At 34.2% G+C, this 57,671-nt stretch carries 45 protein-coding genes (2 of these 45 running past the window's edge); 11 read left to right on the top strand and 34 right to left on the bottom strand.

Translation table 11 applies throughout. From position 1 onward, the window contains the following. The 3 genes from GXM16_RS15445 to GXM16_RS15455 form a co-directional block, all read right to left on the bottom strand. Window positions 1-447: the 5' portion of a succinate dehydrogenase/fumarate reductase iron-sulfur subunit gene (locus GXM16_RS15445; RefSeq protein ID WP_163395385.1), read on the bottom strand. The gene continues 300 nt to the left of window position 1, outside the view; only the first 447 of its 747 coding nucleotides appear in the window; its start codon is at window positions 445-447; its stop codon lies off the left edge, out of view. Between the two features lie 91 nt (window positions 448-538). Further along, window positions 539-2,539, bottom strand: a complete 2,001-nt coding sequence (locus GXM16_RS15450) for a fumarate reductase/succinate dehydrogenase flavoprotein subunit (RefSeq protein ID WP_163395386.1) — start codon at window positions 2,537-2,539, stop codon at window positions 539-541. A gap of 15 nt (window positions 2,540-2,554) precedes the next feature. Further along, window positions 2,555-3,220, bottom strand: a complete 666-nt coding sequence (locus tag GXM16_RS15455) for a succinate dehydrogenase cytochrome b subunit (protein WP_031455143.1) — start codon at window positions 3,218-3,220, stop codon at window positions 2,555-2,557. 362 nt (window positions 3,221-3,582) lie between these two features. Here GXM16_RS15455 and GXM16_RS15460 point away from each other — a divergent pair, with 362 nt between their 5' ends. Further along, window positions 3,583-4,944 (top strand): hydroxymethylglutaryl-CoA synthase family protein, encoded by a 1,362-nt coding sequence (locus GXM16_RS15460; protein ID WP_163395387.1) that lies wholly within the window; start codon window positions 3,583-3,585, stop codon window positions 4,942-4,944. Between the two features lie 92 nt (window positions 4,945-5,036). Here GXM16_RS15460 and GXM16_RS15465 read toward each other — a convergent pair whose 3' ends face one another. The 7 genes from GXM16_RS15465 to GXM16_RS15495 form a co-directional block, all read right to left on the bottom strand. Further along, entirely contained in the window at window positions 5,037-5,774 is a 738-nt protein-coding gene (locus GXM16_RS15465) for an SDR family oxidoreductase (RefSeq protein WP_163395388.1), read from the bottom strand. 78 nt (window positions 5,775-5,852) lie between these two features. Further along, entirely contained in the window at window positions 5,853-6,422 is a 570-nt protein-coding gene (locus GXM16_RS15470) for a Crp/Fnr family transcriptional regulator (RefSeq protein ID WP_163395389.1), read from the bottom strand. A gap of 9 nt (window positions 6,423-6,431) precedes the next feature. Further along, window positions 6,432-6,932 carry an SRPBCC family protein gene (locus GXM16_RS15475; RefSeq protein WP_229684361.1) on the bottom strand — a complete coding sequence of 167 codons (501 nt, stop codon included), beginning with the start codon at window positions 6,930-6,932 and terminating at the stop codon, window positions 6,432-6,434. A 132-nt stretch (window positions 6,933-7,064) separates the two neighbouring features. Further along, window positions 7,065-7,796: an alpha/beta fold hydrolase gene (locus GXM16_RS15480; protein WP_163395390.1), complete on the bottom strand. Its 732-nt coding sequence runs from the start codon at window positions 7,794-7,796 to the stop codon at window positions 7,065-7,067. 242 nt (window positions 7,797-8,038) lie between these two features. Then, complete coding sequence (locus GXM16_RS15485) at window positions 8,039-8,884, bottom strand: tetratricopeptide repeat protein (protein WP_163395391.1); 846 nt, start codon at window positions 8,882-8,884, stop codon at window positions 8,039-8,041. Between the two features lie 182 nt (window positions 8,885-9,066). Continuing rightward, window positions 9,067-9,678 (bottom strand): hypothetical protein, encoded by a 612-nt coding sequence (locus GXM16_RS15490; RefSeq protein WP_163395392.1) that lies wholly within the window; start codon window positions 9,676-9,678, stop codon window positions 9,067-9,069. Then, window positions 9,644-10,297: a hypothetical protein gene (locus GXM16_RS15495; RefSeq protein WP_163395393.1), complete on the bottom strand. Its 654-nt coding sequence runs from the start codon at window positions 10,295-10,297 to the stop codon at window positions 9,644-9,646. The genes GXM16_RS15490 and GXM16_RS15495 overlap by 35 nt, the downstream gene beginning before the upstream one ends. Before the next feature lie 565 nt (window positions 10,298-10,862). On the opposite strand from GXM16_RS15495, the gene GXM16_RS15500 reads away from it, so the two are divergent. Continuing rightward, a complete protein-coding gene (locus GXM16_RS15500) occupies window positions 10,863-12,155 on the top strand; it encodes an aminopeptidase P family protein (RefSeq protein WP_163395394.1) in 1,293 nt (430 codons plus the stop codon). Window positions 12,156-12,215: 60 nt separating this feature from the next. On the opposite strand, the gene GXM16_RS15505 is transcribed toward GXM16_RS15500, so the two are convergent. Then, a complete protein-coding gene (locus tag GXM16_RS15505) occupies window positions 12,216-12,734 on the bottom strand; it encodes a ferritin (RefSeq protein WP_163395395.1) in 519 nt (172 codons plus the stop codon). Between the two features lie 89 nt (window positions 12,735-12,823). After that, window positions 12,824-13,180: a hypothetical protein gene (locus GXM16_RS15510; RefSeq protein ID WP_163395396.1), complete on the bottom strand. Its 357-nt coding sequence runs from the start codon at window positions 13,178-13,180 to the stop codon at window positions 12,824-12,826. Window positions 13,181-13,356: 176 nt separating this feature from the next. Between GXM16_RS15510 and GXM16_RS15515 the strand changes: the two genes are divergently transcribed. Continuing rightward, on the top strand, window positions 13,357-14,160 hold the full coding sequence (locus tag GXM16_RS15515; RefSeq protein WP_163395520.1) for a TIGR00266 family protein: 804 nt from the start codon (window positions 13,357-13,359) through the stop codon (window positions 14,158-14,160). A 207-nt stretch (window positions 14,161-14,367) separates the two neighbouring features. Here GXM16_RS15515 and GXM16_RS15520 read toward each other — a convergent pair whose 3' ends face one another. From GXM16_RS15520 to GXM16_RS15530, 3 genes are all read right to left on the bottom strand, one after another. Further along, the gene (locus tag GXM16_RS15520; RefSeq protein ID WP_163395397.1) at window positions 14,368-16,230 is read right to left on the bottom strand and encodes a RagB/SusD family nutrient uptake outer membrane protein; all 1,863 of its coding nucleotides are present in this window, start codon (window positions 16,228-16,230) and stop codon (window positions 14,368-14,370) included. 4 nt (window positions 16,231-16,234) lie between these two features. After that, window positions 16,235-19,561, bottom strand: coding sequence for a TonB-dependent receptor (locus GXM16_RS15525; RefSeq protein ID WP_163395398.1), 3,327 nt, complete (start codon window positions 19,559-19,561; stop codon window positions 16,235-16,237). 224 nt (window positions 19,562-19,785) lie between these two features. Next, a complete protein-coding gene (locus GXM16_RS15530) occupies window positions 19,786-20,919 on the bottom strand; it encodes a FecR family protein (RefSeq protein WP_163395399.1) in 1,134 nt (377 codons plus the stop codon). Between the two features lie 166 nt (window positions 20,920-21,085). On the opposite strand from GXM16_RS15530, the gene GXM16_RS15535 reads away from it, so the two are divergent. Then, window positions 21,086-21,628, top strand: coding sequence for a sigma-70 family RNA polymerase sigma factor (locus tag GXM16_RS15535; RefSeq protein ID WP_163395400.1), 543 nt, complete (start codon window positions 21,086-21,088; stop codon window positions 21,626-21,628). Window positions 21,629-21,655: 27 nt separating this feature from the next. After that, window positions 21,656-22,435 carry an alpha/beta fold hydrolase gene (locus tag GXM16_RS15540; RefSeq protein WP_163395401.1) on the top strand — a complete coding sequence of 260 codons (780 nt, stop codon included), beginning with the start codon at window positions 21,656-21,658 and terminating at the stop codon, window positions 22,433-22,435. Between the two features lie 409 nt (window positions 22,436-22,844). Here the strand turns inward: GXM16_RS15540 and GXM16_RS15545 are convergent, their stop codons facing one another. The 14 genes from GXM16_RS15545 to gdhA form a co-directional block, all read right to left on the bottom strand. Then, on the bottom strand, window positions 22,845-23,519 hold the full coding sequence (locus GXM16_RS15545; protein WP_163395402.1) for an ATP-binding cassette domain-containing protein: 675 nt from the start codon (window positions 23,517-23,519) through the stop codon (window positions 22,845-22,847). A gap of 292 nt (window positions 23,520-23,811) precedes the next feature. Continuing rightward, complete coding sequence (locus GXM16_RS15550; RefSeq protein ID WP_163395403.1) at window positions 23,812-26,577, bottom strand: PD-(D/E)XK nuclease family protein; 2,766 nt, start codon at window positions 26,575-26,577, stop codon at window positions 23,812-23,814. Window positions 26,578-26,640: 63 nt separating this feature from the next. Continuing rightward, entirely contained in the window at window positions 26,641-28,104 is a 1,464-nt protein-coding gene (locus tag GXM16_RS15555; protein WP_163395404.1) for an OmpA family protein, read from the bottom strand. A gap of 112 nt (window positions 28,105-28,216) precedes the next feature. Then, window positions 28,217-29,410 carry a glycine C-acetyltransferase gene (kbl, locus tag GXM16_RS15560; RefSeq protein WP_163395405.1) on the bottom strand — a complete coding sequence of 398 codons (1,194 nt, stop codon included), beginning with the start codon at window positions 29,408-29,410 and terminating at the stop codon, window positions 28,217-28,219. Between the two features lie 81 nt (window positions 29,411-29,491). Then, complete coding sequence (locus GXM16_RS15565; protein ID WP_163395406.1) at window positions 29,492-32,650, bottom strand: UvrD-helicase domain-containing protein; 3,159 nt, start codon at window positions 32,648-32,650, stop codon at window positions 29,492-29,494. A 141-nt stretch (window positions 32,651-32,791) separates the two neighbouring features. Beyond that, a complete protein-coding gene (locus GXM16_RS15570; RefSeq protein WP_163395407.1) occupies window positions 32,792-33,391 on the bottom strand; it encodes a lipoprotein signal peptidase in 600 nt (199 codons plus the stop codon). Between the two features lie 89 nt (window positions 33,392-33,480). Beyond that, the gene (locus GXM16_RS15575) at window positions 33,481-33,861 is read right to left on the bottom strand and encodes a TraR/DksA family transcriptional regulator (RefSeq protein ID WP_163395408.1); all 381 of its coding nucleotides are present in this window, start codon (window positions 33,859-33,861) and stop codon (window positions 33,481-33,483) included. 11 nt (window positions 33,862-33,872) lie between these two features. Continuing rightward, complete coding sequence (ileS, locus tag GXM16_RS15580) at window positions 33,873-37,274, bottom strand: isoleucine--tRNA ligase (protein ID WP_163395409.1); 3,402 nt, start codon at window positions 37,272-37,274, stop codon at window positions 33,873-33,875. 203 nt (window positions 37,275-37,477) lie between these two features. Further along, on the bottom strand, window positions 37,478-39,397 hold the full coding sequence (locus GXM16_RS15585) for a hypothetical protein (protein ID WP_167519875.1): 1,920 nt from the start codon (window positions 39,395-39,397) through the stop codon (window positions 37,478-37,480). Window positions 39,398-39,453: 56 nt separating this feature from the next. Further along, the gene (locus GXM16_RS15590) at window positions 39,454-41,346 is read right to left on the bottom strand and encodes an outer membrane protein assembly factor BamB family protein (protein ID WP_163395410.1); all 1,893 of its coding nucleotides are present in this window, start codon (window positions 41,344-41,346) and stop codon (window positions 39,454-39,456) included. An 87-nt stretch (window positions 41,347-41,433) separates the two neighbouring features. Continuing rightward, a complete protein-coding gene (gene recO, locus GXM16_RS15595; RefSeq protein ID WP_163395411.1) occupies window positions 41,434-42,147 on the bottom strand; it encodes a DNA repair protein RecO in 714 nt (237 codons plus the stop codon). Further along, window positions 42,137-43,174, bottom strand: coding sequence for an acyltransferase family protein (locus GXM16_RS15600; RefSeq protein ID WP_163395412.1), 1,038 nt, complete (start codon window positions 43,172-43,174; stop codon window positions 42,137-42,139). Before GXM16_RS15600 ends, recO begins: the two co-directional genes overlap by 11 nt. Before the next feature lie 17 nt (window positions 43,175-43,191). Continuing rightward, window positions 43,192-45,474: a type IX secretion system anionic LPS delivery protein PorZ gene (gene porZ / locus GXM16_RS15605; RefSeq protein WP_163395413.1), complete on the bottom strand. Its 2,283-nt coding sequence runs from the start codon at window positions 45,472-45,474 to the stop codon at window positions 43,192-43,194. A gap of 170 nt (window positions 45,475-45,644) precedes the next feature. Next, entirely contained in the window at window positions 45,645-46,988 is a 1,344-nt protein-coding gene (gene gdhA, locus GXM16_RS15610) for an NADP-specific glutamate dehydrogenase (RefSeq protein WP_163395522.1), read from the bottom strand. Window positions 46,989-47,312: 324 nt separating this feature from the next. On the opposite strand from gdhA, the gene GXM16_RS15615 reads away from it, so the two are divergent. Next, window positions 47,313-48,098 carry a THC0290_0291 family protein gene (locus tag GXM16_RS15615; protein WP_163395523.1) on the top strand — a complete coding sequence of 262 codons (786 nt, stop codon included), beginning with the start codon at window positions 47,313-47,315 and terminating at the stop codon, window positions 48,096-48,098. A 52-nt stretch (window positions 48,099-48,150) separates the two neighbouring features. Here GXM16_RS15615 and GXM16_RS15620 read toward each other — a convergent pair whose 3' ends face one another. Then, window positions 48,151-49,293 (bottom strand): cystathionine gamma-synthase, encoded by a 1,143-nt coding sequence (locus GXM16_RS15620; protein ID WP_163395414.1) that lies wholly within the window; start codon window positions 49,291-49,293, stop codon window positions 48,151-48,153. A gap of 193 nt (window positions 49,294-49,486) precedes the next feature. Here GXM16_RS15620 and GXM16_RS15625 point away from each other — a divergent pair, with 193 nt between their 5' ends. After that, window positions 49,487-50,230 (top strand): DUF3298 and DUF4163 domain-containing protein, encoded by a 744-nt coding sequence (locus tag GXM16_RS15625; protein ID WP_163395415.1) that lies wholly within the window; start codon window positions 49,487-49,489, stop codon window positions 50,228-50,230. 42 nt (window positions 50,231-50,272) lie between these two features. Here GXM16_RS15625 and GXM16_RS15630 read toward each other — a convergent pair whose 3' ends face one another. The 4 genes from GXM16_RS15630 to GXM16_RS15645 form a co-directional block, all read right to left on the bottom strand. After that, on the bottom strand, window positions 50,273-51,412 hold the full coding sequence (locus GXM16_RS15630; protein ID WP_163395416.1) for an ATP-binding protein: 1,140 nt from the start codon (window positions 51,410-51,412) through the stop codon (window positions 50,273-50,275). A gap of 44 nt (window positions 51,413-51,456) precedes the next feature. Then, window positions 51,457-51,846, bottom strand: coding sequence for a four helix bundle protein (locus GXM16_RS15635; RefSeq protein ID WP_163395417.1), 390 nt, complete (start codon window positions 51,844-51,846; stop codon window positions 51,457-51,459). Window positions 51,847-51,880: 34 nt separating this feature from the next. Then, entirely contained in the window at window positions 51,881-52,633 is a 753-nt protein-coding gene (locus GXM16_RS15640; protein WP_163395418.1) for an SDR family NAD(P)-dependent oxidoreductase, read from the bottom strand. 123 nt (window positions 52,634-52,756) lie between these two features. Then, on the bottom strand, window positions 52,757-53,629 hold the full coding sequence (locus GXM16_RS15645) for an aldo/keto reductase (protein WP_163395419.1): 873 nt from the start codon (window positions 53,627-53,629) through the stop codon (window positions 52,757-52,759). A gap of 223 nt (window positions 53,630-53,852) precedes the next feature. On the opposite strand from GXM16_RS15645, the gene GXM16_RS15650 reads away from it, so the two are divergent. The 4 genes from GXM16_RS15650 to GXM16_RS15665 form a co-directional block, all read left to right on the top strand. Then, window positions 53,853-54,857, top strand: a complete 1,005-nt coding sequence (locus GXM16_RS15650) for an AAA family ATPase (protein ID WP_142451507.1) — start codon at window positions 53,853-53,855, stop codon at window positions 54,855-54,857. Between the two features lie 82 nt (window positions 54,858-54,939). Then, entirely contained in the window at window positions 54,940-55,803 is an 864-nt protein-coding gene (locus GXM16_RS15655; RefSeq protein WP_163395420.1) for a DUF58 domain-containing protein, read from the top strand. Window positions 55,804-55,928: 125 nt separating this feature from the next. Next, on the top strand, window positions 55,929-57,563 hold the full coding sequence (locus GXM16_RS15660) for a hypothetical protein (RefSeq protein ID WP_163395421.1): 1,635 nt from the start codon (window positions 55,929-55,931) through the stop codon (window positions 57,561-57,563). Further along, window positions 57,563-57,671: the 5' portion of a vWA domain-containing protein gene (locus GXM16_RS15665; RefSeq protein WP_163395422.1), read on the top strand. 893 nt of this gene lie beyond the right edge of the window; the window shows 109 of its 1,002 coding nt (coding positions 1-109); the start codon lies at window positions 57,563-57,565; its stop codon lies beyond the right edge, outside the window. The genes GXM16_RS15660 and GXM16_RS15665 overlap by 1 nt, the downstream gene beginning before the upstream one ends.

Here is a 57,671-nt window from a genome sequence, read left to right on the forward strand (position 1 = left end):
GTCTTTTGGGACCGGGATTGTGTTAGCATCAATTGTATTTCCTGAAGTATTTACCGAAATAAATCCTCCTGCGTGCTGGATTCTGTCAAATGAACTTCTGTCAACAACTAAATCTTTAATTACCGGGAAAGCTTTTGCTCTAAATGGCTCGATAAAAATCGTATCACCATCTTTAAACATACGCATGTGTAATTGACAAGTAGTAACTCCTCTGTCTGGTCCGTGTGCTTCACCGTTGATGAATAAAGAACACATTCCGCAGATTCCTTCACGACAATCGTGGTCAAATGCAACTGGCTCTTCTCCCTTGTTGATTAGCCCTTCGTTAAGAACGTCAAGCATTTCAAGGAAAGACATATCCGGTTCGATTCCGTCGATTGGGTAATCAACGATTCCTCCTTTATCCTGGGCGTTTTTCTGACGCCATATTTTTAATGTAAGTTTCATCTTTTATAAGTTTAAAAGTCTTAAAGTCTAAAGTCATAAAGTCAAATTCTTAATGCTTTAAGACTTTTGACTTTCGTCTTTCGACTAAGTCCTATTTATAGCTACGCTGTACTAATTTAATGTTTTCGTAATTAAGAGGTTCCTTATGCAATACGGCATCACTTGGTTTTCCTTTGTACTCCCAGGCTGCAACGTATGCAAAGTTATCGTCATCACGAAGTGCTTCTCCTTCTTCTGTCTGGTATTCCTCACGGAAGTGACCTCCACAAGATTCGTTACGGTGTAAAGCATCTTTCGCGAACAATTCTCCTAATTCTAAGAAATCGGCAACACGTGTTGCTTTTTCTAATTCCTGATTAAATTCGTTAGCGCTTCCTGGAACTTTTACGTCTCTGTAAAACTCTTCACGTAACGCAGCGATTTCAACGATAGCTTCGTTTAATCCTTTTTCATTACGCGCCATACCTACTTTATCCCACATGATTTTTCCTAATTTTTTATGGAAATAATCTACAGAATGTGTTCCGTTATTATTGATAAATCTGTCTATTTGATCTTTAACTGCTTTTTCAGCTTCAACGAATTCAGGTAAATCTGTAGAGATTGGCCCCATTTTAATATCCGGAGCCAGGTAATCTCCAATTGTATATGGCAATACGAAATATCCATCGGCTAATCCCTGCATCAAAGCAGAAGCTCCCAATCTGTTTGCACCGTGGTCAGAGAAGTTAGATTCTCCGATTGAGAAACATCCCGGAATTGTAGTCATTAAGTTATAATCAACCCATGTTCCTCCCATTGTGTAGTGAACCGCAGGGTAAATCATCATTGGTGTTACATAAGGATCTTCGTCAACGATTTTCAAGTACATTTGAAATAAGTTTCCGTATTTACTTTTCACGATATCAGTTCCTAATTTAGTTACTAAAGCTTTATCATTAGCATCCAAACCTTTTACATAAGCCGCTTCTTTTCCGTAACGTTCGATAGCTGCAGCAAAATCAAGGTAAACTGCTTCACCTGTTTTGTTTACTCCAAAACCGGCATCACATCTTTCTTTAGCCGCACGAGATGCAACGTCACGAGGTACAAGGTTACCAAAAGCAGGGTATCTTCTTTCTAAGAAATAATCTCTTTCTGCTTCAGATAAATCAGTTGCTTTTTTCTTTCCTTCACGAATAGCCTGAGCATCTTCTAATTTTGCAGGAACCCAAATACGACCATCATTACGTAACGATTCAGACATCAAAGTCAGTTTTGACTGGTGATCTCCGGAAACCGGGATACATGTTGGGTGAATTTGTGTATAACAAGGATTTGCAAAAAATGCTCCTTTTTTATGAATTTTCCATGCTGCTGTTGCGTTAGAACCCATAGCATTTGTTGACAGGAAAAATACGTTTCCGTATCCACCTGAACCAATTACTACAGCGTGAGCAGAATGTCTTTCAATTTCTCCTGTGATTAAGTTACGAGCGATAATTCCTCTCGCTTTTCCGTCAACGATTACAATGTCCAGCATTTCGTGACGGTTGTACATTTTTACTTTTCCACGACCAATCTGACGGTTCATTGCAGAATAAGCTCCTAACAATAACTGTTGTCCGGTTTGTCCTTGTGCGTAGAATGTACGGGAAACCAAAGTTCCTCCAAAAGAACGGTTATCTAAAAGTCCGCCATATTCACGAGCCAATGGCACCCCCTGAGCTACACACTGGTCAATGATATTAGCAGAAACCTCAGCCAAACGGTGAACGTTTGCCTCACGCGCACGGTAATCTCCTCCTTTTACAGTATCGTAGAACAATCTGTAAACAGAGTCACCGTCACCTTTATAGTTTTTTGCAGCATTGATACCTCCTTGTGCAGCGATAGAGTGCGCACGACGAGGTGAATCCTGAAAACAAAATGCTTTTACGTTATACCCTAATTCAGCTAAAGTTGCCGCAGCAGAACCTCCAGCCAAACCTGTACCCACAATGATAATATCCAAATTACGTTTGTTAGCAGGGTTTACTAAATTAATATGATCTTTATAATTTGTCCATTTGTCCGCTATAGGACCATTTGGAATTTTTGAATCTAATGCCATTATAATTGATATTAATTATTGGTTGAAATGATGAAATAAGGCGATAATTACAAAAGCAGCCGGTACCACAACTGAGAACCAGTATCCTACTTTTGCTAAAAATCTTGAGTATTTATTGTGCATCCCTACAGACTGAAGAGAAGATGCAAATCCGTGCCATAAGTGAAATCCTAAAAGGATGAAAGAAATACAGTATAATCCTGTACGGATCGGGTCATGAAATTTATGAACCAATTCTCCGTAATATCTTGTAGCATCCGGCTCATTACCTGCAATATATTTATAGGCAACCTCTGGAAACCAAAAATCATAAAAATGCAATCCTAAGAAAGCCAGAATAACCAATCCTGAAATAATCATATTTCTGGAACTCCATGAAGCATTTGCAGCTCCGTTGTAATTTGCATAAGCAATTGGTCTTGCAGCTCTGTTTTGAATAGTCAGTACAAATCCCATTATGAAATGGAAAATTACTCCGATTGCCAAAACTGGTTGCATTACATATTGTATCAGCGGATTGTAACCCATAAAGTGAGAAGCCTCGTTAAAAACGTCTTCACTTAAAATAGAAATAAAATTTAAGGAAACATGCAGCGCTAAAAACGTGATTAAGAATATTCCCGAAAGTGCCATTGCCACTTTCTTTAAGATGGAAGCATTCAATAGTGCAGATTGTGCCATAATTGTTTAAGTAGTTTGTTTTAAAAAATTAAGCAAAAATAGCGCAAATAGACATCAACTACAACCATTTCGCTGTTATTTATAATGATTTTAAAATAGACTACGTATACGTACTTTTACGTATAAAAAAAATGAATTACTCATTTATTTATTATAAAAATTTTCAAATATATAATTAAGACCATTTATTTCAAAAAATATACAACCTCAAAAAAAATAACAAAAATTTACTAAATTATTATTTTAATCAAAGTTTTGGCTGTTTTTCTACAAAAGTACCTTTAAACAAGAATTTTATACTCTTAAAAAATTGGCTTTCCATTCTAATAACTTTACCTTTACCCGCTTCAAAAAAAATGAGAATGAAAACAGGAATTGATGCTATTTCTTTTGATGTAGCCAACATACATTTACCCATAAAAACTTTGGCTGTTGCCAGAAATATTGAACCAGAAAAACTGGAAAAAGGTCTCGGATTATTAAAAATGACTTTCCCGGACGTTCATCAGGACGCAGTAGTTTTTGGAGCGAATGCTTTAACCAAACTTATTATTGACAATAATATAAATCTTTCCGAAATCAGCCGAATTTATGTTGGTACTGAAAGCGGCATTGACAGCTCCAAACCAATCGCTTCTTACCTTATTAATTTAATGGAGCAGAAATTTGGTGAAGATACTCTTGCAGAATGTGATGTTGTTGATTTTACTTTTGCCTGTATCGGAGGCGTAGATGCGATGCAAAACTGTCTTGATTTTATAAAATTAAATCCAGCCAAAAAAGCAATTGTAGTAACCAGTGATTTTGCCAAATACGATTTAAACTCCGGAGGAGAATATACTCAGGGTGCAGGAGCCATTGCAATGCTTATTACTTCAAACCCAAAAATCATTGCTTTTGATGATAATTGGGCAACCAGTACAAAAGGTGTTTTTGACTTTTTCAAACCGTACAGAAGTCTTTCGAAAGAAGAAATCACTAAAAACAGCAACAACGAATCCTGGTTTGACAATTTAGAAGCCGAAATCGAAATCCATAAAGACCAGCCGGTTTTTGATGGACAATATTCGAATCAGTGCTATATGGACCGCACGCGAAATGCTTACTTTTCATTCAAGAAACTGAAAAACACGACCGAAACTTTATACAGTACCTGGAACAGCATCATCATGCACCTTCCCTATTCTTTTCAGGGACGACGAATGTTGTCTGAAATCTACGCTTTAGACCATGCTGATAAAATCATTTCCGACAATATTGAACCGGCAGATTATCAGAATAAAATCAAAGAAGTTGGAAAATCTGATGAGTACAGAAAATTTGTTACTGAGAAATTACAACCTGCAGAATTGGCTTCTTCATTAATAGGAAACCTTTACACAGGTTCTATTTTTATGGGATTATTATCAACTCTGGCTCATTTTTATGATACTAAAAAAGAAATCTCAGGAACTAAATTCGGTTTTTTAGCTTACGGAAGCGGATCGAAATCAAAAGTTTTTGAAGGAACTATTCAGCCGGAATGGCAATCGGCTTTGGTCAAAACCAACCTTTTTGAAAATCTGGAAAAAAGCACAGAAATCGGATTTGAAACTTACGAAAGCCTTCACAAAAAAGAATTAAAACAAAGCGTTCGAACACCTAAAAATGAATGGGTTTTAGACCGAATCGAAAAGGAAATTCCGACTTTGATTGGGGCACGTTATTATAAATGGGTGGAATAAATTCCAATAACCAAATTCCAAATTCCAAAAAAACCGAAGCAGAAAAAATTCTCTGTTTCGGTTTTTTATATCTAATTATTTCGTTGAAGTTCTTACCATGGACTTTCTTCTGTTTCATCTTCAATATCATTGCTAAAGAATTTACCGGTTGGTGCATTTTCATCAGTTAAAGTATGTTTAACAATAAAAGATGCTGCACTTTCTACTGTTAATGGTCCGCTATGGTGATTAAAATCGGTTGCCGTATAACCCGGATCGATTACATTTACTTTAAAAGACAGTTCTTTTAATTCATGAGCCAGCGCAATAGTGTAAGCATTTAACGCCGCTTTTGATGTTCCGTAACCGGCAGTTTTAATACCATAATATTTCCAGTCCGGAATGTTATGCAAGGTTAAGGAAGCAAGCCCCGATGTAATATTACTAATTCTTGGGCTCTTTGATTTTTTCAGCAATTCTAAAAAAACCTGCGTAACATTGATTACACCAAAGAAATTGGTGTCAAATATTTCTCTAATATTTTCAATTGGTGTGTTGGATGCCTGTTGAGGATTTGCTCCCAATATCCCTGCATTATTAATCAGGATATCTAATTTGCCCTGCTCCCTTTCAATAACTTGTTTCGCCGCTAAAATGGAATCATGGCTTGTAACATCAATTTCAATAGCCTGAATATTTTCAAAACCCTGTTCGTTTAATTCTTTTACTGCTGTTTTACCTTTTTCCAGATCACGGCTTCCCAAATAAACAAATAATCCTTTTTTTGAAATCTGCTTTACTGTTTCTAAACCAATACTTCTGTTGGCTCCTGTTATCAATACTGAATTCATTTTTTTATCATTTTAAATTAACTATACAAAGGTGGTTCGTTTAAAAATGAATTCATTTGCCATTTGGCAAAAAGCAATTTAACGGATGTTTTTTCTGATTCTGCTTAAAGAAGATTGTGTGATACCTAAATACGAAGCGACATACGAGAGCGGAATCCTGTTGATCACATTGGGATAAATTTTCAAGAACATCCGATATCGAGTAGTCGCATCTTCAGAAACCAGAGGACTTCTTCTTTCCACTTTCTGTATTAAGACTCTCGAAACAATTTTATTTACAATGGCCTGCCACGGAATAATAATATCCAACAATTCTTTCCAGTCTTTTTTAGAAAAAAACAAAAGTTTGCAATCCGTAACCGCCTGTACATAAGCGTTGGAACAAATATCATTGTTAAAACTCTCCAAATCGACTACCAGATTGTTTTCGTCAATAAAGTATTTGGTAATTTCTTCGCCTTTGTTGTTGTAATAACAAACCCGTATAACACCCTCCAAAACAAAACCGACTTGTTGTGCAATCTTGCCTGCTTCCGAAAAATATTCGTCTTTTGGAAGTGTCATTTCTTCCGCTTTTTTGGTAATTAAGTCAATTTGCTGCTGGTTTAAATCGCCAAACTGTAAAATGTAATCTATAAATGCTTTCATAGCGGCAAGTTAGTAAAAGTTGATTTTACATGATTTGTCATTTGGCAAAAAATCAAACCATTTTTGACAATTCAACTTCAAGCTTATCAAGTTCTCTTCGTTTTTATCGACTACAAACGGCTTTAATTTATTGCACTCTTCGGACGTATCAAAAATCATTTTGAAAACAATTTTTGTCGAGTTCCCTGAAACAGGTTCAAAAGATACCGCTACCTGAAAAAGTGGTTTTGAATAGCGCTTCCAGCTCAGAAAACTAGGCTTTTCAACTTTTAGAAATTCACATTCATTTGCGTAATTTCCTTTATCAGGTCCATGCATGATGAAACTCCATTTTCCTCCCGGACGCAAATCAAATTCATTAAACGTATTCGTAAATCCTTTTGGTCCCCACCAGTTTTTTAGATGCTCCGGTTCTGTCCATGCTGAATAAGCAAGTTCTATCGGGAACTGTACAATTCTTGTTGTCACAATTTCACATTCCGGATTTGATGAAATATTATCTAATGCCATATTTTTATTGTTTAAATTATCTTACCCTTTAAAGTAAATCAAGTCTCAGGCTGAGTCCATTCGACTTCGCTCAGGATAAACTTAATCGAAGCCCTTAAGGTCAAAAAGCCTTCGACTCCGCTCAGGATGACATTATTCTTTTATAAATAAAACCATTGCATTTAAAGTTTCTTTTTGCTGTTGCTCTCTGCTAATAGTTGCTTTATCATCTCCAAGCTGAAAACCATAATAACCAAACTGACAATGGTTTGCGCCCTCTATCTTTATGAATTTTGCAGTTTCAGGCAATTTTGACTTGTTTTTCATAATAGAGCCTTCATCTGCCACACCATCTTTTGAACCGTAAATTTTCAATATCGGAATTTCAGCATCTGCCAAAGAAATATCTCTTGGATGCGAAGTTCCAATTAATATAAGTTTATCGATCAATTTTGGATTTTCATAAACGAATTGTGCTGCCATTTTTCCGCCCTGCGAATGTCCCGAAAGAATATATTTTTTCGAATCGTCTTTGTAAAGATTTAAATCTTTTGGTTTATTGTAACCCTTGGAGGCGAGACGCCACGGCATTTTTATCAAATAGACTTTTATATTGTTTTCTGCCAGTTTTCTGCAAAGTGGGACATAAGCTTCTGTTTCAACCATAGCTCCAGGGTAGAAAACAAGAACGTTTTGGAATTCTTTTTTAGGTGTAAATAAAAAATAATCACCTGTATTTTCTACAGTAACAACATTGTTACTTTGAAAAAGAGCTTCATCTACATCTTTTGCATTATAAGAATAAAATAACCAAAGTGTAAATAATATTCCTGTTGAAACCCAGATTAATGTCAGAACTTTTTTGAGTGATGATTTTTTTGCCATATTCAATTTATATTAATTGAGTTATAATCTAAAAAATGTAAACATTCAAATTTAGCGTTTCTGTCTAGATTTCAGAAATTTAAATTTTAACTAATAAAAAAAACAAGTTCTCATTGCTTCGGTTTTACAGAATACTGGTAATAATCTGCAGATTTCGACTGATTGTTTAAAGTACCATCATCCACCGGCACGACTAAAGTGAGAAAGAGGAAGATCAGGGAATTTAAATGGTTTTTATCCGTTTATTGTTTCAATTCAGCTTTCATTTGCTGTGCTAAAGGCTTAATTTTTTCATGGCTCATTAAATCTGAATTTGCTTCTGCAAACCAACTATTAAAATTTTCAATATCTTTTTTGATATAATAAGCTTGTAAAATATTGTATGCATTTTCAGAATTATAGGTTTTGTCCTTGCATTCTTTAAAGACTTTGCGACAAACAATTTTAGCATCTTCCAGTTTATCAATTTTGGTTTCAGCATAAATTAATTCTTTATTCGTATAGGCGTGGAGCGGATCAGTTTTTAAAGCTAATTTTAAAACTTCAACTGCTTTTTCGTATTGTTTCAGACAATTATAAGAATAAGCCATCTCAACGCGAAGACCTTTATAATCAGGGTCAATTTTATTTGCTTTTTCAAGATACTCAAGTGCTTTTTGGCATTCATTCCATCCATTGTACATGAAGCCCCATTTGTAAAGACGCTCTATAGATCCCTCATCTTTTTTATATAATTCAAGCCAGTCGGGAACCTTATCTACATACAATTCCTTAAGTTTTGATTCGGGAATAAGTGCTACTAAGTTATTATTTGGCTGTAGTCGATATTTCATCGAACTTGTTTTTACTTTTTTATCCGTGATAAATTTGCCGGTTTTATCAATTTTAAAAAAACCTTCGTATTCTAATGTTAATCCTGCCTGAGCATCAATGTATATGAACCCGAAATTATAATTTCCAAGACTGTCAGCCGGAAAAGCTACCCATTTGTCTTCGCATTGCACATACTTTTTATCAAACTGAAGACTGTTTTGTGCTGAAAGACCGGATACTAAAAATAAAATTAGAAAAGTAAAAAGCTGCTTCATATTTGAAAAATTAAAATCTGATTCCAAATATATAGATTTCATTTCGCTTCATACTTTCATTCTTACAAAGCAAAACATATAATCATCTATAGTTCATTTGATATTTATATGCTATGTTGACACAGATTGAAATTCGAACTATTGGATTTTGTGTTACAATATTTGTTTATTAGTGTTAATTTTTACAAATTACCATAAACCACAATATAATGCGCATAACTTAACTTATCATCAAGCCATTCAATAAGTTCTCTCAGAAAACGGTTTTCTCCCAAATCGTTACTTTTTATTTCGGTTATTTTCCCGAGAATAAGTAGACCCGTTTTGTTGTCAAAAAAATTATTTCCAATTCTGTCAAATTGATCTTCGATTGTATTATTCCACGGACTTTGCATTGGAAAAACAGATTCAAAAATTTCTAAAACCAAATCAAAATCTTCTGTTGCAATAAAAGCATCGTTTCTTTTGGTTGTTTTATACAATTCTCCATTTTCATTTTCAGGCCATAAAATAAACCCGATTTTTGAATCTAAAAATTTGTCTGTTCCAATTCTAACAGGCTTTTGATTAATTTTTTCAACCGCTTTTATCAAATCATAATCATGAATCTGATATTCTTTTCTTGCCGTTTCTTCATCGCAATCAGTTATTTTACAAATCTCAATAATATTTTCATTGTGAAAATCCTTTTCAGAAAGTTCAACGTCGCCTTTATTCTTTTTAAGAAGCTCAATTGCCTTGTTTAAAGGAATTGAAATTTTACTTCTTAATGCTTTTATGCTTTCTGTATTCATTTAAGGAATTCAAAGTTTCATGTTTCTTATATACCTCCCCATAAGGGACCAGCCATTGAATTGAAACAAATTTTGAGCAGTCATTTTTCAGATCTGGAGACCAGTCAATTAAAATTGCTGTACCTCCATTTTTAATTTCATCTTTTACAAACTCATATGTTTTAGTAAAATAGACTGCTCCTTCTCCTCTCAAATCAAAAACTATATTTTTTGTTTTTGAAAAAACTGCAGTTAATGAAAGCCTTTTTTTCTCGCTTATTCCAAGATCTTTCACTTTATCTTTTTTAGTAAAAGTATCGATTTCAAAAATTTTCGAAACTATTGAACTCTTTAAATCAGCATTTTTCTTTAAATAACTACCTACAGTAATAGGATTAAATATTCTTTTAAAAAAAGATTCTCTTAAAGGATTTGATGCAAATGTTAAAGGTTCATATATCCTGACATTTTCGTGTTTCTCTTTTCCCGTAAAAACAGCTACTAATTGTGCTTTTAAACAATCAAAATGAGATCCACCATCCAAATAAATAATAATCAATTCTCCTTCTCTTAACTCAAAAGGCGGTATAAAATATTGATCGGTTCTTATTCCTTTACTTTCAATTAGCAGTTCTTTCATTTTATTAAATCAAAATCATGACAATATACAAAATTGAATTATTAAAAGTATTCTTGGAATATCAACAATAAACTTTCTTATGGAAACAAAAGCCGCGTAAGGGATAGAGGTGGTATCTCCCGTTTTAGCCGAAATCCCGACCATTGGGACATGCCACGATAAAATTCTGAACATTTTGAGAATAAGTTGCTGATATTTTCTCAATATTGTCATTTCGACGAAAGGAGAAATCACACAAATAACTCGACAAAGATTGACCATTTCTTTGCGGAATTCCTAGTGTGATTTCTCCTTTCGTCGAAATGACAGAACTTTGCGCTTATCAAGCTTTGTCGAGTTACTTTCGGGGACTCTTCGTTCCTCAGAATGACAAGATTGAGAACAAACTTCGCGACTTTGCGAGCAAAAAAAACTAGCGTCCTCTTGCGTAAGATTAGCGAACTTTGGGGTTAAAATTAAAACGAATCAAAATCTTCAACAAATAGGAAAACTTTAATAAATCAATTTTACGATGATTACTTAAAATATGTAATTTTGAAATTCGAAGTTCAAAAACGAAACAATTATGAAATATCATCAAATAAACAGTGCCCTTTTTATAAAAAACCGAAGAAAGTTCGCAGCAGAAATGAAACCTAATTCTGTTGCCATTTTCAATTCCAATGACATTTACCCTATTAGTGCCGACAGTACGATGCCGTTTGCACAACACCGTGATATTTTTTATCTAAGCGGTGTCGATCAGGAAGAAAGTATTCTGCTTTTGTTTCCGGATGCACCTTATGAAAACCAGAAAGAAATGCTTTTCCTGAAAGAAACCAGCGAACACATTGCGATTTGGGAAGGCGAAAAACTGACGAAAGAACGTGCTTTTCAGGTTTCGGGAATCAGGACTGTTTACTGGCTGCAGGATTTTCATAAAGTTTTGAACGAAATGATGACCTACGCCGATACGATGTACATCAACACCAACGAACATTACCGTGCTGCTGTTGAAACGGAGACACGCGAAGCCCGTTTTGTAAAATGGTGGAAAGAGAAATATCCGGCACATAATGTCGCAAAAAGCAATCCGATTTTACAGCGCATCCGTTCTGTAAAAGAAAGCGAGGAAATCGATTTGATTCAGAAAGCCTGTGATATTACCGAGAAAGGGTTCCGCAGACTGCTTCCATTCGTAAAACCAAATGTTACGGAATACGAAATCGAAGCCGAACTGATTCATGAATTCATCCGCAACCGTTCTAAAGGTTTTGCTTATACGCCAATCATCGCTTCGGGAAACAATGCGAATGTTTTGCATTATATCGAAAACAACCAGCAATGTAAAGCCGGAGATTTGATCTTACTGGACGTTGCGGCAGAATATGCAAATTATTCAAGCGATATGACCAGAACGATTCCGGTTTCAGGTAAATTTTCAGATCGTCAAAAAGCGGTTTACAATGCGGTTTTACATGTAAAAAATGAGGCTACCAAAATGCTGACGCCAGGAACGCTTTGGAAACAATATCATGTTGAAGTGGGTAAAATTATGACTTCAGAATTATTAGGTTTAGGATTAATTGACAAAGCCGATGTTCAGAACGAAAATCCTGACTGGCCGGCTTACAAAAAATATTTCATGCACGGAACTTCGCATCACATGGGACTGGACACGCACGATTACGGTTTGCTTCACGAACCTATGAAAGCAAATATGGTTTTTACGGTTGAACCGGGAATCTACATTCCGGCAGAAGGTTTCGGAATTCGTCTGGAAGACAACGTTGTGATTCAGGAAAAAGGAGAGCCTTTTAACCTGATGCGCAATATCCCGATTGAAGTGGATGAGATTGAAAGTCTGATGAACTCATAAAAAACAAAGCCCTTAATACTTTAAATATTAAGGGCTTTTTAATTTATAGAAACCGGTTTATTATCCGATTTTTGCTATTTGAACATCTAATTCAAATTTACCTGTAGCTTCATTTTCGTTGATTAGTTCGAAAAGCTCTAAAGCTCTTCTTGCATTTTTCTCTTCTTCTCTTTGCTCAGCTACATACCACATCATAAAATCTTCTGTAGCATAGTCATTTTCAGCTCTGCATTTTGCGATTACTTTATTTATTGCCTGAGTAACGGCAATTTCGTTTTGTAAAGCTATTTCGAATACTTCCCTGAAAGAAGCAAATTCCTGCTGTACTTCCGGAACAGATGGCGTAACTGCAATCCCTCCCATATCTGTAATGAATTTGAAAATTTTCAGAAAATGCTCTCTTTCTTCTTCAGCCTGCTTGTACAAATACGATGCTGTATTTGCAAAACCGTTTCTATCCAGCCATGCTGCCATAGCTAAATATTTGTTAGAAGCATCACTTTCTAATTTTGCCTGTAAATTCAATATATTTTCTACGCCTTCAGTTAATGACGTGCTTGTTCTTAGTAAATCTTTCATAACCTTTAATTTTTATACGTGTAAAATTACAAAAATTAAAGAAGACAGCCCTAAACGCCTAAAAATTTGGATTTAATCTAAGTAAGAATCTAAATAAGCTCAACATTCACAATGTTGCAAAGCATTGAGTGTAAACTGAGAGTGAATTTAGTTCCGTTTAATAATTCTCTCAGCTGTACTATTTCGCAGATGGTAAGATTTCTGGAGAAGTTTCTTTTAGTAGTTTCAATCAGCTGTGCATCAGCGTTATCAGACAAATCATAAAGCATATCTAAAATATCAACACTATTAACCTTTCTCTGAAAAATCAAAAAATCATGAATTTTATAACTTGATACTGTATCAGTAAAATTAATAATGATACTATTGGTCAAATCACATTGGTAACTGTATCCTTTTTCGGTTTCAAATAATACTTTGGTGGTCAAATCACTAACTAATGCCATTCTGATAAAATTATAACGGTGCAAAAATATATAATTTACATCAAAAAAACACATAATTAAGACTAATTTAAAATAACAAAAGCTGTTAATGTTTTTAAAATATCTTAAGAACATCCAAAAACTGTAACATTGTAAAGCATCAAACGTCTTATTTGAAAATAAAAACCTTAGAAATTATGCAGGCACACGAAATAGATTATCAGATTTTTGGAGAAGAAATGCAGTACGTTGAAATAGAACTGGATCCACAGGAAATTGTAATTGCCGAAGCCGGGAGCTTTATGATGATGGAAAACAATATCCAGATGGAAACCATTTTTGGCGACGGTTCACAACAACAGGGATCAGGTTTGTTTGGCAAACTTTTAAATGCCGGGAAAAGGGTTCTTACTGGCGAAAGTTTGTTTATGACAGCATTTTTAAATCAGGGGAATACCAAAAGAAAAGTTTCATTTGCATCACCTTATCCCGGAAAAATCCTTCCGATTGATTTAACCGAATTTCAGGGCAAATTTATTTGTCAAAAAAGTTCCTTTTTATGCGCAGCCAAAGGCGTTTCTGTTGGAATAGAATTCTCTCAGAAACTGGGCCGCGGCTTATTTGGCGGTGAAGGTTTTATCATGCAGAAAATTGAAGGTGACGGGATGGCATTCGTTCATTCGGGAGGAACAATGGCTAAAAAAGTATTAGCCCACGGCGAAATCCTGAAAGTCGATACGGGATGTATTATTGGTTTTACGAAAGACGTCGATTATGATATTGAGTTTATTGGCGGAATCAAGAACTCCATTTTTGGAGGCGAAGGCTTATTTTATGCTACTTTGAAAGGCCCGGGAACGGTTTATGTACAATCATTGCCTTTTTCAAGACTGGCAGACCGCATTATTGCATCAGCACCAAGATCCAGTGGAAACAGCCGTGATGAAGGAAGCCTGCTCGGTGGATTAGGAAATCTTTTGGATGGGGACAATCGATTCTGATTTATAAAAATGGCTTATTGCTGATGCATTATATCTGCCTTATCTGCCAAATCTGCGTGAAAAAAATTTACTCTCGCAGATTCTGCAGATTGAGCAGATTATTTTTTTATTTCTTTTCATTTAATTCAGAAATGGAATCCATTTTTCATAAAACCAAAGGCAGACCTTTCGACCTGCCTTTAACAAACAACCAACCAAAAATTATTTTTAATATCCGTTATTACCAAATTCTTTTGCATTTGAAATAGCATCCAAAAACGATCTTGGAATTGGTCTCACCTTATGTTTTTCTTCAACAAAATTTGTCCCTGCAATTGGATTTGTCTGATCCAGATAAGCTTTATTTAATTTTCCTGTACGTTTTAGGTCAATCCATCTGGTGTGTTCACCGGATAACTCTCTTGCTCTTTCTTTTAAAATAAAATCAATATTCATTTGAGCATCTGATACCAACATTTCGTTTTGTCTTGATGTTAAAGCTGCTCTTTTTCTTAAAGTATTTACATAACCTGCAGCCTTAGCCTGATTGTTGTCATTCAAAATTGCGGCTTCTGCTGCAATCAGATACACTTCTCCCAGGCGAATAATCGGAATATCACCTAACCAATACTGATTGCTCTGGCAATACAATGCTGCAGAAAATTTTCGCATAGCAGGAAAAATATTAATCAGATTTGGATCGTTTGGATACAGTGTCGGATCCTTATACCTGTTTGTACCCGGCTCAAAAAGATCACTTGGATCAGCAACAAGCACAGGCATTTTACTCTTAACAGCAGGATCAATATTCCAGTTAGGCGTAAAAACAGACAGACCTTCATCATTATTCATGTTGATTTGCTCCTCTATTTTTTGAGAATAAAAATTAACCGTTGGAGCTGCCTGTGCTAAAGTATTTTTGATAGTATAACCTACTACTGAAGCATCTTTTTTATAAGCAGTAGCCATTGTTTGTGTAATCGTTTTGTTGGTTACGGCATAAAACTTATAGGTAAATGTTTCTGCAAAACGAGTATCTGCAGGCGATTCTACCGGAGAAAATACTTCTGTGAGCAGGTATTTACTTGGCTTTAGTAAACGGCTGTTGGCCCTTCCGTACAAAATGCTGGTTGCTCCGGCACCCCATTCGGCACCTCTGGTTGCTAAATCAGGCAAATAATACTGTCTTGTTCTTCCTCTGTTAAAACCTTCCGGATTAAGACCCCCTGGATCAATTCCCTGAGTAAACAAAAATTCTGTATTTTTCTTGTTGTTATTACCCTCCCATAGCTTCTTAAATCCCGATTTTGTATTATCGCTCAAATACAAAGCAGTATTGTATTTTGAAGGATTATTAATTAATTCTTCAGCTGTTTCCAACGCTAATTTTGCATATTCCGAAACGTCTCCTAATCGTGTTCTTTGCAGATAAACTTTGGCCAGCAATCCATAAGCAGCTTTTTTGGCAACACGTCCTTGTAAAGTCTGCTGAACCGGAAGGTGTGTACAGGCAAATTTTAAATCCTCTATAATTAAATCGTAAAATGCTTCTTCAGAACTGCGTACAGGTGCATTGTCTGCTCCTTCAATAATGGATGATTTTGTTCTTAAAACGACACCTCCAAATTGTTCCACCAATATAAAATTGCAAAAGGCTCTTAAAAAATAAGCTTCCGCCAATTTAGCGTTCATTTCATCTGTCGTTGAATACCCATTCACATCTTTTGAATAATAAATCGCTGTATTGCAAAGATTTATGGTTGCATATGTTGTACCCCAGATTACTTTAATGTTTCCATCGTCAGGATTTAACTGGCTGGCATATTGTGCATAGCCAATTCCATTATTGCTTACATTTTCCCAGGAATCTGTTCCTGCTTCTGTAGGGGCTATGTAATCAACCTTTCCGTGTAAGAAATACAAATTCTCGTAACAACTGTTAATTAATCCTTCGAATCCTGGTCTTTCACTATAGGATTTATCCAGAGAAATCGTGGTAAGGTTTTTTTCGTCTAAACTGCAGGACTGAATTAATCCGGCCATACAAAACATTAAGACGGTTACTGATTTTAAGTTTATATATTTTTTCATACTTTTATAATGATACATTAAGACCGAAAACAACTTGTTTAAATAATGGGAATGAATCAGATCCTCCGTTTTCCGGATCTACATCCTTGAGTAAATGACTGCGGCTGAAAACAAAAGGGTTGTAAGATGTCAGATAAAGCCTTAGAGAATTCAGACCAGCCCTTTTAAGAAAATCCTCAGGCATAGAATATCCTAAAGTAATATTCTTGATTTTTATATAAGAGGCATCTACAAGCTCTAATCCCGACTGGAATTGTGTATTAAAGCTACCTCCCGGCCTTGGAAAATCATTGGTAGGATTATCCTGTGTCCAGTAATTATAGGTCTCAGGCTGTGCTTCTTTATTCCAGTAGCCAAGTACCTGAGCACGCATCATTCCGCCATACCTTCCGTTTACAAATACCGTAAAGTCAAAATTCTTATACCTGAATGTATTTTGCATCCCAAAGAAATAATCCGGAACATTGCTGCCCACAATCATTCTGTCTTTCGTAGAATAAACGTGTACTCCGTTATCAGACACTCCATTGGCATCAAACTGCTCTACTGTCTGCAGTTTAATATCTCCCGGTTTAGCTCCATACAAAGCAGCTTCCGCTTCCTGGCCCAATTGCCAGATTCCTATTTTTTTATAATCATAAAAAACCCCTTGTGAAGCCGGAGTTTCTCCTATAAACAGCCCTTCTGAAATTAATTGACTAACACTTAGATTCCCTAAATCAATATCTGTCAGTTTTTCTTCAGCTCTTGTATAGGTGAATGAAGTACTCCATTTGAAATTTTCATTGTCAATATTTTTAGTATTTATAGCAAGTTCAAATCCTCTGTTTTCAGAAGAAGCAATATTAGAAGTCTTTTTATAAGGTGTTTTTGCATCATAACCTCCTGAACTGGTAGGCAAACGGCGATCCCATAAAATACCATCGGTATTAGTCCAGTAATATTCGGCTACTAAGTCAATTCTGTTATTCAATACTGAAACATCCAAACCTAAGTTTGTATTTGTAGAACGTTCCCAGGTTAAATCCGGATTTGAAATATGCTCAGTAGGCACATACATAGGCAAGGCTGTACTGCCACCTAGGGAAAGACTGCTTGTTTTAGTTGAAGTACGGGTCAGACTGGAATACGGATCAATATTTGCCGATCCTGAAACACCATAACCCAGTCTTAGTTTTAAATTATTTAGCCACGAATTCGTTCCCTCCATAAAGCTTTCGTCACTAATACGCCAGGCTACTGAGGCAGATGGGAAAGAGGCCCATTTATTACCCTCAGCCAATGGAGAAACGCCATCCCAGCGATTGGTTAGCTGAAAAAGATACCTTCCTTTAAAACTATAATTGATACGTCCGGCAAATGACATTCTGTTAAACTGGCTGTACGTATTCATTCTGGTAGTAAGATTTTTTACAGATCCCATGTTATGATACTTGAAGTCATCATAATCTATACCGTTACCGCCTAAATAAGATCCTTCAGACCTGCTATCGGCCCATGAAGTAATACCTGTCACTGTAAAATCATGGTTTTCGGCTACTTTAAAATTATAATTTAATATGTTTTCCCATATGTAACTGTAATCCAGTTCTACATCATAAGTTGCTTCACTTGCTGTTCTTCCTTCAGACAACAAATTATATGAATTTTTGTTCTGGAAAGTACCCGCTTTGTTTCCTGAAAACTTAGTTCCTAAATTAGATCTTAACTTCAAATTTTTAGCAAATTCAACCTCCAGATAAGGGTTAAACTGTACATTATAAGCCATAGTTTCATCCACAAAAGCTCCCGGGTAATTATTTGCCAAAATACTAATGTAATTCGGATCTCCTTCTAATGGATAAAGGTTTACAGTACCATTCTCATCAAACGGCACACCCAAAGGATAAATACCATAAGCTTTATTAATTCTGCTGTTTGTTGTGGATCCTTTGCGATAATTTAAAATCAACTGGAAACCAGTTTTAAATTTATCGCTAAATTTAAGATCCACTCCTCCTCTGGAATTTATACTATTCACTTTATCGTTTTGATAAATTCCTTCTTCACCCATATATCCTAAAGAAAAATAACCCTGGACTTTTTCTGAACCGCCCCTCATAAAAAGATTGTGGTTTTGCTGTGTTCCTACCTGTAAAGTTTCATCAATCCAATTGATATATTGTCCTTTTTCAATTGCAGCTATAGCGGCAGCATTTAAACCTAAGTCGGTTAAATTAGCAGCTTCATAACCATTGTCCAGATAAAACCTGTCGCGCTTGTAATTTAACCATTTATCTCCTGTAAGCGGAGCAGGAAAAGAGGAGAAGCCATTTAATCCAAAATAGCTGTTTAAATCAATTTGAAGTTTTCCTGCTTTTGCTTTTTTGGTTGTAATGATAATAACTCCATTCGCTCCTGAAGAACCATATATTGCAGTAGATGAAGCATCTTTTAAAACATCAATAGTTTCAATATCATTTGTATTCAGATTATTAATGCTTGAAGGAATTCCATCCACAATATACAACGGATCCTGACTGGCTGTCAAAGACCTGTTTCCTCTCAATAAGACTTTTGGAGCTGTTCCTGCTTTTCCGGATCCGCGTTGAATATCAAGACCTGAAACCCTTCCCTGAAGCGCCTCCATAGGACTAGCGACAGGGTTCAGAACAATATCAGATGATTTTACTGTCGCCACCGCTCCTGTCAAATCTTTTTTCTTTACCGCACCATAACCGACAATCACCACTTCATTTAGTGCCGAATTTTGCTCATTTAAGATTACATTCAGAGACTTGCTTTGACCAATTGTTACCTCCTTGTTCTCAAATCCGATAAAAGAAAATACCAAAACACTGTTTGATCCGCTTACACGGATAGTAAACTTTCCGTCTAAATCAGTCGACACTCCATTATTAGTTCCTTTTTCTATAACATTTGCTCCTGGTATTGGCATATTTTTAGAGTCGGTTACTACTCCTGTAATTTCAATACCTTGTTCCATTACTAATTTCTGGACTGAGTTTTTTTCCAACAGATTTACCTGTTCTTTCTTCTTTACCAATATAATCTGACGATCATTTACACTATAAGAAATATTAGTATCCCTAAATACCTTTTCAAGTATCTCGTTTATTCCTTTTTTCTTAACATTGATGGTAACCTTTCTGTTTAGGTCAATTATACTGCTTTCAAAAATAAATCTGTATTCAGAAACAGACTCAATTTTGTTAAACAGCTTCTCTACAGAGGTATTATTGATATTTAATGTCAGCTTTGTATTTTGCGAATAGACACCTGCCTGGATTTTCATCAAAGAAAGCATCAATAGTAACGTGGTTAGTTTCATTTTCAGGCTAATTTTAGGCAAATATGGACCAGGCCAATTCCTCTTAATTATTTTTTTCATAATTTTGGATTGATTTTAAATGATTTAATTTCGAATACGTCGTTTAAGAACACATTTACTAAATCGGGAAATATTGGTAGTATTTTCCGGTTTTTCTTCTTGTATTTCTTAAAAAAAATTACATCCTCACTTCATAAATTAGTTTTTAATTGGTTAATAAATAGTTAGTATATTTTTATAAGCCTTCCTTCTTTCGTATAGGTAAAGCCCTGAATTTTGCTCATTGTTTCTAATACCTTTTCTATACTCTCAATATTCTTATTGAAACTGGCATTGAATTTTTTATCTAAAATATTCTTTCTGTTATTTTCAATAGTAACATCGTAAGTCCGTTCGAGTTTTATTATAATATCCCTAAAAGCTGTTTTCCTGAAAACAATTTCTCCGTTTATCCATTCGGTATAAAAACGGGTATCAACCGCTTCTACAGCTATCTCCGTATTTTTACTATTCCACGATCCCTTTTCACCCGGAACGAGCATGGCTTTTCTATTTGCAGCATCAGACAAGCTGACCGAACCTTCGACCAACACCGTATTGATATCTGCATCTTCTTTGTAAGAGCTCACATTAAACTTTGTTCCTAAAACTTTTACATGAACACCTCTTGTTTTTACAATAAAGGGATGGGCTTTATCTTTTGCAACATCAAAAAAAGCTTCACCTTCTAAAACAACTTCCCTTTTATGCCCTTTAATAAACTGAACCGGATATCTCAAAGAAGAACCTGCATTCATATTTACCTGTGTACCATCTGAGAGTGTTACTTTAAAAGTTTTTCCATATGGAATTTTAAGTTCGTTATAAACCAGTTTATCCATCGAATTTGCAGAACGATAATTAATTTCATTATTTTTTTGAGAAGCAACGACTTCTCCGTTTTTCTTGATGATTTGCTTTTCTCCATTAGGGCTTAAAACCTGAATATCTCCATTTTCCATAACCAGTTGGATGGCATCAGAAGGAATTTTTATTTCTGTCTGTTTACCCGTTTCGTATTGAAAAACATAAATCAAACCCAACACACACAAAAACACTGCTGCATACTGAAAAATATTTCTCCAGTTTATTACAACTGACTTTTTATTCACATTTATTTTGTCTTTGAATTCTTCCCAGTTTTTACCATCATCCATCGCTTCTACAAATGCCAATGCTTCTTCAAGCAAGCCATTACGCTGAAGCTCTTTTATCAATTCCTGCTCTTCTAAGGGTAATAATTCTATTTTAGAAGCATCAAAATCTCCTTTGTTTACTATTTCCCTTAGGATATTAATCAATTTTGGATCTGGATTCATTGTTTTATATAAATGTTATTTTTATATATGTTAGAAAAAAAGTTTTTCAGGGTGACAACTAATCAATAAATTTTGATTTTTTTTACACATTACAAAAAAAAACTAACTTTTTATTCTAAATTTGACACACGTAATCCGTTACAAAACAAATAAATGCCACTCTTAGATGTCACGTCAGAAAGATTTAAAAATATTTGAAACCTTGTACAAAGAGCATTTCGTCTTTTTCTGTTTAGTCTCTTTCAGTATAGTGAAGGACAGGGATGTAGCGAAAGATATTGTACAGGATTTTTTTATTTATCTCTGGGAAAAAGAAGACTCCCCAAACTTTACTGTTTCATTTAAGGCATATGGTACAAAAGCAGTAAAAAACTTAAGTCTGCAGTATTTAGAAAAAAACAAGACAATAAGCCTGCAGAACAACAAAATAGTACTTCCAAAATCTGAAGAGCAATTTGCTTTTGAAAATACAGAAGAAAATAAAAAATCCGGAATTCATACTTTAATTGAAAAGATCCCTCAGGCCAGAAGAGAAATTTTTATGCTGCACGTTGTTGAAGGTCTTAGTTATGCAGAAATTGCAGAAAACCACAATATCTCTATAAACACGGTAAAAACACAAATGAAAAGAGCTTATGCTTCTTTGAGAGAATCAAAAAATTCTTCACTTTTAAATTTTATCATGTATTTCATATGGCTTATTAAATAGTTATTTTTGCTATTTAAATTTTTTATTTTGAATCATATTCTCTACAAAAACACAAAAATATCCTATTCCGATACCGGAAAAGGAACCGCAATTGTCTTACTTCATGGGTTTCTGGAAAACAAAAAAATGTGGAAAGACTATGTTATTTTATTCTCTGAAAACTATCGCGTAATCACAATCGATTTATTGGGTCACGGTGAATCACACTGTTTGGGTTATGTTCATGAAATGGAAGAAAATGCTAATGCTGTTAATGAAGTTCTGAAATATTTAAACATTGAAAAAGCCATAATTCTGGGACATTCAATGGGCGGTTACGTTGGTCTGGCTTTCGCCGAATTATACCCGGAAAAAATACAAAAACTGGTTTTACTGAATTCAACTTCCAAAGAAGACAATACCGAAAAGAAACTAAACAGAACACGAGCTATTAAAGCGGTAAAACAAAACTATGTCAGCTTTGTTAGCTTGGCAATTGCCAATTTATTTAGTGAAAATAATCGTGAACGTCTTGCAAATGAAATTGAAAAAGTAAAAACAGAAGCGTTAAAAACACCTGTACAAGGGATTGTGGCCTCATTGGAAGGAATGAAAATCAGGAAAGACAGAGAAAGTCTTTTAAAACGAAATCTTTTTCCGGTCTTATTGATTTTAGGCAAAAAGGATCCTGTTTTAAATTATGATGAAAACATATCACAAATCGAGAATACAACGGCAGAACTTGTTTCTTTTGAAGACGGACACATGAGTCAAATTGAGAACAAGGAAGATTTGAAAAAAGTTCTCTCGGATTTTTTCAGGGATTAAGATTATTTAAAAACAGAAAAAAGACCGCTCATCAATGTGAAACGGCCTTTCTTCATTATCGGGGGCAAAATCTTAGTCGTTTTAATTTTGACATTTTATTGTCAGGTTTCTAAAAATAGTATTTTTTTAGACGCGACAAAGGTATTCCAATAAATATAACTTTTCAATGAATGACTGTTAAAAAAAGGCCTAAAATAAGCTTCTTCCATCACTTTTATTGATAACACATCAATTCGTTATTTTAAAAATAAACTGCACAAAAAATCTTAATAAATAATTCATATCTCATTAAAAAACAATCAGATAAATTAATGATATTTAATTCTTAATTTGAGAATTATGAAGATTTAAGCAATAAAGACTATACTATTACCTAAAAAAGGCTTTTTGAAGGCAATACTTCAATTTCTTATTGGAAAACAGTTGTGGACAAATAACCTTTCTCAACCAGATCTTCCTTTTCATGGACAGTATGTAGTTTACCCTCTTTAATCAAAACTAAACGGGTAGAAATTTTCAATACATTTTGATAATTATGATCCGTAATAATTATTCCTTTTCTCTTTGCATTTGTTTTGATCAATTCATTCACGACATCAATCATAAGTGGCGATAATCCATTATAAGGCTCGTCTAACAAAACAAATTTTGAAGAATTATAAAGTACTATTTTAATTTCTAAATAACGTAGTTCCCCACCAGACAAGTGTTTTACCTTTTTCTTTAAAAGAAACATAATGAATTCATCTTCATAAAAACTTTTAATCTCCTTAACATCAATTGACAATGAAATAGCTTTTTTAACAGACAAATAATTCGGAATAAACTGATCCTGATGCAAATAACTAATTTCATCAAACATGTTCGTTGCTTTGTTTTTTGAAATTCCATCAATTCGAATACATTTGTTGGGAGCCGGTACAAGTCCAACGATGATTTTCAACAGAGTAGATTTACCGGAACCGTTTCTGCCTAACAAACCCACAATTTCAGATGTTTCGCATTTCATGTAGATATCTGAAAGTATAACTCTTTCATCAAATCTTTTCTGAATTCCATCGACTTCTAAAATATGTTTTTTCAAAATAATTTCTTTATTAAAAAAATCATCAAACCCATTAAAACTACCGTGAGAAAAGTAAAAAAGTAACTGAATACCCAAAGCTGAATTTTAGAAATTCCATTATTGAAATAAAACAGATAATCGCTTTTTCGATAAAATTCTTTGAAACAAATACTCATTAAAAAACCAAAACTCAAAAACATTGCAAAAAAACAATCAAATCCTCCCAACAAAACAGCAATAGAACATACCGCCAAATTAATACCTAATGTGGTTTTAAAAAACTCGAATATGTTTAACAGTTTTCTGATAATTAATTAATTTTTTCTTCGAATGGAATATTAGCATCAAAAATCTCATTTAATAACAATACAATTTCATCCAGATAATTATTTAAAGTTTCTCTGGCAACAGTACTATCCAATTCTTTATCTTCTTTAAATCCGAACGGCAGAAAACCTGATTTTAAATTTTTAAACGAAATAATCCCTACTTCAATAGGAAACTCGCCCGCTTCTTTTTCAAACATAAAAGCATAGGCCAGCACCTGAATAATTTTATCGTTTTTAAGCTCCTGAGTCAATCCGTTCCATGATTTCAGAATCACATTGGCTTTTTCAACTTTTCCTGTCTTATAATCGATGATTCTTATCTTTCCGTTGCGTAGTTCAATTCTGTCGACATTTCCTTTAATCAAAACAGGAAAAGGAAGCTTTGAATTTATCAGTTCTCTCTCGAAAGTTTTTTCTAAAGCAATAATTTTAATTGCATCTCCATTTTTAATGGTTTCCAATTCCATTTTTAAAAAATTAGAAACATTTCGTTTTGCAACTTCAAAGGCCAAAAGATTACGACCTTTTTTAATTTCCCCTTCTTTATAAACCAACTTAAATTGCCTTAAAACTTCATCATCCAACAACTTAAAACAATTAGAAATATCTTCTTCAGAAATAAATTTTCCGATAAAAGGAGTATACAAAGCCTCCAATGTCCCATGAATAATAGTCCCCAAGGTATTTAAAGCAATATTTTCTTCTACTTCCTCTACCTCCCTAATACGAAGTATTTTTTGAAAATAAAAATCAATCGGATTCCGAATATAACTTGTCAAGGCCGAAGGAGAAAATCCCGTCGCAGCTATTTCTTTCAAACGTTCCATCACAGCATCTGACTTTGGGATTAGCATTGGTTTATATGCCGTTGTTGGCAAGACGGGATTGTAAATATCAAAGGTTAAATTGTGCTTAAGCTGTTTTTCTACTTCCAATTGTGTAATAAAGCGGCTACGCTCGCCGGCATCTAATCCGTCATTTTCAGTATTATAAATCAGATAAATATTTTTAGCTCTTTGAAGCAAATGATAAAAATGATAGGTATAAATTGCGTCTTTTTCTTTAAAAGTTGGGAGGCCAAGTTCTTTTTTGACATCATACGGAATAAAAGAATTTTGAGATTTTCCAGCCGGGAATTTCCCTTCATTCATCGAAGTTATAATTACTGTGTCAAAATCGAGAACACGGCTTTCCAAAACACCCATAATTTGCAAGCCATTTAGAGGCTCCCCTTCAAACGAAACTTCAGCTATATCTACCACCTGCTTATAAATGGCATACAGAGTCTGAATATTATCAATGTGTGTATGCTGAGAATAATAATTGACTAACTTATTGATAACTTTAAAAATAGAGAAAAGAAAAGTTTTTGCTATTTTATCTTCCTCATTGTCATTATTGAAATTTTCTTTTATCAAAAGCAAAAGTGCCAAAATACTTTCAAGGACTGCTAAAGATCCATTTTCCCATTTTTGAAACAGCAGACTAAATAGATCTGACTGATTTAAATTGAGTTCATTTAATCTGGAATAGGTAATAAAAGTATAATTATTTTCTTTTATAATTTTAACCAATTCATTGGTTTTAGCAAAAGGTTCAATCAAAGGATGAGTCAGAATATCAAGTACATCTTTATAATAAAAAACATAATTAGTTCCATTTCTGGAAATAGCGTTTGTATGCATTTTGAACAATTTCGCTATCAAAATTTGCGACGGATTGTTTTTACCTGAATATCCCATAGTAATATTGAGTGCACCTACAGAATTTGGCAAAGAATACAAAACAGGCATCAGCAAATTTTCTTCACCAAGTACAATTGCAACTTTATCAAGGGAAGATTCCGGGTTATCTCTCACTATATTTTGAATAATACTCCCAGCAAGTTTTGCCTGACCAATAGTTTTTGGTGTCCCTATAACCTGAATATTTTTTGATTGAGAAAAATCATCCGCAATCCACTCAAAAGGATTTGATTTATAGTGTTTCCAGTTTTCTTTAAACCGCCGTACAAAGAGGCCTGCATCATGATAGGGGTCATTCAGAAAAGCCTGATCAATATCCCAATAAATTTTTGCCTGATCAAGGGCTAAAAGATGCTGCACTATTTTTTCCTCGGCAGCATTTAAAGCATTAAAACCTGCAAAAATATAGGTCTTATTCGAAACCGTATTTGAAAAATTATTGAGATTTTTTACAGCTTCACGATAAATCAATCCCTGATAGCCAAAACCTTTATTTAGTAAGTGGCTATATAAGACTTCATAATAAACCGGCAGCAATTTCCAAAAATCAATATAATTTTCAAGGAGTTTTGTTTTGTTTTCGACTTCAATTCCCCACTTTTTAATATCTTCAATATCTTTAAGATAAGATAAAACATGTGCTGGTTCCAGAAGATAGCGGTCAATTTCATTAAAATCCTGAAGAAGCGTTTTTGCCCAATTAGCAAATAATTCAAATGATTGCTGATGTTGTTTTTCTGTAATGGAAAGATAAACTTCATAAAATTCAAACAACAGCTCAATTGGATCAACAGAACGAATAGCGGCAACTTCCTGCACAAAATCTTCAATGGAAACAATCTCAGGAGAAAGAATCGTTTTGACAGTTTGCTTCCTTAACGCTTCAATTAAAAAAACCTTAGCTCTTTTGTTAGGAAGTACAATAGTAATTTCAAACAACCTCTCAGCGTAATCCTGAAGTATGGTAGCTGCAATTTTTTCTAAAAAAGAAGTATTTATCATAGGATAAAAATAAAAAAAGCCATTCAATTAAGAATGGCTTTTTAAAATTATTTAGAAAGTAAATTATAGTTTACCTTCATATTTAGAACCAATGTGTCTGATTTCAGTTCTTCTGTTTTGTGCTTTTCCTGCAGCAGTTTTGTTACTTGCTACTGGCTGAGACTCACCAAAACCTTTAGACTCTAAGTTATCTGCACTTACACCTCTTTCGATTAAAGCATTTTTAACTGCAGCAGCTCTGTCTTCAGAAAGTTTTTGATTCAATTTATCAGAACCGTCACTATCTGTATGACCTTCAATGCTGAATTTAGCAGTTGGATAATTGATAAGAATTTGTTTGATAGCATCTAATCTTGCTAAAGTTTCTTTATCTCCAGTTTTGAAAGTAGCTTTACCTGAATTGAAGTAAACTGCTCTAGCCTGTACTTTAAGCTCATCTAAAACTTCAGTAGTTACTTCTGGACAACCTCTGTTACTAGCAGGACCAGCAACTGTAGGACAATCATCATCTTTATCTGCCACACCATCTTTGTCAGCATCTAAGAAAGGACAACCACCATTTTCTTTTGGACCAGCAACTGTAGGACATTTATCGTCTTTGTCAGCAACTCCGTCACCGTCAGTATCAGGACATCCTTTTAAAGCAGCTAAACCAGCAACATCTGGACAAGCATCATCTTTATCAGCAATTCCGTCACCGTCAGTATCAGGACAACCGTTTAATGCAGCCAAACCAAATACATCTGGACAAGCATCACTAGCATCAACAATTCCGTCACCGTCAGTATCAGGACAACCGTTGAATTGTTTCAAACCAGCAACATCCGGACAAGCATCATCTTTATCGTAAACACCATCTCCGTCAGTATCTTTACCTCCAAATTTGAAAACTAAACCTGCAGTATGCTGGAAGTGAGACGGAGCATCTGGCTCATCATTTGCATCTTCTCTATCACCTGCTACAGCCCATTTATATCTTGAAGCAAGTTCAAGACCAATAGCATCTGTAAACCAGAAAGTCACACCAATACCTGGATTTACAGTTCCAAAACTGCTATCTCCAAAGAATGTATAACCTCCACCAACAGATAACGAAGGATCTACAACTTTAGATTTAATTAATTCCTGGAAGCTGTATTTAATAGTAGCATCAATTCCGTAATACATTAAATCTCCAGGATTATCAACTACATTACCTCTTGAATCTGCATTCGCATTTAATGGATCAAAAATAACATATTTATCAATTTTGTTTACCGAACCTTGTAAACCAACAGAGAAACCATGTCCTACATATTTAGTTACACCGATGTAAGATAAAGATGGAAGAATATTCCAGTTGTCTTTAACAGCGAATGGCTGAGAAAAGTGTTGATCAAAAAAACCACTTCCTGAACCAGAACTAGTTCTGGTATCAACGGCATTCACTCCAAAAGAGATAGCCCATGGATTGTTACTGTCCTGTGCTTGAGCATTTAAACCCATAGCCATTAACACAGCAACAAAAAGTTTGTTAAGATGTTTCATACTTATTTTATTTAATTACAATTTAGTTAATTACAGACAAAAGTAACACCTAATTTTTTAAATACAAAATGTTATGTTAAAAAAAACCTACAAAAATTGCATTAAATGGTAATTATATAACTTTTAACATTTGTCCTGTTAACACAAAAGCATTGATTGCCTTGTCCAAATGTTCTTTTGAATGGGCAGCAGATAACTGCACCCTGATTCTTGCTTTCCCTTTAGGAACTACAGGAAAAAAGAACCCAATTACATAAATCCCGTGTTTCAAAAGTTCATTAGCCATTTTTTGAGATAATTTTGCATCATATAACATCACGGGCACGATTGCTGAATCCCCGTCTATAATATCAAAACCAGCTTTTTTCATTCCTTCTTTAAAATAATTAGTATTCCATTCCAATTTATCCCTTAAAACTGTATCTTTTTCCAAAAGCTCAAAAACCTTAATAGAAGCACCAACAATAGCTGGCGCTAAGGAATTTGAAAACAAATAAGGACGTGAACGCTGACGGAGTAATTCTATAATTTCTTTTTTAGCAGTAGTATATCCTCCCATTGCACCCCCCAAAGCTTTACCAAGTGTTCCTGTAATAATGTCAACCCTTCCCATAACTCCTTTCGCTTCAATGGTTCCTTTTCCTGTTGCCCCAATAAATCCAGCTGCATGGCATTCATCTACCATAACCATCGCATCATATTTATCTGCAAGGTCACAAATTTTATCTAATGGAGCTACAATGCCATCCATAGAAAAAACACCATCTGTTACAATTAATTTAAAACGGGCACCTGCTTCATTGGCCTTAATTAATTGTTGCTCCAAATCTTCGATGTTACTATTTTCATAACGATAACGTGCCGCTTTACACAACCGAACTCCATCGATAATAGACGCATGATTCAAACTATCTGAAATTATAGCGTCATTTTCACCTAATAAAGGCTCAAAAACCCCTCCGTTAGCATCAAATGCAGCAGCATAAAGAATCGTGTCTTCTGTACCATAAAAATCAGCAATCTTTTTTTCTAAAGTTTTATGGATATCCTGCGTTCCACAAATAAAACGAACCGATGACATTCCGAAACCATGTGTATCCATTGCGTCTTTTGCAGCCTGAATAACTTCAGGATGCGAAGAAAGCCCTAAATAATTATTAGCACAAAAATTCAAAACCTTTTCGCCTGTAGAAATCGAAATCTCAGCATCCTGGGCAGATGTTATAATACGTTCTTTTTTAAAAATCCCGTTTTCTTCAATTGCCTGCAGCTCACTTTGCAGATACTCTTTTATTTTTCCGTACATTTTTATGTTTTTAATATGTTAAAAATTAATACATTAGCAAAATTTAAGCTACGTATTTTCTTTAACATCTGATTAATTTTATCACAAATTTACCACATCAATTTCGGTACCTATATACACCAAAGCCCTTTTTAACACTTTGTACCCCAAATCCTCAACTGCATCTTGATATTCCTGAATTTGATGTACATATTTAGGATTTTTGGCTCCGGTTTTATAATCCAGTAAATAAGCCTCCATATTTCCGGTTAATACAATTCGGTCTGGTTTTAAAGTTTTTCCCTGTTTTTGAACAATTGTCTGTTCATTTAAAACATTATTTTCCCCGTTAAAACAAATACTAATTTCGGGGTGACTTACAATTTCCTGCAGTGTTTTAAAAACAATTTCTTTTTGATCATATGTTAATAATCCACCCTCTATTGCTTTTCTAATTGCCAAATCAATATCTGACCTGTCCTTTACGAAAGCCAAAATCTCATGTACAATATTTCCGTATGCAATTGCCTCCTGCTGATGCGTCCCCCACATTAAAGCTTCACGCTGTGCAATTTTAATATTTTTAGGATTTAAGACTTCCGAAACAACCGGAATTGTTTTTAAGAAGCCCAATGCTTTACCAGAAGCAGAAAGTTTCTTTGAATTCCCAAATTCATATTCCATTTTATCCGGATCGTGAATTCCTTTATGCACTAAAAATTTAATAAAAAAAGAGGCCATATTATTTGGCAACTCGCCATCTTTTCTTTCTTTTAGCGATTGAGATATAACATACAACTGCTCTTCGGCACGTGTTAACGCCACATACAGAACATTAATATTATCAAGCAATTCTTCCTGCTTTTTTAGATTAAAAATCGCTGAGGCGCTTTCTCCAAAACCTTCTACGGCACTGCTATTATCAATAAGAGCTTTGGGGACACCCAAGTCAGCCTCTACTGTATCCAGCCAGAGCTTATCCTTTGGTTTTCTGTTATAATCTTCTTCTGCAAAAGGCATAATTACAACCGGAAATTCCAAGCCTTTTGATTTATGAATCGTCATAATCCGAACTGCATTATTTCCTTCCGGAGACGGAATACTGAATTTTTCTGCGTTTTTATCCCAATAGTTTAAAAAATCAGCAAGTCCGGCCTGATTTCGAATATCACGCTCCAGAACAATATCAAGAAAATATTGCACATAAGCATTTCCTTCAGAAGGAAGAATAAATTTAGAGATGATAATTTCCACAGCCTCATAAAGTGATTTTTTTCGAATATTTTCAAAAGAAAGCGAAACATCAAAGCTCAAAAGCCATTTTTCAAAATCATTTTCAAGTTTCTGATTCATTCCTTCTGCAATAAAATCATGAATTGGCTCCCCAATCTCTTTCACATTTCCTAAAAAATGGAGAAAATTTGCTTTTGCTTCCAAATCAATACTATTATTGAGATATTTTAGCAAATGGATGATCAGCCTCACTTCAGTAGCGTTTTGAATCATCAATGTTTCTGATGATAAGAGCGGAATATTCTGTTCTGTGAGATAATTTGCAATAGCAATTCCCTGATCTCTTTTGCGGGTTAAAACCACTATATCTTTATATTCAAAACCTTCACTAATAACTTTCTGAATAGTATTTAAAGTTGCCAGCACATATAAATCTGACTTTTCAATCACTTCATCTTCATCTGTAAAATCATTTTTTTCTATTACTGGAAGAAAAGAAATATTGACATAACCTCCTTTTTTAGAATTTGCATTTTGAAAACTATGATTTTCGTATAAATTTTTATAATCTTCATTTGAGAATTCGGTCGAAATTAGCTTAAAAAAGGCATTATTGAAATCAATTACTTCACTGTAACTCCTGTAATTTGTATCTAAATGTTTAATAGATTTATCCGGATTATTAAAAGGGTTTAAATCTTTGCTCAACTCAATAAACTGTTCTGCTTTACCACCCCGCCAACGATAAATGGATTGTTTTGGGTCCCCTACAATCATCAAAGTTCCTTTGTTGCCAAAATCATCCTGTCCGGAAAGTGCATTGTCGATAAGCGGAATCAAATTTTGCCATTGCATTTCAGAAGTATCCTGAAATTCATCAATAAAAAAATGACGGTAACGTTCGCCCAACCGTTCATAAATAAATGGTGCAGGCTGGTTTTGGATTTCACGATGTATAATTGCATTGAATTCAGAAATTGACAAAACATTTTGTTCGGATTGAATTTTTGCCAATTCATTACTAACAGTATTCAGCAAAGAAAGCGGTGTTATATTTTTGAGGAACGCTTTATAAAAATCCCTTTTTTCAAAATTTTTATAGACTTTATCTAATATATTAAGCAACTGTGGAATAATATTTTCAATCAAAACCCTGTCACTTGCTGTTTTATTAATTGCTATATCATCAAATTCATGAAAGGTTTTATTTCGCGGATTAAATTTTCCGTCACGAATACTTTCTAAATGATTTGGAAATGTCCCGCGGGAAAAAGATTTTAAGTCGATTCCGTTTTTGTCGATTAAAGAAAGCGCCTCAATAGCAAATTGTTCATTTTCTGATTCTAACTCCTTACACAAGACCTGCATTTTCTTTTTGATAACAACAAATTCCTCGATTGTTTTATCATTAAAATGAATAATTTCATTTCGATTATTTTCATTCAAAACCAATCTTCCTGTTTCCAAGATTTCCCGCGAAACATCCCAGCTTTTATCATCATCGGTCTTTTCCATTGTAAAATCAATCAGCAATTTAGTCAGTGTTTCGTCCTGACCTGCCTGTGCAATAATGGCATCAACAGCTTCAATCAACAAATTTTCGGTATCCAGAGTCACCTCAAAAGTCATTGGAAGATTTAAATCATGTGCAAAAGCCCGAATTACTTTATGTGTAAATTTATCAATGGTAGAAATATCAAAAGCAGCATAATTATGAATAAGATGCTTAATAATATTTTGAGATTTTGTTTTGATTTTAATTACAGAAAGTCCTGTTTCCCGGGACAAATCTTCCATTAAATCGATAGCTTTTGCTGAAGGCTCGTCTTTGGCAAATTCAGATAGACTTCCAACAATTCGGCCTTTCATTTCATGAACTGCCTTATTAGTAAAAGTTATCGCAAGGATATTCCGATAAGCATCATTTTTAGGTGAGGAAAGAATAATTTTAAGATATTCCTTAACCAAAGTATAGGTTTTTCCGGAACCTGCAGACGCATCGTAAATTGAGAAAGACGGGCTTTGCATAAGCTTGGTTTTAGTCTTGTAAAAATAGCACAATAATGTTAAATCCAAATAATGAAAAATTCCAAATTCCAATACCTAAGCACAGTGAACGCTTCAAAATATTGGAATTTGGAATTTTATTTATTTTTGGAATTATAATCCTTATTCGTGTTTTGGAAATGCTCTTTTATTAAAAACAAGCAAAATACCAACACCAGTAGAAATGGCTACGTCTGCAACGTTAAAAATAGCATTAAAAAATTCAAATCGCTTTCCTCCAAAAAAAGGAATCCATGAAGGCAGATCGCCTTTCCAGATAGGAAAGTAAAACATATCTACAACCAAACCATGAAACCATGTACCATAAGGTTCAGGAGAAAAAGGAGTCGCTAAATTGTTATAACTGCTGTCAAAAATAACACCGTAAAAAACAGAATCCAGAATGTTACCGGCAGCTCCTGCAAAAATAAGTGCAATGGCCACAACCAAATAAGAAGAAGCATTCTTTTTCACAGAATCATACAACCAATATCCAATCCCTAGAACGGCAAAAATCCTAAAAACAGTCAAAATTAATTTTCCATATTCGCCGGGGATTTTGGTTCCCCAGGCCATACCTTCATTTTCTATGAAATGAATTTTAAACCAATTGAAAACCGTAACCTCTTCACCCAAAATAAAGTTTGTTTTTACATATATTTTGGAAACCTGATCGATCAATAATATTATAAATATAAGGAGATACGCTTTTCTTAATGACATCTTGTGAATTTTAATGTTGGCAAAAATAACAATTAAATCAAAAAAAACGCCCCTGAAGGAGCGTTAATTCTTTTGTAATTTAAAGGTGATTATCGTTGCATGTTTTTAGCTTCAATACTCATGGTTGCATGAGGAACAATTTTAAGCCTTTCCTTGCCTATTAATTTACCTGTTACTTTGCAAATACCATATGTTTTATTTTCAACACGGAATAGAGCGTTTTTTAAGTCACGGATAAACTTCTCTTGTCTGATAGCCAGTTGAGAGTTTGCTTCCTTAGACATTGTTTCACTTCCTTCTTCAAATGCTTTGAAAGTTGGAGATGTATCGTCTGTTCCATTATTCAAATCGTTCATATAGGCACTTTTGATCAAATCAAGATCTTCTTGTGCTTTTTTAATTTTTGCCTGGATTATTTCTTTGAACTCCGCTAAGTCAGCGTCTGAGTATCTTGTAATTTCATCTATCATGGTATTTATACTTATTTTGAAATTAATATCATTGTTTTAATATCATCAAACTCAATTTCTGTGCCGCTTTCTAAAGTGTCAGCAAAAACCAGTTCATCTGTTAATGTTTCAGATTTAATATAATCTGCATTTTTCGAAACAGCTTCTTCTAAAATACCGTTTCTTTTTATTTGTACTTTGATCTTATCAGTAACTTCAAATCCTGAATCTTTACGGATATTCTGAATTCGGTTTACCAATTCTCTCGCGATACCTTCATTTTTTAAATCCTCAGAGATTGTGATATCAAGCGCAACTGTTATTCCGTTTGAATTTGCGACCAGCCATCCTTCAATATCCTGAGAGGTTATTTCGACGTCTTCTAAAGATAAAGTTACACTATTTCCAGCAATAACAATATCTAACGTTCCTTCCTTATCTAATTGATTGATCTGAACGGCCGAAAAAGATTGTATTTCTTTGGAAATCAATCCCATATCTTTTCCAAAACGTGGTCCCAATGCCTTAAAATTCGGTTTAATCTGTTTCACTAAAATACCTGAAGCATCATCTAAAAGTTCAATTTCTTTTACATTAACTTCCGCTTTTACCAAGTCAGAAATTGCTAAAATTTCTGCACGCTGACTCTCGTCAAGTACCGGAATCATTACCTTTTGCAAAGGCTGACGTACTTTAATCATCTCTTTTTTACGTAGTGATAAAACTAACGAAGAGATAGTCTGCGCCTTCTGCATTTTGCTTTCCAGCGTTTTATTAACAAAGTTTTCGACAAATTTTGGAAATTCTGCCAGGTGAACACTAGCAAAATCCTCAGTTCCCGTGGAAGCTGTTAAATCACGGTACAATTTGTCCATGAAAAATGGAGCTACCGGAGCGCTTAGTTTACTGATTGTAAGCAAACAAGTATAAAGCGTTTGGTAAGCTGCAATTTTATCTTTGGCATATTCTCCTTTCCAGAAACGGCGACGACATAAACGAACATACCAGTTACTTAAATTCTCCTGAACGAAGTCAGAAATCGCTCTTGTTGCTTTTGTAGGCTCGTAATCTTCGTAGCATTCGTCAACAAATTTTATTAACGTATGTAATTCAGAAATAATCCACTGATCGATTTCAGGTCTTTCGTTTAATGGAATTTCAGCTTCTTCGTATTTAAATCCGTCGATGTTCGCATATAACGAGAAGAACGAATACGTATTGTAAAGTGTCCCAAAGAACTTACGGCGAACCTCAGCAATTCCTTCGATATCAAATTTCAGGTTATCCCAGGGATTTGCATTTGAAATCATGTACCAACGTGTTGCATCCGGACCGTATTCTGCGATTGTTTCAAAAGGATCTGTTGCGTTACCCAAACGTTTAGACATTTTTTGTCCGTTTTTGTCTAACACCAAACCGTTTGAAACGACATTTTTGTAGGCTACTTTATCAAACACCAAAGTTCCGATCGCGTGTAACGTATAAAACCATCCACGAGTCTGATCTACTCCTTCTGCAATAAAATTAGCCGGAAAATCTTTATTCTCATCAATTTTGTCTTTGTTCTCAAAAGGATAATGCCATTGTGCATAAGGCATTGCTCCGGAATCAAACCAAACATCGATCAGATCACTTTCGCGCTTCATTGGTTTTCCGGAAGCAGAGACTAAAGTGATTTCATCCACAACATTTTTGTGCAAATCAATTAAATTATAATTTGATTCAGACATGTTTCCAATTTCAAAACCTTTAAAAGGATTTTCTTTTTGAAAACCAGCTTCGATAGATTTCTCAATCGCATTGTACAATTCTTCTACAGAACCAATCAGAACTTCTTCTTTTTTATCTTCAGTTCTCCAGATTGGCAATGGAATTCCCCAATATCTAGAACGAGATAAGTTCCAGTCGTTGGCATTTTTAAGCCAGTTTCCAAAACGTCCTTCACCAGTAGATTTAGGTTTCCAGTTGATAGTTTCGTTCAGGTCGAACATTCTATCTTTTACATCGGTTACTTTAATAAACCATGAATCCAGGGGATAATACAACAACGGCTCATCAGTTCTCCAACTGTGTGGATAACTATGTACGTATTTTTCAACCTTAAAGGCTTTATTTTCTTCTTTTAATCGAATAGCGATTTCAACATCTACAGATTTCTCCGGAGCTTGTCCTGCGTCGTAATATTCGTTTTTAACATATTTACCCGCTAAATCACCTAAATGCGAAGTGAATTTTCCTTGTAAATCTACTAAAGGAACTGCCGTTCCGTTTTCGTCCAAAACCAACATTGGCGGAACTTCCGGTTTTGCTTCTTTTGCCACTTTAGCATCATCTGCACCAAAAGTCGGAGCTGTATGCACGATTCCTGTTCCATCTTCTGTTGTTACGAAATCACCAGAAATTACTCTAAATGCATTTTCAGCATTTTCATAAGGCAATACGTAAGGCAATAATTGCTCGTAACGGATTTCTGTTAAATCGGCTCCTTTTGCTTCCGTTAAAATTTTATATGGCAATTTTTTGTCGCCGTTTTTCACATTGTCAAAATCAGCGTCGTCTTCACTTACGAAATATCCTTTTCCGAATTGTTTTCCAACTAAGTTTTTAGCCAAAATAACATTGATAGGCTCAAAAGTATATTGATTGAACGTTTTTACTAAAACATAATCGATTTTTGGCCCCACTGTCAAAGCGGTGTTTGAAGGCAATGTCCAGGGAGTTGTCGTCCAGGCTAAAATGTGGATATCTCCAAAGCCTTTCAAAAATGAAGGCAGAGTTTCTGGCAATGTTTTGAATTGCGCTACAATCGTAGTATCCGTAACATCACGGTAAGCTCCCGGCTGGTTTACTTCGTGAGAAGACAATCCCGTTCCTGCTTTTGGAGAATAGGGCTGAATTGTATAACCTTTGTATAACAAACCTTTATCGTAGATTTGTTTCAAAAGCCACCAAACCGACTCCATATATTTTGGTTTATAAGTTACATACGGATCTTCCATATCAACCCAATACCCCATTTTTTCGGTCAAATCATTCCATACGTCGGTATAACGCATTACGGTTTTTTTACACGCTTCGTTATATTCTTCGATAGAAATCGTTTTGCCAATATCTTCTTTTGTAATTCCTAATTCTTTTTCAGTTCCCAATTCTACAGGCAAACCGTGAGTATCCCATCCTGCTTTTCTTTTAACCTGAAAACCTTTTTGAGTTTTATATCTGCAAAAAATATCTTTAATCGCACGTGCCATTACGTGGTGAATTCCAGGCAATCCGTTTGCTGAAGGCGGACCTTCAAAAAACACGAAAGGCTCAGCACCTTCGTGAGTTGTTACACTCTTTTCAAATATATTTTCTTTCTTCCAAAAATCAAGAACTTCAGACGCTACAGTTGGTAAGTCAAGTCCTTTGTATTCAGTAAATTTTGTACTCATTTTATCCTTTTCTTAAACGAGGTGCGAAAGTAAGGAATTTTGAATTATTGTCCATCAATTTCTTGAAATTTCACACTTTTATAGAGAGATAGCACATCAAAAACAAAAGAATTGACTACTTTCTGGCACTAATCTCAAAAATAGTAGTCAATGAACCAAAAAGCAGTCAATTCTATGTTAATCTTTTTTAAAGAAATTAAAGGCTATTTAAATCCTCCGAAATATACTTCTTTCATAAAAATTCTGTTTCCAAAAACTGGATTCACTTCGATTTTTTCCCGTACCTCCTGATATAATGTTTCGCCATTAAAATCTTCAATTTCATAATTAATCTTATGCGGAATTTTTCCGGAATTCAATGTTGTAACCGGGCGATAATCTCCAAAAAGTTTTCTCTCGAAGAAACTCTTATTTCCATTATCAAATTCTGTTTTTTCTGTAGAAACAATGGTAAAATTTTCTTTATCTATAAAAACATGATAATCCGTTTTTGGAATTGTTCTGTTTCCTGTACTTAATGTTTTTTCAAAATAATTTAAATGATAACATAATCTTCCTTCATACATTTCATCTTCCAAAACTTCAAAATCATTCCACAAATCAAGCCTTAAATCGGTAAGAAAGTTTACTAAATCAGCATTTTTAGACAAATTATTATGATCGTAAGAGGTAAGTTTTGCCCATTTTGCATTTACTCCGTTTTCACGGTCATCATGGCTCCAGGCTTCAGCTCCATTCATTATTTCATAATAGCTTTCAGGCATTTTTTTTCTTAAAAGATAATTAGAATTTGTTGCCCATTTTTCTTCTGTCTGAGGCACTTTATTTCCTTCAATTGTAAGTTTAGAAAAAAGATGTGCTTTTTCAATTTTTTTCAAAGCATCACTTCCTCCCAGACTGGCAATTACTTTTGCTAACAATTTAGCATTAAGCTGATACGGAATAGAATCGAGCATATTATGCCTTTGGATTTTGGCTTTTTCCAGTTTTGCTTCACGGTTGGCTTTTTCAGTTTCCCATTCTGCTTCCTGCTGCTCTATTTTTTCAAAAAAAGCTAATCGTTTTTCTTCTTTTTCTTCTGCTATTTTGAGACCCAGTTTTTTAAGATCTGCAAAACGAGTCGTGTGGCTTCTTATTTTTTTATCGGCAAAATAGCCTTTATTTACCTTTTTTACAATTGAAGATCCTCTGGAATCCTGTTTATCATTCTCAATAAGCAAATTGGCATACACTAATGCTTTCTCTTTATTTTCAAGTAAAAAATAAGTTTCGGCTAAATTGTTGGTTACTATAAACCGGATGTTTTCGTTTGCAGGTGAAGGCGGATATTTCACTAATAAACTTTCCAGATATTGCAAATGCGGCAGTAAGGGTTTTTCGTCTAAACCTTTTTCAAGGGTTACTTTTTCCATCTGAGCCGTAATTTCATTTTCAAATGCCAGCATTTGATTGTATTCAGAGTGCCCTTTTGAAGTAACAAATTCAAATTTTATTTTAGATTCGCCTGTAGTATACCTTAATTTGTAATTAAGATAGTTTTGTATTGTGTGCACAGAACTGTAAATCATTGCGTCCAATCCTAATTCTTCAGCAGTGTAATTCCCATTTTTCTCTGCCTCGGCAACTTTTTTATTATTTGTAATTACTGCATCCCTCAATTTATCTTTTTGAGAACTAACACCAATTGTATAAGATTCTACAGTATTAAAATCCTCCGACAATAGAAGTTTATCAGCACATTTTGCTTCCACTTTTATCTTTACACTATAATTAGAAAATGCAAAAAATTCCCACGTATTCTTCTTTTTATCAAATGTACTATCGATTTTTGTTGCCTGATATTGTGGCAATTCAATAGTTAAATAAATCCTTAGCTTTCCATTTGCTGGATCTTTTATAAAACCTTCTATATTAAAATAATTTTTCTTCAAGATAGGCTCTTCCTGTATTAACCTCTTATCTACCTGATAAAAAGTGGTCTGAGTTAATGCATTATCAAGAACAGGGAACTCTGAATATTCAATTACAGGTATATAAAACTTCTTTTTTTTGGAGTTTATTTTTTCTTGTGCCTGAATTACACCAATTAGAAACAACGCGATTAAGAGTATTATTTTTTTCATAGGCAAAAAAAAGGCCATCAGAATTATCTTCTGATGGCCTTAAAGGTTTTCTGTTATTATTTTTTGTTAAAGATCTGAATAGACTTGTCAGAAACATAAAAGATATTTTGGGTTGCCGGATCAATTTCATAAACCGGTTTATTATTATTAAAAATAATTTTATCAACCTCTACTCCATCTGATTTGCTCACTTTAACCAAAACTTTTTCTCCTGTATCAGCTTTTGCAAAAATATAAGAGAAATCTCTGTTTTGTTTCATCGCATTGAAACGGGAATTAAACTTAGCTGCTACCAGACCAAGAGCAGCTGAACCAGCTGCATAAGCTTTTGCCTGATCCTGATTAGTCTTATCTTCCTTTTTTATAACTGTAGATCTCATGTTTCCTGAAGAATCACGGTATGTCATTGTTAATTCAGCACCTTTGATATCGCTTACTGCTGAACCTATACCCATACCAATGCTTCCCACAATAGCAGCACTTTTAATAAGACGTCTTGTTCCTTCACCTGGCTGTGTATAAGTATGATGGTATTTTATTGTACCGTCCATATTAACTCCCATTACCTCAACCGGACCCGAAAGCACTACTCCCCAAGGAAACTGCTCTATACTGTTTAATTCTTTTTCTTTTTTGATATTTACTTTTGCGAAAGGCTCCGGTTTATCACTAATACTTGGATCAAACTTGTATAATTTTTCGTCGTTATAAACTACATAAGAATTCGTAGCTTCATCATAAGCAGGTAATACCGGACGATTTTTATCAAAATTAATATTACGCTTCCAAAGTTTAATTCCTGATTTGTAATCAACCATATTTCCGTAAGTACCTGTAAGATACATTACTTTTTCACCTACTTTTCCTAAATAATAAATTGGATCTTCTTTGTCATCAGAAATTTCGATGAATTTTTTCCAAAGTTTTTCACCGTCTTTGTTGATTAGCATCATTTCGTTTTCAGCCACGTACAAGAAATCCTGATCGATTGGGATAACTCTTTTCAAACCATCACCGCGCGCATCCTTTTTCCAGATTTTTTCACCAGTACCCAAGTCATAAAAGTTAAAACCACTGAAGTGGGCAACTAGTATTTTTGTTCCCCAGTCTTCCAGATAAACCACTCTCTTTGTTTTGATTGATTCTTTCCAGATACTTTTTCCTGTATCAGTATTCAAGACATTCAAATATTGTTTACTAGAAAAAGTCCCTGCATTATTAACTACTACAATGTTTTTATTATTTTGAGTTAAAAAGAATTTTGAATAATCTTCTTCACCTTTCCAGTTTAATTTTCCTGAGTTTCTGTCAAAAGAATATAATTTTCCGTACAACAAATAGTAAATAACTGATCCGTGTACTGTAGCAATATTTGTGTTTGCAGATTCTTTGAAAGAAAAGCTAAATAATGATTTTGCTTTATCAACAGTAGTGTTCCATTTCAACTCCCCAGTTTTCATATCCAATAAAGCAATTGCCATGTCTCCGTCTTTTTTCAAAGTAAGCAGATATTCATCAGTTTCAGGAATAAAATCTGACTGCGTTACCCAGAACGATTCTTTAGATGAATTGTAAACTACTTTCCCACTATCGGTATTAATAATTAAATATTTACTATTGATATAAGCTTCAACGTATGGACTTCCCGGAACACTGGTTAAATCGCTTTTCTCCTTAAAAATTTTTCCAAAATCAGGATCTGTCAAAATATCTCCTGCTGAAGTAGTTCCAAAATCATCTTTAGTCAGGGTCCAGACAATTTTTTTTGTTTCCGGATCTAAACCTTTTATAGTTCCGCCTTCCTTAAACACAACAACACCGGTAATTTCGTTTTGTACCAAATCCTGTACGGCATTTTCTGTTGTAACAATTTCATCATATTTCCTTTGGGAAACTGCAGAAATCGAAACCGCCAGAAGTAAAATAATTGAAAAAGTAATTTTCTTCATAGTAGATTTTTAAAATTAATAATATAGAAATGTGGCAATTATATGATTAAAATAATTGTCTGCGAATATATAGAAATTAAATTTTAATTAAGAAAATATTTCTTTCAAAACCTCAAGTGAATTTGGTTTTTTGAAACCATCCAGATGAAGGCTGTAATAATCAATCAGAACTTTTAGAAGTATTTGTCTTTCTACCACGTGAAAGGTTTTCTGATCATTATCAAATTTTAAACCGAGTAGTTTTTTAAACAAATTTGTTTCGTGTTCTGTTAAAGAATTTGATCCGTTAAAAAGTGTAAAAACACCCTCATTCATTTCAAAATGTGGCAAGTCAAGCTCTGAAACATCCGGGTAAAAACCTAAGTATTTCGTAGTTTCCAACATTAAAATTAAATGAAAATTAGAAATCTCACTGTGATGATCCAGCCATTTCAGCGCAGTTTCCAAAAACACAAATAAAGATTCATTTTTTTCTTCTTCCTGAATTGAATAATGCAAAATTTCAGAAAGAAACATGACCATTGTACTTTTTACAAGATCTGTATGAATGCTTTGGAAAGGAACTGCTGTTTTGATTTCTTTGAAGTTTTCTAAAGTCCCTTTGTTTTTATGAACTGCCTCTATTTCCAGAATAGATAAAGGCTGGAAATATGCAATTTTCTGACTTGCTTTCCGGCTCGAAAAAGCATCACGGACAAAATAAGATTTTAGCCCATTCGAAAGCGTAAAACATTTAACTATCAGACTTTTTTCCTGAAATTTCAGAGATGAAATTACTATAGCTTTTGTTTTAACCTGCATAAAATTGAATTTTCTTCTGCTCACTTTTTTTGAATCTCTTTAGAAATCTTTTTTCAATACAAAACCAGGAAAGCACAGCAAAAAATATTGAGATTAAAATTACAGCAATAGCCATCAAAAAAGGATTGTTCTTTTCGAATAAATTATATTGCCTGAAAAGCTGAATTACCGGAAAATGATAAATATAGAGCCCATAAGTAAAATCCCCATATTTTCCGAAATTATTGAGAAAAGGAATATTGTAGGCCGTAATTATCAAAATGATTCCAAAGGCTGCAGGATAAAATAATTCCATTTGAAAACTCAAAAAATGATAACTTATAAAGACCATAACAGACAACCCTAAAAATATCTTTTTATTTCTCGTGACATAATCAAAACTCAAAAACATAAAAATACCTATTAAAAAATAAGACAAATAACCCGGTAATTGTTTTGCAAGCAAGGGCTTATTGAAATAAAAATTCAAGAGGAGCCAATACCCTACAGATAAAACATACAGACTTATGAGTACTAAAAATCTTTTTCGTGTTTTTTTAATTACATAAAAAATTAGCGGTAAAGCTATATAAAAACATATTTCTATTTTTAAAGTCCAAAGTGCCCCATTTACTGCGCAATACAGATTATTCTCAAAGAGTCCGGGAAGACAAGGATTCATGAAATTTAAAAAAAGTAAGTTCCAGCCCAAGTATTTAAAAACATTTATATTAGAAAAATATTCAATAAAATTATTGCTGCTAAAAACAGATAAGAATAGTGTAAAAAATAAAACTACAAATACGTAAGCTGGCAAAATTCTTCTGATTCTTTTAATAAAGTAGTCTTTTAAAGAAGGCGTTTCAATATAACTTTTAACTACCAAAAAACCGCTTATAACAAAGAATCCTCTAACTCCCATCACTGAATTAGAAATCTTAGATAAAAACAGTAAACTTTTACTTTGGGAAAGTTCTGAAAGGTGTGCCAATAAAATATTGGCAGCAAAGAAAAATCGTAAAAAATCAAAACAATTTTTACTATTCATAGTTGTATAAACTAACCTTAACGAATTATCATTACTTTTTTAACTTTTGTTTCTCCGCCATCCTGAGCAGAAATAAAAACCATATAAACACCCGATGCTACTTTATATCTTCCAAAGGCCGTAGTATCCCATTCTATTGTTCCTCCTTCTGAAATAGTTTCGTAAACAAGATTGCCTTCAATATCTGTAATCTTAACATTTGCCTTGTCAATTAACCCTGCAATTTTAACCGTTCCTGAATAACCAGGGCGAACAGGATTTGGATAAATATATACATTATTCAGGTTTTCATTAGCCACTGTAGCAGATCCTTTAAAAGAAATCATTCCTTTGCTTGTTGCTATAAAAACCTCACCCGTTTTATCATTGATTTTTATATCGTTTATAGCATTAGCGGGTAAAGGTGAATTGTTTATTGTAAAATGATATTTTGTTTCCTGGCCGTTTTGTGATACCATAAAAACACCAGAATCTGCTGTACCAATCCATTTGTTATTTGATCCGTCTACCGCTATTGCAGTTATAGATTGCTCATATAATAATTCCTGCGCTAAACCATCTTCCATAATAATTATTGGTCTTGTGTTCAATTGGTTTTCAGACTGAAAATTATTTACATTCGACAGAACCCTCAACCCTTTTGTTGTCCCAATCCATAATTGGTTTTTGGAATCTACCGCCAGAGCCGTGGCATTATTAATTGGTAAATTTCCCGCATCAGTGCCTGCATTAATTTTTTTAAATACATTTCCTTTTTCATTAAAACCTACAACCCCTTCTGTGTTCATTGAAATCCATTTAGTTCCGTTTTTATCAATGGTTAAATCGGTATAACTGGCATCTTGAGGCCTGACTAAAATAGTTTTCATAGAAACACTTTGCCACTGTCCATTTGTTTGCAATACTTTCAGTCCGTTATCAATCATACTATTTGTGAGCCAGAGATTTCCTGATTTGTCAAAAGCCGCCCCATTAATACGCACATCAATGTAATTAGGACCTACAAAAGTTAGTGTTTCCAGTCCACTATTTTTTTCATTATATAGAATAGACGGTTCATTATTTTCAATCTTTAATAATCCTGAAAAATTAGAACTCGCATAGACCTGATTTTCATCATTTGGATTCACTATAATATTTACTATTGATTTTGCGCCAAATACTTTTTCATAAGGTATATTTAACCAACCGCTTTCTTCTAATTTACTAATACCATAACTATCCAGAGGATATGGATTCATCCGGCCATCATAATCTCCATAAACTGACCAAAGAACACTTGGAGTTACATTAAGAGCGAAAATATTATTTCTCAAAGGTCCGCTTGGCATGCTATTTTCAAAAGGATTTGAAACAGAAAGTGAAGAACTAAACAAACCATTTTCTTTAGTTCCAACACTGATAATATCTCCTAACAATGTGGCACAGGTAAAACTCAGGTTTCCATCTAATACCTGAGTATTTAAAATCTGGCGACTCAGAATCATTTGATTGTTATAAACGTAAACTGCACCTGCGGTAGTAATAAACAAATTATGGTTTACTGCACGCAAATCTGTTGAGGGCTGTGGAAGCTGTAAAAATCCAATAAAAGAATTTGAATTGTATCGATGTACATATCCGCCTGAATTAATTGCAATGAGTTCACTATCAAAAGTTTCCACACTTGACCAATCTCCTGAATTTACAACTGACCATTGATTGTAATCGACTAAATTCGTATTAGCGCTATTTGCACGTCTTATGCTGCTTGAAGTGGCGGCATAAATAAAACCATTAAAAAAAGCAGTTTGCCTTACAGCAATTTCAGTTCCGGCATCACCAATAAAATAAGTATCTCCAAATTGTGAAGTAGTTAAATTAAACTGTACTATTCCAAAATCACATGAAACATAAATCAATCCATTGTGTTCCATAAAATGATTGATTCTTTTTATACCTGAAGGCAATTGTTTATTGATAATATCTACAACTTTCAGCATAGTGCCATCCTTTTCATTTATTACGATCATCAAGCCGTTTTCATACCCTACCAGCGTTTTTTTAGAAGCTTCACTATAATAGACTGATGATATTGTCTGTCCGGAAAGGCCATCAATAGTGGTAGTTGTTTTAACACTGTTTGTTGCTGAATTTTTAGAAAATAATGCATTTTCTGAAGCAGCAATAACTGATGTACCGGCTATGGAAACATCTTTAATTTCATTATACGAAAAATAGCCTTGCCATGATAAATTACTCTGTGAAAAGCTATTTTGAAAAATTAGTACAAGCAATATTGATAAAAACCCTTTTTTCATTATTTGGAAGATTCAGATTCACAAATATAATACAAACGGAAGTATTTGATTTTTGTTCTGTTTTAAATATTATTTTAAAAATACATCACGAATAACAGAAACCAAAAACGCCTTCGATTTCATCCTATTTAAGGATAAAACGAAGGCATTCTTTAAATTTAATATAAAAACTATACTACTCCCTGAGCAAGCATAGCATCAGCAACTTTAACAAAACCGGCAATATTAGCACCTTTTACGTAGTTCACATAACCATCTTTCTCTGCACCATATTTTTTACACTGATTGTGAATTCCAACCATGATATCCTTTAGTCTTAAATCTACTTCTTCACTTGTCCAGTTCAGGCGAATAGAGTTTTGCGTCATTTCTAATCCCGATGCAGCAACTCCGCCTGCATTAGCAGCTTTTCCGGGAGCAAACAAAACTTTATTATCTAAGAATAATTTAATTGCATCTAATGTAGAAGGCATATTTGCAGCCTCAGTTACGCATAGAACACCATTATTGATTAGCTTTTGGGCATCTTCCCCATTCAATTCGTTTTGAGTAGCACATGGAATTGCGATATCAACTTTTACTTCCCATGGACTTTTTCCTTTATGGAAAACAGCATTTGGATATTTCTCCAAATATCTTTCTGCCCTGTTATCTCCTGTTGCTCTCATTTCAAGCATGTGATCTATTTTTTCTCCGGAAATTCCTTCTTCATCATAAATATACCCATCAGGACCAGAAAGCGTAACTACTTTTCCACCAAGTTCATTTACTTTTAGAGCAACTCCCCAGGCAACATTTCCAAATCCTGAAATAGCAACCCTCTTACCTTTAATATCATGCCCGATAGTACGAAGCATCTGATCTGTAAAATATACAACACCATAACCTGTAGCCTCTGGCCTGATTAATGAACCTCCATAAGCCAGACCTTTTCCGGTTAAAACACCGGTAAATTCGTTTCTGATTCTTTTATACTGACCAAACAAATAACCAATTTCTCTTGCACCCACACCAATATCTCCGGCAGGTACATCAAGGTCCGGCCCGATATGACGGCATAGCTCGGTCATAAATGACTGGCAAAAACGCATAATTTCACCATCAGATTTTCCCTCCGGATCAAAATCAGAACCACCTTTTCCTCCACCCATTGGAAGTGTGGTCAGACTATTTTTAAAAACCTGTTCAAATGCTAAAAATTTCAGAACAGAAAGATTTACTGTATGGTGAAATCTAATCCCGCCCTTATAAGGACCAATTGCTGAATTCATCTGAATTCGAAATCCTCTGTTTACAATGATTTCTCCTTTATCATCTACCCAGGGAACCCTAAAAATTATAGATCTTTCGGGCTCTGCTATTCTAAGAAGTAAGTTTTTTCCATCGTATTTTTTTTGTTCAGCAATAAACGGAATTACCGTTTCTGCAAACTCTCTGACTGCCTGAAGAAATTCAGGTTCATTTGGGTTTTTCGACTCTACCAGAGCCATAAACTCATTTATTTTTTGTTTCATCATTTTGCAATAAGTTACGCTTACAAATTATTTTTGTACCAATTAAATAAGAAAACATCATTAAGAAAACGTTTTCGTTATTGATAACAAAGGTAAAGTAAAATCGGATTCAGAAATAAATTTTATAACAAATTCATAAGAATTGTATATTTTTCAAACAAATTTACAATTCATATTTACAACGATCATATTCCTGTCTAATTCCAATATTATGATTATACTTTTAAGTGTTTCATTACTTATTTTTTAATTGACTAATTAATTATTTTAAAGTGGGTTATGTTTTTTATATATTTGCCTATGATTTTGAAAGCCGAAAAACTCATGCTCAAGCAAATAGCCTTAACTCTTTTTACAATATTTGGTATTTCCACGGTATCAAATGCGCAATTAGCCTACGAAATTGGATTCATAGCAGGTCCGGTAGCTTTTCAGTCTGACTACGGACAGAGACACGATCAATCTACCAATATAGGAAATACCGGTTTTGGTATTGGTGCGGTTCATTGGATAAACTTTTCATCAGCTGCAAATGGCAACGAATATTTCAATGAGCATTTTAAAGTTCGCTCTGAGATTTCGTTTAGCAAAACAGATTTTCAGCATTTTGGGCGTTGGGTAGAGGGCAAACCTTCTGTAGGCAAAGAAAAACTTAAAGCCATGAGTGGAAAAACATATTTACTTAATGTGGGTGCTCAATTAAATTATTCCCCTTTCATGACAATTCACGAATTTGAAAAATATGTTGGCAGTTTCTATCCTTATCTAACTGTAGGAGTTATGGCGAGTTATTATAGTACCCAGGCTAATTCATCACTTGGACAATTGGGGATTCCTGCTACAACTCCTGACAAATATCTGGTGCCTTCAGAAGGTAATCAATATGGTTTTTCAACTGAAAGCGGTTTTACCATTTCAGCTCTTCTGGGTGTTGGTGTGCAATACAAATTAGACGAAATGAACGATTTGCTTTTTGAAATACGTTATCAGGGATTCAATTCAGATTGGATAGACGGTTTAAATCCTAACAGGGATCTTTATAAGGAAAACAAAGCCAAAGATTCTCAGGTCTGGTTCAATTTTGGTTATTCCCATTATTTAGAATTCTAAAAAAACAATATAAGAACAAACCCCAATTCTTTCGAGTTGGGGTTTTGCTTTTTTATGATAATGCTTGTTCTAAATCAGCTACCAGATCTTCGGCATCTTCAATACCTACACTGAGGCGCACCAAATCGTCTGTAATTCCAACCTCAGCTCTTTTATCTGCCGGGATGGAAGCATGGGTCATTAAAGCCGGATGATTCGCCAATGATTCTACTCCTCCTAAAGATTCAGCTAAAGTAAATACTTTAAGTTTCTCTAAAAAAGCAATTGAATCCTCTTTTTTGCCTGAAACAAAAGTAAAGGACACCATTCCGCCAAAAGCTTTCATTTGTTTTTTAGCAATTTTATGAAACGGATGACTTTCTAATCCGGGATAATAAACCGTTTTAATCTTTGGATGATTACTTAAAAATTCAACTACTTTTTCGCCGTTTTCACAATGTCTCTGAACTCTTAACGAAAGTGTTTTGATACCTCTTAAAACCAGAAAACTATCCATTGGTCCTAATGTTGCCCCGGTTGCAAATTGCTGAAAATGCAATTGTTCGCCCAAGACTTCATCTTTTACAATTAAGGTTCCGGCAATAACATCAGAGTGGCCTCCTAAATATTTTGTTGCCGAATGCATTACGATATCAGCACCTAAATCAAGTGGCTTCTGCAAATAAGGTGTTGCAAAAGTATTGTCTACCGCAAGCCAGATTTTATTTTCTTTGGTGATTTTCGCAATTTCTTCAATATCGGCCAGTTTCATCAAAGGATTTGTAGGTGTTTCAACCCAGATTAATTTGGTATTTTTATTAATCAAAGATTTCAGTTTTGTAATATCTGTCATATCAACAAAATGAAATTTAATACCTGAGTCTTTATAAATTCTCGAAAACATTCTATAAGTACCTCCATACAAATCATCCATGGCAATTACTTCATCACCTGACTTAAAAGATCTCAAAATACAATCTGTAGCAGCCAAACCCGATGAAAAAGCCAGTCCGCGAGTACCGTTTTCAATGCTCGCCAATGCATTTTCCAAAGCAGTTCTTGTTGGATTCGATGCACGACTATACTCATAATCTCCTAATGGCTTACCCGGACTTGTCTGGATATAAGTTGAAGTTTGATATACCGGAGGCATAACCGCTCCCGTAACCGGATCATGATGCTGACCTCCATGGATCACTTTTGTATTGAATTTCATATGTTGAGTTTTAATTTTATTCTATTAAGCTATATGTAATTTGCAAAGAGTATCGAAAATTACATTTTTTAAACACTTTTTACTTCATATAGCTGTAAATTTTAAATACTTAATACTTTCACAAATTTACTTTTAAATTTATTCAAATCCAGATACAAGTCCTTACCTTTAAGTATAATTAACACTTTTTAAGATGAAACATTATTCTCTTCTTGTCATGGTGCTTATATCACTAACCGGATGCACTAAAACATTAACTTTTGAAAACGAAGTTTTTGAAAAGGAATCTAAAATACCATGCAAAAAAGATTGTCCAAAAATTACAATCGAGGTACCAGTTGCAAAAAATATTCCTGTTGCAGCTGACAGTATCAACAAAAAGATATTAGGTGTTTTAAAAGAAATTGTTTATTTCGGAGAGAAACCATCAGATGCTAAAGATTACAACAGCCTGGTCGATTCTTTTATCGCTTCTTACGAAGAAATGCATAAAAAATTTCCAGGTGAAACATTTGCCTGGGAGGCTAAAGTGAAAGGAAATATCGAATATCAATCAGATCAGATAGTAAACATAAAACTGGATCATTATACATTTACAGGCGGGGCTCATGGCTATCAGGGTTTTCGTTCACTGCTATTCAATCCTGAGACAGGAAAAACCATTTTTTGTGATGAAATATTTAAAAACGAAAAAGAATTTAAAGCTTTTGCAGAAAAAGAATTTCGAAAAAAATATAAAATTTCGGACAATGCCAATATCAATTCAACCGGTTTAATGTTTGAAAATGACAAATTTCAACTACCACAGAATATATTTTACACTACTGAAGGCCTGCTTCTATATTACAACTCTTATGAAGCTGCCTCTTATGCCGATGGCCCAAAAGAGATTTTGTTTCCGTATGAACAAATAAATAAGTATTTGAAATTTAAATGACTAAGAATTATTTAGTAACAGAATTGCACATCTTTTACAGAATTATTGAATATCATATTTCATTTTACGCAATACCCGCAGTGCCTCCTTAAATGATAAATAGACTTGCCCAAACGGCTTTAAAAGCAATTTAGCATCAATCAGTTTTTGTTTAGCTTCGTCAAAACCGTTCAGGTAACAAATCATAAAAGTAGAAGGCAGGTTTTCCAAATCTTTAGATTCACGCTCTGACAAAGAAAAACCATTTTGCAGTTTTTGAAGCAATGCAATATTCGAATTATAAATATGAAACAGCATTCGCTTGTTGAATTCGGGAGGTTGAAAAAGCATTTGACGGTCAATTTTATAATAACCATTATCAAAAAAATGTATGGTTTGTTTTTCTAAAGGATAATAACTTGTTTTATCATTCAATCCCAGAGGAACATATTCAGTTATAGTAAAAGTATCATCATCAAAAACAATCGTAACCACATCCTGAGCAGAATAAAACAGCTTAATCTGTTCATTTATCAGTTCAATATCTACACGCGAAAGAAAAGTTTTGTCTCTGGATTTTTTTGGCACTCCGGCCCAGCAAATCACAAACAATTCTTTAAAAACACGATATTTGGGCGACATATCTTTATGCCTAAAATTCATAAAATCGAATACGCCGTCAAGTGTGTATTGAATACTGTTTCGGGAACTGTTTTCAATCCCGATAACAGTTTCGGTGTTTTGATAATTCTTTTCGATTTCACCTTCAACAGGTATCGAATTACTTCCGCGCCTGACAAAAATACTATTGGTAGGAATAGTGTGAATTCCTTTCTTGAAAAACGAAACCTGACTTTTGGGTTTAATGGTTACTAATCCTATTACTTTGTCTTTTGGAAGATTTGGAAAAGGTACATTTTCGTACTGAATCTTAGGCGGGTTTTCTAAAAAAGCATTAACCAGATTCTGAATCCTGCTGTCATCAAAAAAATCGTCACCCACAATTTCGTTATCATGATCTTCAACACCAACAACAATATAAGAATTATTGGTTGGGTTTGAATTTGACAAGGCACAAATATGCTTTAAAAACTTTCCTTTACCTTCGCGTGAATGCAAATTCAGCTGCCTTTTTTTATCATAAAAACTGCTCTCATCATTATGAGCAAGCAGGTTTTTTATTAAAAGGCGTTTATTGATCATAATTGATATTGATTATTTTTTATTTTATTTTCTATTCCTTTGACTCAGTCATATTTCGAACCTTTTTTATCTGAAGCTTTTAAATAATTTATAAACTTCGAAATTTGGTCAATTATACATTGAGCTTTTGAATTTAATTCTAAAAAAACTTTTTCATCAATATGCTTTCTATCAAAACATCTTTGCAATTGAGCTTTAGTTTCACAACAAGAACCTCTGGAATAACTTAAAAAAGTTATAAATTCTTTATTTCCTCCGCGGCCAAAACCTTCAGCAATATTATCCATTACAGAACCAGAAGATCCGTTAATTTGTTCTCTCAATTTATAATCCTGTCCCACAGAAGTATTCAAAATTAAACTCCAAACTTGATTGCTCTGTTCTCTTGCTAATTGATAAATCACCATTTCTTCGAAAGAACTATAATTTGCCATATTCAAAAAAAATAAAAAATAGAAATAAAAATAATTAATCTCTTTTAACTATTGTCGAAGATGCCTGCGCTGTACTCATCACGATTAAATCAGCGATATTAACATGATAAGGTCTTGAAACCACAAAGTGAATAATATCGGCTATATCTTCCGCTTTTAAAGGATCGAAACCTTTGTAAACATTTGAAGCTCTTTCAGTATCTCCTTTAAAACGCACTTCGCTAAATTCTGTTTCCACCAAACCGGGATGAATTCCGCTTATTTTTATTTTGTGAGGGTTCAAATCAATTCGCATTCCCTGTGTGATGGCATCCACAGCATGTTTTGATCCGCAATACACATTCCCGTTAGGATAAACCTCTTTTCCTGCTGTCGAACCAATATTGATAATATGTCCTGATTCTCTTTCAACCATTTGTGGAATAATAGCTTTCGAAACATACAAAAGCCCTTTTACATTGATATCAATCATCGCATCCCAGTCTTCGACATCACCATTCTGAATTGGATCTAATCCATGCGCATTTCCGGCATTATTAATTAAAACGTCAATTTGTGAAAAATATTCCGGTAAAGAATTTATGCTTTCAAAAACAGCATTTTTATCCCTCACATCAAAAGCTAAAGAATGCACTTCGGTATATTCTGAGAGTTCTTTTTCCAGTTCGGTCAGCCTCTCCTTTCTTCTTCCGCAAATAATCACTTTATAATGGTTACGGGCAAATATTTGTGCAGTTGCCTTCCCAATACCACTTGTTGCACCCGTGATTAAAATTGTTTTTTTCATTCTGATTAATTTTTTGAGCCACAGATTACGAATATTTTACAAATTAAAAACCTGATAATCTGTGGCAAATATCTTTTCGCTTAAAGCGGATTTAAAATTTCTTATGATTGTAAATTACTTTTTTTAAAGCAATTCTTCCCCCCTGCTTTCTGCCCAAATAGCAAACCAGTCTTCCTTATCCATTTCCAGTTCCACTGCCTTCATCAACGATTGGATTCTGGCAACATTTACAGTTCCTGCAACCGGAATTATTTTTGCCGGATGTTTTAAAATCCATGCTAATAAAAGTGTATCTGAGCCTAAATGATATTTTTCCACTAAAGTTGAAAGTAATTTTTTAAGGCGGCGGGTTTGTTTTGTATCTTCCCTAAAAACGGTTCCAAGCGGATTCCATGCCAATGGTCGGATTCCGTTTATTTGCGCATAATCAAAAATTCCGTTTGTCATTGGTTCAAAATTTGTAGCCGAGAATTGCACAGAATGATAACTGACTTCTGTTTTATGGCGTATTAATTCAACTTGAGAATTACTGAAATTCCCAACGCCGAAATCAATAATTTTACCTTCAGATTTTAGTTTTTCAACTGCTTCCGCAATTTCATCCGCCTGCATTAACGGACTTGGTCTTTGCAGCAGAAAAACATCAATATAATCTGTTCTTAATTTTTTTAGTGATTCTTCTGCAGACCAGATAATATACTCCTTAGAAAGTTCATAATGTCTGATTTTGTTTTTCCTGTTTTCAGTTACCAACTGGATGCCGCATTTGGTAATTAATTGCAGCTTTTCCCTAGAAATTTTACTGTTTTGAAGTGCCTTTCCAAAATCTGCTTCGGTAGTATAATCTCCATATATATCGGCGTGGTCAAAAGTAGTAATTTTGTTTTCGATACAGAGTTGTATCATGCTTTCCATTTCTTTCGGTGTGAGATTTTTATCCGAAGCACCCCAATTCCTAATACCTGAAATTACAGGCGATAATAAAGTTTTGCTCATGGTTTTGTTGTGTTGTTTTAGTAATAATGATGCTTATTTATAACATAATCATCAAAGTTCTTAAAAATATAAAAATAGATTCACAATTCGTCCTTAAAATTAGGGCTTTGGTCGAAGTTTTAACCATTTTTTAACATCTTACTTCTCAAAAAATATTCAATTTGCACTCTCAAAAATCAGGGATAAAAATCAAGAGTTTTAAAAGGTTTTTAAAAATATTTATATGGAAGAAAATACAACGACTTTAGACATTAGAGCGATAAATGAAAAAATTGAGAGAGAAAGTGCTTTTATAGACCTTCTTACAATGGAAATGAACAAAGTTATTGTGGGCCAGAAACACATGGTCGAGCGTTTATTAATCGGGCTTTTGGGACAAGGGCACATTTTGCTGGAAGGCGTTCCCGGTTTAGCAAAAACCTTAGCGATTAATACTTTATCCCAGGCGGTTCAGGGTTCTTTCAGCCGTATCCAGTTTACACCGGATTTATTGCCTGCCGATGTTATCGGAACAATGATTTATAACATTAAAGCAAACGAATTCTCTATTAAAAAAGGACCTATTTTTGCCAACTTCGTACTTGCCGATGAGATTAACCGTGCTCCTGCAAAAGTACAGTCTGCACTTTTGGAAGCGATGCAGGAAAAACAAGTTACAATTGGCGATACGACTTTCAAATTGGATCGTCCGTTTTTAGTATTAGCGACACAAAACCCTGTTGAGCAGGAAGGAACATATCAATTACCTGAAGCGCAAGTTGACCGTTTCATGTTGAAAACTGTAATTGATTATCCAAAAATTGACGAAGAGCGTTTTGTAATTCGCCAAAACCTAAAAGGAAGTTACGAAAAAGTAAATCCGGTAGTTTCTGTAGATCAGATTTTGCGTGCACAGGAAGCTGTTCGCGAAGTTTACATGGACGAAAAAATCGAAAAATACATCTTAGATATCATCTTTGCTACCCGTTATCCGGAGAAATACAAACTTGCGGACCTAAAACCACTTATCAGTTTTGGAGCATCACCACGTGGAAGTATCAATTTAGCAAATGCGGCAAAATGTTACGCCTTCATCAAACGTCGTGGATATGTGATCCCGGAAGACGTTCGTGCAGTTGTACATGATGTTCTGCGCCACAGAGTTGGGATTACGTACGAAGCTGAAGCTGAAAACATTACTTCTGTAGACATTATCAACAAAATCGTAAACGAGATTGAAGTACCATAATAGTAATTAGTACAGAGTGATTAGTAATTAGCTTACCGCTTTTTTACTATTCACTAACTACTATTCACTAATCACTAAAAAAATGGATACAAAAGAGCTTTTAAAAAAAGTACGGAAAATAGAGATTAAAACCAAAAGGCTGAGCAATCATATCTTTTCGGGAGAGTACCATTCTTCATTTAAAGGGCGCGGGATGACGTTTAGCGAGGTACGCCAATACCAATATGGCGATGATATTCGTAACATCGACTGGAATGTAACCGCACGCTATAATGAAGCCCACGTAAAAGTTTTTGAAGAAGAACGCGAACTGACCATGGTTTTAATGGTCGATATTTCAGGTTCAGAAGGTTTTGGATCCAAAAGTCAGTTTAAAAAAGACATCGTAACCGAAATTGCAGCTACAATGGCTTTCTCGGCTACACAAAATAACGACAAGATTGGCTTAATATTGTTCTCCGATAATGTAGAATTATACATTCCGCCAAAAAAAGGCCGTTCACACGTTTTAAGAATTATTCGTGAATTAATCGAATTTGAACCAAAAAGCCAGAAGACAGATATCGGCGAAGCTTTGAAATTTTTATCCGGAACACAGAAAAAGAAAGCAATTGTTTTTATGATTTCAGATTTCATGTCTGATAATTATGAACATACATTAAAAATTGCTTCTAAAAAACATGACATTACCGGCGTTCGTGTATATGATATGCGTGAAGAAAAAATCCCGAATTTAGGAATGGTTTCGATGCTTGATGCTGAAACCGGCAAAATTCAGCTGGTAGATACGGGTTCGAAAAAAGTTAGACTTAATTACGAAAAACATTATCAGGAACGATTGAATTATTTCAAGGAAACTTTTAGTAAATCAGGTTCCGGTGTTGTACATACAAGAGTAGACGAAAGCTATGTAACCAAATTACTGGGTTATTTTAAATCGAGATAATTAGATTATCAGACATCTTAGATTGTTAGAATATTAGATTAATTTGAAGAATAATCATAAAAAAATCGCTTAAGCTAAATCCGTTAAGCATTCATTTTAGACTAAAATCTGAAATCAAAAATCAAATGAAATTAAAATTTTACATATTTCTATTTTTACTTTCTTCAGCTGTTTTTGCACAAAACAAGCAGATTGAAACCAGTATTGACACTACAAAAAATAAAATTGGCGCCGAGTTTAAGCTAACACTTAAAACGATAGTAAGTTCAAAATCTAAAGTTGTATTTCCTGCCTTAAAAAATATTGGACCATTAGAAGTCATTCAATCGTACCCAATTGATACCGTTAAAAAAGACGGCACTTATGAGCTTGTCAAAAAATATGGTTTAACACAATTTGATTCCGGAAGATACGTTATTTCGCCTGTCAAGATTCTGATTGATAAAAAACCTCATTTAAGCGATCCCGTTTCTGTTGAAGTAGTCAATGTTAAACTGGATACTTTACAGCAAAAAATGTATGACATTAAAGATATTTCAACGGTTGAAAGTGGTATTGGAAACTGGTGGATTTATGTTTTGATTGTAATTTTAATTATTGCAATTGGTGTTTTCGTTTATTGGTACATGAAAAAACATCAAAAGAAAAAAATTGAAGAGGAAGTTTACAAAACACCAATCGAAAAAGCAACCAGCCTGTTAAACGTATTAGAGAAAAAAGAGCTTTGGCAAAAAGGTGAAATAAAAGAGTATTATAGCGAGTTGACAGATATTGCCCGAAATTACATTGAAGAAGCAATTCAGATACCGGCTATGGAAAGTACCACTTCTGAATTGATTCAGGGGCTTAAAACAGCTTCTGCCAAAAAGAAAATGAGCCTGACTCCTGAAACTGTCGAAAATCTGGAACGTGTTTTAAGGCAGGCCGATTTAGTTAAATTTGCAAAATCAAAACCATTAGAGTTTGAAATTACTGAAGACAGAAATAAGATTCAGAAAGCAATTTTAACGCTGGATAATGCTATACCGACAGAAGCTCCTGCTGAAGAAGCAGATCAGTTATTAAATGAAGCGCAAAAACAGAAACAAATCAAACTTCAGTTAAAGAAAAAAAGAAACAAACGCATCACAATTACTGTGGCAACAGTAGTTTTTTTACTTACAGCTACTACCACTTATTTTATTGTCACCAAAGGATTCAAGTTTGTAAAAGACAATGTAATCGGACATCCAACTAAAGAATTGCTGGAAGGAGAATGGGTAAAAAGCGAGTATGGTAATCCTGGTATTTTAATTGAAACACCAAAAGTTTTAAAACGACTTGATACTGAAAAAGTACTCCCAAAAGAAGCAATGGCACTTATTAAAGAAATGCAGCTTTTTGGTTATGGAAGTTTACTGGACAACTTTTATATTACAGTTTCTACTGCGAAATTTAAAAACCCTACAGATATTGATTTATCAAAAGCCCTTGAAGGTAATTTAAAAATTGTCGAAACTCAGGGAGCCAGAAATATGATTGTTAAACAGGAAGATTTTGAAACCAAAGAAGGAATTACAGGTATAAAAGGTTATGGGACTTTCACTCTCATTAACGAGACCCTGAAATCGAGTACTAAAATTTACTATGAAGTCCTGATGTTTAAACAAGATGGCGGATTACAGCAAATCGCTATATTCCATGAAGAAGGCGACACCTATGCTAATGATATTTCGGATAGAATTCTAAATTCTGTTGAACTTAAAAGAGCAAGCAACTAATGGAAAAAATAACTTTTTTAAATCCGGAATTTTTTTGGCTGTTTTTATTAATCCCGATTACAATAGGATGGTTTTTCTGGAAACGCAATCAGCAATCCGCTACCTTAA

It is taken from the genome of Flavobacterium limi (assembly GCF_010645075.1).
In the GTDB taxonomy this organism is placed as follows: domain Bacteria; phylum Bacteroidota; class Bacteroidia; order Flavobacteriales; family Flavobacteriaceae; genus Flavobacterium; species Flavobacterium limi.

Coding starts and splice junctions, on each gene's coding strand:
- GXM16_RS15450 (WP_163395386.1), bottom strand. CDS start 2,539: ATGGCATTAGATTCAAAAATTCCAAATGGTCCTATAGCGGACAAATGG.
- GXM16_RS15455 (WP_031455143.1), bottom strand. CDS start 3,220: ATGGCACAATCTGCACTATTGAATGCTTCCATCTTAAAGAAAGTGGCA.
- GXM16_RS15460 (WP_163395387.1), top strand. CDS start 3,583: ATGAAAACAGGAATTGATGCTATTTCTTTTGATGTAGCCAACATACAT.
- GXM16_RS15465 (WP_163395388.1), bottom strand. CDS start 5,774: ATGAATTCAGTATTGATAACAGGAGCCAACAGAAGTATTGGTTTAGAA.
- GXM16_RS15470 (WP_163395389.1), bottom strand. CDS start 6,422: ATGAAAGCATTTATAGATTACATTTTACAGTTTGGCGATTTAAACCAG.
- GXM16_RS15475 (WP_229684361.1), bottom strand. CDS start 6,932: ATGGCATTAGATAATATTTCATCAAATCCGGAATGTGAAATTGTGACA.
- GXM16_RS15480 (WP_163395390.1), bottom strand. CDS start 7,796: ATGGCAAAAAAATCATCACTCAAAAAAGTTCTGACATTAATCTGGGTT.
- GXM16_RS15485 (WP_163395391.1), bottom strand. CDS start 8,884: ATGAAGCAGCTTTTTACTTTTCTAATTTTATTTTTAGTATCCGGTCTT.
- GXM16_RS15490 (WP_163395392.1), bottom strand. CDS start 9,678: ATGAATACAGAAAGCATAAAAGCATTAAGAAGTAAAATTTCAATTCCT.
- GXM16_RS15495 (WP_163395393.1), bottom strand. CDS start 10,297: ATGAAAGAACTGCTAATTGAAAGTAAAGGAATAAGAACCGATCAATAT.
- GXM16_RS15500 (WP_163395394.1), top strand. CDS start 10,863: ATGAAATATCATCAAATAAACAGTGCCCTTTTTATAAAAAACCGAAGA.
- GXM16_RS15505 (WP_163395395.1), bottom strand. CDS start 12,734: ATGAAAGATTTACTAAGAACAAGCACGTCATTAACTGAAGGCGTAGAA.
- GXM16_RS15510 (WP_163395396.1), bottom strand. CDS start 13,180: ATGGCATTAGTTAGTGATTTGACCACCAAAGTATTATTTGAAACCGAA.
- GXM16_RS15515 (WP_163395520.1), top strand. CDS start 13,357: ATGCAGGCACACGAAATAGATTATCAGATTTTTGGAGAAGAAATGCAG.
- GXM16_RS15520 (WP_163395397.1), bottom strand. CDS start 16,230: ATGAAAAAATATATAAACTTAAAATCAGTAACCGTCTTAATGTTTTGT.
- GXM16_RS15525 (WP_163395398.1), bottom strand. CDS start 19,561: ATGAAACTAACCACGTTACTATTGATGCTTTCTTTGATGAAAATCCAG.
- GXM16_RS15530 (WP_163395399.1), bottom strand. CDS start 20,919: ATGAATCCAGATCCAAAATTGATTAATATCCTAAGGGAAATAGTAAAC.
- GXM16_RS15535 (WP_163395400.1), top strand. CDS start 21,086: ATGTCACGTCAGAAAGATTTAAAAATATTTGAAACCTTGTACAAAGAG.
- GXM16_RS15550 (WP_163395403.1), bottom strand. CDS start 26,577: ATGATAAATACTTCTTTTTTAGAAAAAATTGCAGCTACCATACTTCAG.
- GXM16_RS15555 (WP_163395404.1), bottom strand. CDS start 28,104: ATGAAACATCTTAACAAACTTTTTGTTGCTGTGTTAATGGCTATGGGT.
- kbl (WP_163395405.1), bottom strand. CDS start 29,410: ATGTACGGAAAAATAAAAGAGTATCTGCAAAGTGAGCTGCAGGCAATT.
- GXM16_RS15565 (WP_163395406.1), bottom strand. CDS start 32,650: ATGCAAAGCCCGTCTTTCTCAATTTACGATGCGTCTGCAGGTTCCGGA.
- GXM16_RS15570 (WP_163395407.1), bottom strand. CDS start 33,391: ATGTCATTAAGAAAAGCGTATCTCCTTATATTTATAATATTATTGATC.
- GXM16_RS15575 (WP_163395408.1), bottom strand. CDS start 33,861: ATGATAGATGAAATTACAAGATACTCAGACGCTGACTTAGCGGAGTTC.
- ileS (WP_163395409.1), bottom strand. CDS start 37,274: ATGAGTACAAAATTTACTGAATACAAAGGACTTGACTTACCAACTGTA.
- GXM16_RS15585 (WP_167519875.1), bottom strand. CDS start 39,397: ATGAAAAAAATAATACTCTTAATCGCGTTGTTTCTAATTGGTGTAATT.
- GXM16_RS15590 (WP_163395410.1), bottom strand. CDS start 41,346: ATGAAGAAAATTACTTTTTCAATTATTTTACTTCTGGCGGTTTCGATT.
- recO (WP_163395411.1), bottom strand. CDS start 42,147: ATGCAGGTTAAAACAAAAGCTATAGTAATTTCATCTCTGAAATTTCAG.
- GXM16_RS15600 (WP_163395412.1), bottom strand. CDS start 43,174: ATGAATAGTAAAAATTGTTTTGATTTTTTACGATTTTTCTTTGCTGCC.
- porZ (WP_163395413.1), bottom strand. CDS start 45,474: ATGAAAAAAGGGTTTTTATCAATATTGCTTGTACTAATTTTTCAAAAT.
- gdhA (WP_163395522.1), bottom strand. CDS start 46,988: ATGAAACAAAAAATAAATGAGTTTATGGCTCTGGTAGAGTCGAAAAAC.
- GXM16_RS15615 (WP_163395523.1), top strand. CDS start 47,313: ATGCTCAAGCAAATAGCCTTAACTCTTTTTACAATATTTGGTATTTCC.
- GXM16_RS15620 (WP_163395414.1), bottom strand. CDS start 49,293: ATGAAATTCAATACAAAAGTGATCCATGGAGGTCAGCATCATGATCCG.
- GXM16_RS15625 (WP_163395415.1), top strand. CDS start 49,487: ATGAAACATTATTCTCTTCTTGTCATGGTGCTTATATCACTAACCGGA.
- GXM16_RS15630 (WP_163395416.1), bottom strand. CDS start 51,412: ATGATCAATAAACGCCTTTTAATAAAAAACCTGCTTGCTCATAATGAT.
- GXM16_RS15635 (WP_163395417.1), bottom strand. CDS start 51,846: ATGGCAAATTATAGTTCTTTCGAAGAAATGGTGATTTATCAATTAGCA.
- GXM16_RS15640 (WP_163395418.1), bottom strand. CDS start 52,633: ATGAAAAAAACAATTTTAATCACGGGTGCAACAAGTGGTATTGGGAAG.
- GXM16_RS15645 (WP_163395419.1), bottom strand. CDS start 53,629: ATGAGCAAAACTTTATTATCGCCTGTAATTTCAGGTATTAGGAATTGG.
- GXM16_RS15650 (WP_142451507.1), top strand. CDS start 53,853: ATGGAAGAAAATACAACGACTTTAGACATTAGAGCGATAAATGAAAAA.
- GXM16_RS15655 (WP_163395420.1), top strand. CDS start 54,940: ATGGATACAAAAGAGCTTTTAAAAAAAGTACGGAAAATAGAGATTAAA.
- GXM16_RS15660 (WP_163395421.1), top strand. CDS start 55,929: ATGAAATTAAAATTTTACATATTTCTATTTTTACTTTCTTCAGCTGTT.